The following is a 56683-nucleotide window of genomic DNA, read 5'->3' as shown; positions in this document are numbered from 1 at the left end:
TCATCCCTGCCGTGCTGCAGAACGGCTTCGTCATCGTCGGAGTCCAGCCGTTCTGGCAGCAGGTCGCCGTCGGTGCTGTCCTCATCGCAGCGGTCTACTTCGATCAGCGTCGACGCGACGCAGCGAGCCGAGGTCAATCGCCCAGCTCCCTCAAGAAACTCTGGTCCCGAAGTCCCTAACCTCGGCCGGTCTCGAAACTCCCTCTATCGCACACCCCTTACAAGAAAGTCGACCATGATCACATCACGCACCGCCGTCGTTGCACTGAGTGTCGCTTCGGTCTCCGCCATGTTCCTGGCGGGTTGTTCGTCCGACTCCGGAAGCGGTGGCGGCAGCGGCAACATCGCCTTCATCCAGGGCGTCAGTGGCGACGAGTTCTACATCAGCATGCAGTGCGGAATCGAAGCTGCGGCGAAGGATGCAGGCGTCACCGTCGACACCCAGGGCCCGGTCAAGTTCGATCCCACCCTGCAGAAGCCGATCGTGGATTCGGTTGTCGCATCGCGGCCGTCGGCGATTCTCATCGCGCCCACCGACGTGGCCGCCATGCAGGCACCCCTCGAAGCAGCCTCCAGAGCAGGTATCAAGGTCGTCCTCGTCGACACCACCCTGGAAGACCCGTCCATCGCGGTCTCCTCGATCTCGTCCGACAACAAGGGCGGCGGGGCAGAAGCGTTCAACGCGATCGAGCGGCTCAACCCGGCCGGCGGCAAGGTGCTCGTCATCTCCACCGATCCCGGGATCTCCACTGCCGACGCCCGAGTGGAGGGCTTCGAGGAAGCCGTCGATGCCAACCCTGCCTTCGACTACCTCGGCGTGCAGTACAGCCACAACGACCCGGCCGAAGCTGCTCGTCTGGTCTCGGCCGCCCTCGCCAAAGACCCCGACATCACCGGCATCTTCGCGGCGAACACGTTCGCAGCCGAGGGCACCGCGACCGGAGTTCGGCAGGCGGGCAAGCAGGATCAGGTCAAGATCATCGGATTCGACGCAGGCCCCGCACAGGTGAAGCAGCTTCGTGAGGGAACAGTGCAGGCTCTGATCGCGCAGCAGCCCGACACCATCGGCACCGACGGCGTCGCGCAGGCCATGGCCGCCATCAACGACCAGCCGGTCACCGCCGAGATCTCGACCGGCTTCCATGTGATCACCGCCGACAACATCGACGGCGAGGGCGCGCAGTACGTCTACAAGTCGTCCTGCTGATTCCTGACCTGTAACCCCTTCAGCTGCGGTGGTGCTCCTGGTGGCAGAACATGCCCGGGAGCGCCACCGCTCACCACGTTCGTCCGACCCCGAGGATCTGTCATGACCGAGCTTCGCCGCGCGACGTTGGAACACCTGCCCGCGACCGTCGCGAAGCCGGACTACGACTTGGACGAACTGCACTGCGGTGTGGTGCATTTCGGAGTCGGCGCTTTTCATCGGGCACATCAGGCGGTGTACTTCGATCGGCTGCTCGCGGCCGGACATCTCGACTGGGCGCTGTGCGGAGTGGGAGTGTTGCCGGGAGACAGGAAGATCGGCGACGTCCTCGACTCCCAGGATCATCTCTACACCCTGGTCACGGTGGATCCCGACGGTCGACGCGACGCTCGGGTGATCGGATCGGTCGCGGATTTCGTCTTCGCGCCGGACGATCCGCAGGGCGTGATCGATGTGCTCAGCTCACCCGCCACGATGATCGTGTCACTGACGATCACCGAGGCGGGCTACGGCATCGACGACGTCACCGGTGCATTCGAGCCCACCGATCCCGCGGTGCTCGACGACCTCGGTGACCTCTCGATACCGTCGAGTGTCTTCGGCTTTCTGACCGTTGCGCTCGCCGCCCGCCGGTACCACGGAATTCCGCCGTTCACCGTGATGTCGTGCGACAACATCGTCCACAACGGGTCGGTGACCCGAACGGCATTGACCTCCTTCGCCCGTCGGCACGACGCCGACCTGGCGGACTGGATCGACGCAACGGTGGCATTTCCCAACTCGATGGTCGACCGCATCACCCCTGCTAAGACGGCCGCCGTCATCGAGGACGTGCGCAGCGACTTCGGAATCGACGATGGCTGGCCGGTGCTGTCGGAATCGTTCTCGCAGTGGGTGGTCGAAGACACCTTCTCGTTCGGGCGACCTCCCTTCGGCGAGGTCGGAGTGCAACTCGTCGCCGACGTCGCACCGTACGAACACATGAAACTGCGGCTGCTCAACGGATCTCACCAAGCACTGAGCTATCTCGGTATCCTCGCCGGATACAGCCACGTGCACGAGGTGATGGCCAGCCCCGACCTGTACGAGTTCGTCGCGTCGTACATGCGAGCCGAGGCTGCCCCGACGCTCGCCCCGGTCGACGGAATCGACATCGACACCTATATCGAGCAACTGCTGCACCGTTTCTCGAGCCTCGCCGTGCGAGACACGCTCGAACGTCAGATCGTCGACGCGTCCGCGCGCATTCCGAAGTTCGTGCTGCCGGTGATCCGCGACCGGCTCGCACAGGACCGATCGGTCGACCACGGAGCGCTGGTGCTCGCCGCGTGGTGCGGAGTGCACGAGCGCGGGGACATTCCGATGGTCGACGCGAATGCCGAACACCTGCAGCGATTGTCGTGGGAGGACCACGATAATCCCGGCGCATTCCTGGCGAATCCTGCTGTCTTCGGCGATCTGTCGACAAGTCCGCGGCTGCGCGGGGCGTACCAACGGGCCAAGCGCTCGCTTCAGGACAGCGGTGCCCGCGGAGCAGTTCGGCGCGTGCTGGAACAGTCGGTCGGAGTGGGTCAGCCCTTGTAGTACACCACCTGGTGGCTCGTGGCCAGCAACGTCCCGGCTTTGGTCCACAGTTCGGCCGTCTGATCGAAGTAACCCTGATGGAAGCGGCGGGCTCGTGCTGTGCCGAGGATGTACCCGTCGGAGTGTTGCTCGAGATCGTCGGGCGTCGCGAAGTAGTGGGTCGTCAGCGAGATGGTGCCGGCCGGCACGTAGCGACCGAGGCGCTGAAAGATTCTGGGGTAGAACACATCGCTGAGCGAGGTCAGCGCAGCGAAGTCCACCGGGCGCGGGGGCGTGTCGCGGATCCACAGCGTCTCGGTCGAGTCCGGTGATTCCTGGTCGTTCAGAGCGCCTGCAACGAACCGCATCTCGTAGTTCTGCGCCCAGGCGATCGCGTCGGGAAAGCTGCCTCGGGGCGTCTCGGCGGGGGAGGGGACGGCCGGTGCCACGGCCTCGGTGTTGTCCCACGTCTCACGCCTGGTTCCGAACACCGCTGTGGCCGTGGTGGCGACGGCACCGCCCTGGACGAGTTCGAGGTACCAGTGCTGATTGCTGCGGTTGGTGCGCACGGCGCGCGCCGAGATCTCGAAGTCGCCCTCGGCCACCGGGCCGGCGAAGTTGACCGTCAGCGAGACCGGCGATCCGAGGCATTCCGGATGCCGTTCGATGGCTCGGATGAACGTCGCAGCAGTGATGCCGCCGAACGGGCCGACCATGTTGTTGTACGGCGCTGATGTCCTGCCTCGATACGTGCCGTCGCCGACGGTCTCGAGCGCGACTGCTGTGTCGAACGGATGCATTGTTCTCCCGTAGGTCTCGATCGGCGTTCGTGCCGGTTCAAACTATCCGGCCCACTCGGGTGGTACACAGGGTGGCTCCCTCAAGGAATGATTCGCTGTCGACGCAACTCGGCGACTATCTCGGCGAACATTGCCTTGGTGTCGACGAAACGGTGAAAACCCAGTCGACGCGCCTTGGAACCGTCCGCTATGACGTCGTAGTCCCACGCGAACACGAAATCGCCGAATGCCCAGGACGATACGTCGGAATACGGAATCTTCTGCAGCCCGTTCTCGGCGACGATCGAATCCCACAGCGGTTCCTTGTCTGCCATGACATCGGCCAGGGACATCGGTAGGGGACTTGCGGTGTCGAGGTCGAAAAGACCCGCGATGCGCGGCCACATGTCGCTCCAGCGAAACAGATCGCCGTTGGTGATGTTGAACGCCTGGTTGGCGCAGCTCAGCGTGGTGGCCGCCCATACTGTCGCCTCGGCAAGCAACGATGCATCCGTCATCTCGAGCAGTGCGTCGAAGGCACCGGGCTTGCCCGGAAACCGCATGGGGACGCCCAGTTTCTTGCACATGGTGGCGTACACGGCGATGACGGTGGCCAGATTCATCGGGTTCCCCAGTGCGACACCGCACACCACCGACGGTCGGATCGCCGACCACGTCCACCGCTTACCGAGTTGCCGTGTCTCGAGAAACTGCTGTTGATCGACGTTGAACTCGGGCGGCATGTGGGGTGGATCGGATTCTCGCGCTGGGGTTTTGAAGGGGCCCAGGTGCGCGCCGTACACCTTGTAGCCCTGCATCAGGCTCACGTGCTCGAGGTCCGGTGAGCGCTCCTCGATGGCCGTGACCACGTTGACGAGCATCGCGAGATTGGGGGCGACGAGTTCGGCCCAGCTCGGTCTCTCCTGGTAAGCGGCGTAGAAGATGTGTGTGACCTCGGTCAGCTCCGTCAGTCGACGGTGGGTCTCGTCGGCGTCGAGCAGATCCACCGCGATGTGCCGGACGCGTCCGGCGTCGGTACCACCGCGGCGTGACAGCCCGACGATGTCCCACTCACCGGATCGTTGCAGGTGGTCGATCAAGTTGCTGCCGATCACTCCGTTGGCTCCCACTACTACTGCGACGCGTGTCATGACCTACTCCTATCTGGATATCGCGATATTGCGATGCCGTCAGTAGACCACATATCGTGATATCGCGATATCGGAGTAGGCTTGGAGGGTGGCTGACGAACTGGACCCCGGAGAGCTGGCGGCAGTGTTCGGTGCGCTGGGCAACCCCGCGAGATTGGCGATCATGCGGTGGCTCAAGGACCCGAGCGACTTTCCGCCGCAGCTCGAACCGGCCGAGGATGTGGGAGTGTGTCTCAAGCACATTCAGTCGAGGGCGGGCGTGTCCCAATCCACCGCTTCGCAGTACATGGCGGTACTTCAACGTGCCCACCTGGTGACGAGCACAAAAATCGGGCCCTGGGTGCACTACAAACGCAATGACGAATTCCTCGACCGATTGGCAGAAACGATCAAGACCGAATTGTGAAGTTGTAGATGGCCTGATCGATCGAGCTGCTGTCCTGGTGCACCGCTCGTGCTCGGTCCCGCAGGGCGCGCCGGTCGGTTGCACGTGCGATGGCGCTCAGGTCGATGCGCTGCAACAGCTTCTTCGTCACCGGTCGTTTGCTGTCCCAGAATGCCAGTGCAGCAATGAGATCGGTGGCCTCCCGGCCGGTCAACAGCGCATGGGCGACCGCGCATTCCGCTGGGTCCTCGAACGGCAGGAGATAGGTGGCGTCGTCGAACACCGCAGGTCTGCCGTCGTACGGGCCGACCATCCTGAACTGCGGAACCTTGTGGAATCCGGAGACCGCGATCTTGTACGGCGCAAACGTGTACGGCCCCACACCGAAGATGCAGAACCGGGCGCGACTTCGGTAGATCGACGACTTTCGGCCATCGAGAGCGCCCGCGTTGTCGGTCAGGTACTTCCACAGCTTCGGCGCGCTGTCCGCCAACTGCGCGGTGTCGTCGCCGGTATGCGACTGCGGAACGATCATCCAGCGCGACACCACCTTCAGCCTGTCACGGTAGACGTCGGTGCATTTGAACAGCGGGAACAAGTAGTCGGCTTCGATGTCGACGCTGGTTCCCAGTTTGGTTCGTGGGCCGTCGTTCTCGGCCAGTTCCATGACAGCAGACGCGTCGTGCTTGATGCCCTGACGCCACATCAGTGGACTGATGCCATCGAACTGTTTGCTTCGCTCGTATGCGTCGACGTCCGCGACCAGTTGTCCGTCGACCACTCCGATTCTGGTGCTGGGACGCAGTGAATCCATATTCGGATACATCTGCGCGGTGTGGTCGGTTGGACCGGTTCCGAGTTCGACCACGAACCAACAGGCATCAACTCCGGCGTCGAACCACTTCTTGGCGTCGATGGGTCGCACACTCGAACCGGTGATCGGGAGGCCGTGCCGAGCGCAGTGCAACAGGATGTTTCGTGCTACCTGGGTCTTGCAGATCATCGCAACGGTGACCGGGTGATCTGCGAACTCGGCCAGCAACTTGATCCAGATGAACTCCGCGATATCGAAATTGGAGCTTCCGGTGATCGCATCGATTCCGCGGGCGTTGTCGGTGTTGGCACGAGCCGGTCGGTTGCTGGAGCCCAGAACCGAGAGCTGAGAGTTGGTCACCCACGGTGGGTTGCCGATCACGAGAGTCGGGCCCGGCTCGGATGTCCATGCGATGTCGCGTGCCAGGTCGAAATCGAAGATCGAGGCAGTGATCACTCTGCCGAACACCGATGCGGCCGCGGCGTACTCGGGTTGCACCTCGATCCCGACGCGCTCTGCGTCGGGGTGACTCTTGGCCAGTACCGACAGGAAGTTCCCGACACCGCAGGTGGGTTCGAGGACGCGAGTCCACTGTCGTCGAGGCAGGGTGTTCACCAACGCACGCGCCAACTCGATCGGGGTCTGGAAGTCCCCGAACTCGTTGTTGGGCATCGATGCCTCCGGCAGTGGTGCGGACAGGTTCCTTCGGTGGCATAGGAGCGTAGCCTGCGGAGCGACCAGAAGGTCAGCACCACACCACTGCCGAAGGCACTAAAGTGAACTGGGATGAGGCTTTCGCGCGTTGCACTGTCGTTCACAGCTCTCGTATTCGTCGGTGCCCTCATGTGGGTCGCCGTGACTGCAGGTGACGTGTTACCTGCGCACTTCACCGGCTCCGGAAGGGTCGACCGCGTGGAGCCCAAGTCATCGTTTCTGCTCACCACGGGTGGCATCGGGTTCGTACTGATCGGCTTCTTCGCGAGTGTCGGGTGGTGGCTCCCCAGACTTCCGGCCCAGCTCGTGAACTTACCGACTCGGCGAATGCACGACTACTGGACTTCGCCCGAGAACAGGCCCACGCTCGATCGCAAGATGGCAGAGGATCTCGACTGGATGGGTGCGGCAACCGCCCTGCTGCTCGCGTGGATCGTCGGGGTGGCCGGTACTACGGTGGGCGACTCGGTCAGCGTCTGGGTTCTCGCCGTCCCGACGGCGCTCTACGTGCTGGCGATTCTGGGATACGTGGTGTTCGTCGTCAAAGGTGGCCGGTACCGCATTCCGAACGACTGATTCAGGGGAGTGGTTGCAGCATCGCCGGTGTGGCCCTCGCTCCATTCGTCAGCGGCATTTCTGCCTCACGCAGTTGGTCGATGCTCAGTGCGCACTGAGTCCGTCGAGGAGAAGCTCACCGACGAATGTCGCGTTGTCCTGCGGGCTGTTCTGTCGTCGAGTGAAGCATCGCATCAGTAGAGTGTTGGTGATGCCTGCCGCGAGATCGACTGGGCTCGAGCTCTTTCGAAAGATGCCGGTGTCCTGCCCTCGTGCGATGACCGGTGCGATGATCGACGGCAGGTTGAGCTTCTCCTTGATGGAGATCAGTCCCTCCGGCTCGCCGTAGGTGTCGTGTGCGACAGCGACGAGGAGGGCGTCCATGTATTCGAGTTCGTCCGCGGCGAGTTGCGCGCACCGCAGCATGTGATTCCGCAGGATAGTGAGCTCGTCGAGGTTCAGCAACTGGTCGTCGGCCACCGACTCACGAAGACGATCGACCCGGCTCTGCAGTGCAGCAACGATGACGGACGGCTTGGTCGGAAACAGTGTCTTGCACGCTGCCCTCGGCACTCCTGCGATATCGGCGACGTCGTCCATCCGCGTCATGAAGTAGCCACGCTTTCCGAACTCGTCGCGCGCAGCGGTGACGATCGCAGCACGCGGATCGCGAGGAAGTGGCCGTTCTTCCACCGATGCGCCGATTTCTCCCACGACATCATCGAGGTGCTGATGATGACCCGACGTGTCGACGACGGCCCCGATGAAGGCGAGGACCGCGTCGGACATCACATCGGCCGATACGGAAGCGGCGTCCACCTGACTGCGGATGCGAAAGCCGTCGACGACGGCATTGACCGTCACAGCGAACGATCGAGCCGTGAAGGGACGGCGAAAGGCTCCACCGTCGGGATTGAACAGTGCCTCGAATGCGTCCAGTACGGCGTCGTCTCGAACGCGGTAGCTCCCGGCGAGTGCTGCGGAAGCAGGTCCGCGGAAAACATGGTCGAGAAGAGTGGCGGTGGTGCTCTTCCGGTCGACGATTGCCGGAAAGTAGTGCGCGACGAGCGCCGACACCGCCGTTCGAATCGATGCGCCACTGTTCGTCATCTGGTTGCGAACGGTGCCGTGAACGTCGGTGGGTAGAGGAGTTCGGGACAGATGCTCGACGACCGTGGCGAGGAAGTCGGACTTGGTGTCGAACTTGCGGAAGAACGTCGCTGTCGACGAGTCGGCCTCGTGGACGACGTCCTCGATACGTAATCCGCGTTCGAGAATTCTCTTTGGATGCGCGATCAACAATGCGACACCCGCCTCGACGAAGAGGGCAGCGGTCGCGTCGAGCTCGGTCATAGGAGCGGACTTTACCGAGGTGGGGCCGACCGTGAGGGTGCAGGTGACAGCATTCACTCTCGGGTGAGAGCAACCTCGGTCATTCCTCGGAGTGACGCAGCGGAGTGAGTGCGGTGTCATTGGCCGTGTTCGCGCCACCGGGACAGCGGCGGTGCCCGAAATCAAGGATCTCCATGACAGTGCTCGATATCCGCGTCGGAGACGCACCCGACCCACGACTCAGCGCTCGTGAAATCGAGGTACTCACCGCCTGGCTCATCTCTGATTCCAAAGCGGAGGCATCGCGCTCGCTCTATCTCTCGATGGGAACCGTCAACACACACCTGACTCGCATCAGAGCGAAGTACACGGCAGTGGGACGAACGGCACCGACCAAAGCGACGTTGCTGGTGCGTGCACTGCAGGACGGGTTCATCGACATCGACGATCTGTGAGCAGCTACCGCACCTCGACGCGACTGGACCGCACCTTCCTGACCACGAACCAGCTGATCAGCGCGACGACGATGCCGATGACGACATATTGGAACACCGAGGCGTAGTTCTCCACGTAGTGCCAGTTCTCCCCGAGGAAGTAGCCGGCGAGCACGAAGATGGAGTTCCAGATCAGGCTGCCGAGGGTGGTGTACAGGATGAATTGCAGAACCGGCATCCGGGATACACCGGCCGGGATCGAGATGCCCGATCGGACCATCGGAATCATGCGGCCGAAGAACACGGCAGACCGGCCGTGGCGAGTGAACCAGTCCTCGGCCTTCGTCAGATCCTCCGTCCCGACGAACGGCATCTTCTCGACGATGGCATACATCCGATCGCGGCCGAGCTTGACGCCGAGCCAGTACAGGACGAGTGCGCCGATCACCGAACCTGCCGTCGTCCAGAACAACGCACTCAGCAATGTCATGCCGCCTTGGGAGGCGGTGAACCCGGCGAGAGGCAGAATGATCTCGCTGGGAAGGGGCGGGAAGAAGTTCTCCGCTGCGACGGCGATTCCTGCACCTGGGCCGCCGATGGCTTCCATCAGACTCACTGCCCATCCGGCGATCCCTCCGAGGTCGCTGTCGGCTGCGGCAAGGGAGGATAGGTCGCTCATGACAACGACTGTACGAAACCGATGGGCCGAATATCTGCTCACCAGGCGAAATGCCCGGAAATTGAGACATATGGAACACTCGGGAGTGTGAACCGAGTCTCCCGGATAGTCCCTGCTGTTGCCGCCACCACACTGCTGCTCAGTGCCTGCGGGTCCTCGGACTCGGCCGATCCAGCACCCACCACCACGAGCAATTCGTCCGCGCCGGCCTCGACATCAGCGATTTCGAGCTCTGCAACGGTCTACGACCTACCCGGAACCGGAGTGTTCCCCGAGGGCATCACCGCCGCGGACGACACCTTCTATGTGACGTCGACATCCGACGGAGCGGTGTTCCGCGGAACCGTCGGGTCTCCGGATGTCTCGGTGTTCCTGCCCGGCGGCGCGGACGGACGCACCGGTGCCGCCGGAATCGACGTGACCGACGACGACGATCGTCCCGACTACCTGGTGATCGCAGGTGGGGCCACCGGCAAGGTGTGGGTGTACGACGCCGATTCCGGTGATCTGGTTGCCACGTTCACCAACGGGCTCGGTGCCGACGCGACCTTCCTCAACGACGTCGCGATTGCCGACAACGGCGATGCCTACGTCACGGACTCGCGTAGCCCGGCGTTGTTCCGCATTCCCGTCGAGCAGATGACGGCCGGAACGCAGGACGCTCCGTTGGAGACATTCGTGAGCTTCGACGGCACACCGTTCGCGTACGGAGAGGGATTCAACGCCAACGGCATCGTCGAGAACGACGACGAATCTGCCTTGATCGTCGTGCAGTCCAGTACCGGCAACCTGTATCGCATCGACAAGACTTCCAAGGAGGTCACACAGGTCGACCTCGGCGGAGCAACGCTCATGAACGGCGACGGGATGGAGATGGACGACGACACGTTGTACGTCGTCCGTAATCGTGACGGGTTGATCTCCAAGGTCGACCTGAATGACGACGGCCGCAGCGGATCGGTGACGGGTGAGATCACCGACGCATCGTTCGCCTACCCCACAACCGTTGCAGCAGTAGACGATCGATTGCTCGTGGTGAACAGTCAGTTCGACAAGCGCGGGGGAGAGCCCGTCGAGCCGTTCACTGTCAGCTCTGTTCCGGAGTAGAGCGGCTGCGCCGCGTGTGCGCGGAAGTTCGTAGCAGAGGTCGAAGTTCCAGGCAGGACGATCAGTCGGCGACGATGGCGTCGATCTGGCCGATTGCCGACGCCATGCCCTCGTCCATGCCCATCGCCACGAGTTCTTCGAGCTGGCTCAGGCTGTCGAAACGCGAACGGATGGTCATTCGCGTTGCGCCGCCGACGTCTTCGAGAGTCACGGTGGCGTGGGTGACGGGCATCGTCGACGACGGATTGCCCGAGTCGTCGGCGAACCCGTCGTCGAAGGACAGCGTGGTCGGTGCGGAAATCTCGGTGAAAAGCCACCATCCGGCGGCTTTTTCGCCGTCCGGCCCCGACATGTAGTACGACGCTCTGCCGCCGGCAACGAAGTCGTGGGACACGAACGTCGCAGGCCATGTGGGCGGACCCCACCACTGTTCGAGTTGGCGCGGGTCCTCCCAGATCTGCCACACCCGTTCGAGTTTCGCGTCGAACTCCGCGACCACGGTCATGGTCAGGTTCTCTGCATCCTTGTGTGAGCTGATGAACGGCATGATTCAGCCTTTCGGGTCTTCGGACAGTAGGTCGTCGATCCGGTCGACGCGTTGTCGCCAGATCTCCTCGTAGGTATCGAGGAGGGCGCGAGCGTGTGCGATGGTCTCCAGCCGAACTCGTACGATCTGCTCCCTGCCACGCTTGTGTTTGGTGATCACGTCGGCGCGTTCGAGAACGGCGACGTGCTTCTGCACAGCGGCGAAACTCATGGCGTAGTGAGCCGCCAACTCCGATACCGACTGTTCACCGACAGTGACCTTCGCGACGATGTCGCGCCGCGTCTTGTCGGCGAAGGCCTGGAACAGGCGATCGACCTCGGCGTCACTCATCTCATCTACAACCATGTGGTTGTAGGTTATGCCTGCCTGTCTTACAGGTCAAGGGCTGCACCGGATCTTCAGGCAACATGGAGTGTGGAAGGCGATCGACGCCTTCCGAGAGGGGAGGCGTTGTGCCGATTCGACCGGCCATGATCGGCGCACTGTCGACCGTGCTGGGCGCACTCGTGGTGCTGGTTCTCGATCTGCACACTGCATGGCAGACGCCCTCCCATCTGCGCCGAACGATCAGCGAATACGGTCTCGGCGCGCAGCAGTGGGTGTTCTCGATCGGCGTCGTTCTGCTCGCATTCGGTTCGGCGCTCACCCTCGCGTCCGCGATTCGCCAGCGCCTCACTCGACCCGGTGCGACCGCGTCGATCTTCCTCACGCTGTGGACCGTCGGACTGGTCGCCGTCGTTGCTGTGCCGAAGCAGGATTGGTCGAACGACGCCTCGCTCAGCCTCGGCGGGACGATCCATCGGTTTGGGGCCGCCGTGGCGTTCGTCAGCATCCCGATTGCGGTGTTCGCGTTCTCGCGGCCCTGGCTTCGAGACACTGTGTGGGCAAGGCGCGCTCGCGTGACCATGGGACTCAGCGCGCTGTCGGTCGTGACGCTGATGCCCATCGTGTACGCGTTGGCTGTCGGAGCGACCGGCTCGCGTCCCTGGTATCGCGTCGTCACCCTCGGCTACGTGGAGCGGGTGCTCGTCGTAGCCGAAGTGATCGCATTGATATCGCTGGCCCTGTGGGTGTGGGCCGCGGAACGCCGGAGTGTCGCCTCGCTCGAGTCTCAGGAGATAAAGGCCTCGCAGCCCGTATAGGGAACCGATTGCACTCGCGTCGCGTCCAACCTTTCAGTGACGTCTGTGTCGAGAGGGCGAACGAATGCGGGTAGTGGGTGGGCGTCGCTTCGCGGCGGTCTGTGCTTCGGCGCTGGTGCTGACGGGTTGTGCGAACTCGACTCAGGGAACACCCGGCCCCGGTGAAGCCTCCCCGCTGGAATCGACGACGGTGACACCCGGCCCGGAGCCATTCGATCCGTGCACCATCCCCAAATCTGCAGTGGCGGCAAGTGGGTTGGACGTCAGCACCGAGCGGCCGGACTTCGCGGGAATCACGACGTATCCCGGCTGGAAGGGTTGCACCTGGGATGGAGCCGCGCTGAACAGCTGGTACTACGTTGCAGTCTTGTCGTCGTTGGAGTCCATCGACGAACTGCTGCTCAGCCCCTCGTTCGTTCGCGGCGTCGACTTGAAGCTGTCCGGGCGCAGCGCGACTCAACTGAGCCATGCCGACGAAATGCAGTTCCTCGGTTGCGCAGTCGCTCTGGATACAGGCAATGGTCTGATCGTGCTCGACCTCCAAAAGAAGGGTTCACGCGACCTGGAGGGTGAACCGTGCGCCGAGGTCAATCGACATGCAGTTGACCTGGAACCGTTCTTTCCGGCATAGATGGGACGTTGAAAACGATGGAGCAGTACGGGCTGAACAATAATCTCGTGCACTGGCGTGGACTTCTAGATCAGGCGGTGGCAGGCGAACTCGACGTCGAATCAGGAGTCGCCGCGAGCTGCGACGCTGTTTGCGCCGAGTATTTGACGAAGCTCGACCGAATGCTGGAAATGACGACTTCCCTCGCGTGGCCGCAGTCCTGGGGCGATTTGGACTCAGCTCAACAGCTTCAAGCGAAGTTTCATCGTCTTGCGGTTGGCGACGAAGGCTCCGTGCGCTTTGCGATCAAGCAGCAGATCGAGATCATCAAGACGATGCGGGAGTTCTTTCGACACTATTTCGCCAGTGTTGAGGCGACGGATACCGCGACTGCGGTCACCGTAGAGGCGCTGTCCCCGCCGAAATAGACGACCAATCCCGACGACCCAGTTGCTCGGTCGTCGGGATCGATCGTTCGAAACACGCTGCTAGCGGGCCAGTTCCACTTCCGCTTCCTCGTCGACGAAGGGGTCGCCGTTCCGCGGAGCGTTGTAGCGCTTGAGGTCGAGTATTCCTTCGCGCTTGGCGACGATGGTCGGCACCAATGCCTGACCGGTGACGTTGACCGCGGTGCGGCCCATGTCCACGATCGGCTCCACTGCGAGCAGCAGACCGACGCCGGCCAACGGCAATCCGAGGGTGGACAGCGTGAGGGTGAGCATCACCGTCGCACCTGTTGTTCCTGCCGTTGCGGCAGAACCGATCACGGACACCACGATGATCAGCAGGTAGTCGGTGATGGTGAGATCGATGCCGTAGAACTGAGCCACGAAGAGTGCCGCGATCGCGGGATAGATTGCCGCGCAACCATCCATCTTGGTCGTCGCCCCGAGTGGTACCGCGAACGACGCGTACTCGCGAGGGACTCCGAGGTTGCGTTCGGTGACGCGCTCGGTGAGGGGCAGGGTTCCGATCGACGAACGCGAGACAAAGCCCAGCTGGGTGGCAGGCCACACTCCCGAATAGAAGTTGCGCACCGAAAGTCCATGGGCGCGAACGATCACCGGGTACACCACGAAGAACACCACGGCCAGACCGACATAGATCGACACGGTGAAGACGCCGAGCGAGCCGATCGCGTCCCAGCCGTAGGTCGCCACCGCGTTGCCGATGAGTGCGGCGGTGCCGATCGGTGCCAGGCGAATGATCCACCACAACACCTTCTGCACGATGGCCAACAGCGACGCGTTGAACGCGAGGAACGGCTCGGCCTTCTTGCCGACCTTGAGCGCAGCGATACCGATGGCAGCGGCAATGACCAGCAACTGCAAGATGTTGAAGCTCAGTGATGTGGTTGCGGTACCGCTTTCGGCGACGGTGGTTTTCGCGCCGAGTGCCAAGAAGTTGTTCGGTACCAGTCCGGTGAGGAACGACCACCACGACCCGACACTGGACGGATCTCCTGCCGAGTCGGCTCCGGCGCTGGTACGCGAGCCGGGCTGAGCGACCAACCCGATCACGATGCCGATGATGACGGCGATGAATGCCGTGATGGCGAACCACCACAGGGTCTGGATCGCCAGACGGGCAGCATTCGTGACCTCGCGCAGGTTGGCGATGGAACTGACGATCGCCGTGAACACCAGCGGGATCACCGCGACGGTGAGAAGTTTGACGTAGCTCGAACCGATGGTCGACAGGGTGCCGACCAACCAGTTGTCGTTGCCGTCGGCGGCGTCGGGCATGGATCGCGCGATGAGTCCGAATACGACTCCGAGGACGAGTCCGGCAACGATTTGTGGACCGAAAGCGGTTGCCCAGGTAGGGACACGGCGCGTTCGGGTAGCGCTGGGCGCAGACATGGATATGCCTTTCGAAAAGGAGAGGTGTCGCCAGGGATGGACGACAGAAATGCTCGTCGGCCGATGGGCCGAACTTCAGGGGGTTGAGGTCTGGAGAACCATCAACAGGTAGCGCTGGCTTGCAGACGCAAGTCGACATACCGTCGAGAGGTCAGCAGCGGATTCACTGACCGAACGCTACTCCGCCGTGGAACCGTGCAGCCGAGCAGGGCGGCTATGAGGGTTCACTGTGGAATCGGTATGGGTCCGCTGCGGCGTCGATCCGACTCCACCTTCGTGGGTTAGTTTGAGGTTCTTGTCGTCGACGAAACGAGATCATGAGTACCGAATCGAAGCCCCGAGCAATGGCCGGACGACTCGTTCGTGCCTTCTGTGCGGTGGTCGCCGCCCTGGTTGCCGTCGTTCTGGGCTCGGCCGGTTGGGTGGCATACGCGACGGCGGGGAAGGTGTACGACGTCGACGATGCACCGGACGCGCCCGTGGCCATCGTTCTCGGTGCACAGGTGCGCGACGGCAAGCCGATGCGGTTTCTCTCCGGACGTCTCGACACTGCGATCGCGTTGATGGCGGCGGGAAAGATCAAGGCGATTCTGGTGTCCGGTGACGCAGATGGCAATTCCGGCAACGAGATTCGAGCGATGACCAATTACCTGATCGAGCACGGAATCGATCCTGCCGTGATCATCGGAGACGATCACGGCATCGATACCTACGACACCTGCGCGCGGGCGAAGGAGACCTTCGGGGTCGAACGAGGACTGATCATCAGCCAACCCCTCCATGTGTCGCGAGCAGTGGCGTTGTGTGAGGACATGGACCTCGACGTCGACGGAGTCACGGCGGAGTGCGTCGACTGCAATACCCTTGCGGTAGTGCGCAACTACGCGCGAGAGTTGCTGGCGCGACCCAAGGCGGTGCTGGATCTGTGGTCGGGTCGCGATCCCGTGGTGGTGTCGCCGCCCGTCGATTCTCTCGCGAACATCACGAACCGATGAGTGTGCCCGATGGTGACGTCCTGATCCCGACCGTGGTGCGAGAGTTGGCGGGACCCGAAGACGTCGAGCCGGTGTGGTCGAATGAATTGGGCGGGTTGACGTTTCGTCTCGGAGAGGTGCGGTACGTCAAATGGACGCCGGCCGAAACCCGATAGATCTGGAGGAGGAGGCACGACGTCTGAAGTGGGCGATTCGGTACAGCCCGGTGCCGAAGGTCCTCGCGGTCGGTTCGGACGATTCGGGTTCCTGGTTGGTGACCGCTGCTCTGCCCTGGGAGAACGCGGTGGCGGATCGCTGGATGGCCGACCCGGCTGTCGCAGTTCGAGCGGCGGCAACCGGCCTTCGGGCATTCCACGATTCCGTCCCCGTCGGGCAGTGCCCGTTCGATTGGTCGGTGGTCTCTCGCATCGGCGATCGCGAGTTGCCAGTCGAATCGCCGTCGATCGACAGGCTCGTCGTGTGCCATGGCGACGTCTGCATGCCGAACACCCTGATCGCCGATGACGGATCCTGGGCAGCTCACGTCGATATGGGCACGATGGGCGTCGCCGATCGGTGGGCAGACCTGGCACCAGCGATCTGGAGCACCGAGTACAACTACGGCCGCGACTATTGCGAGGCATTCTTGGACGCGTACGGCATCGACCTCGACCGTGAGCGTCTGGACTACTACCTGTGGTTGTGGGAGTCGACCTGATCTGTGGCTCGGAGTCGCCGCTCCAGCCCGGCTACAGTGAGCTGGCCCGGTTCGACGACTCTGCGGACCCGTGTTTTCAGGAGAAGTGAACGCTTGAGCTGGATCCGCTTGAACGACGTTGCCAAGGGCTACGACCAGAAGGTGATGTTGCGCGAGGTGTTCTTTCGTCTCGCCGACGGTGATCGCATCGGTCTGATCGGACGCAACGGCACGGGCAAGACCACCCTGCTTCAGCTTCTTCTCGGACGTGAGACTCCCGATACGGGAACGGTCGATGTCACCGAGGGCGCACGAATCGGGTACTTCTCGCAGTTCTCGGAACTCGACGGCGATCGCAGCATCCAAGCGGAGCTCGAATCTCTCTTCGTCGCTGTCCACGCGATCGAGGTCGAATTGACCGAGGTCGAAGCCGCACTCGGGGGCGACCTGGACGAGAAGCAGATGTACAAGCTCGTCGATCGCCAAGCCGAGCTACTCGACGCCATGGAGAACAGTGGCGGCTGGACCTATCACCAACAGATCGACACTGTGCTGTCGATGCTCGGGTTCAACGCCGAACGACGTGAGCTCCCCGTCGATCGACTGTCCGGTGGTTGGCGCAACCGCGCAGCGTTGGCCAAAATCCTCATCGAGGCCCCGGACGTCCTGCTCCTCGACGAGCCGACGAACTTCCTCGATGTTGCCGGAATCGCGTGGCTCGAACGTTGGCTACGAGATTTCCGCGGTGCGCTTCTCGTTGTCTCGCACGACCGCGCATTCCTCGAGCAGGTCGTCACCAGCATCGTCGAAATCGAGAACCATCACCTGCAGACGTACGACGGTAGCTACTCGGAATACGTTCAGCAGAAGCAGTTTCGACTCAAGAACCTCGAACGTGAGTTCAGCAACGAACAACAGCTGCTGGCCTACGAGCAAGAAGCGATCAGCGATCGCAAGGAAGCAGTGAAGAATCCCAGCGGGGTGCTCAAGCGTCGGCTCGCGAACATCAAGAAGAGCAAGAGTCCGCGTCCGGTCGACACGGTGGTCACCGCGATCTACGGCGGACTGCACGTGCACGACAACCTGGCCGAGATCACCGGAATCTCCAAAAGCTATGGCGAGCAACGACTCTTCGAGAACATCTCGTTCACCGTGCATCGCGGTGACCGCATCGCCATCACCGGACCGAACGGATGCGGCAAGACAACCCTCGTCGACATCCTGGTCGGTGCCGAGCAACCGGACAGCGGCAAGATCAAGTGGAAGACCAAGGCACCGTCGTTCATCTACTACAACCAGGTGCTGGCCGATCTCGATCTCGATGACACCGTGTCGCATTCGGTCAACGCGATGCCGGGCAGCCTCGCACTGACGGCGACCAAGAAGGAAGTCCATCGGTTCCTGACACTGCTGCAGTTCTCCGAGATGGATCTCAAATCGAAGATCGGCGTTCTGTCAGGAGGACAGAAGGCACGAGTTGCTCTGGCGCAGTGTCTGCTGTTCGGCGCAGGCGTGATCGTGCTCGACGAGCCCACCAACCACCTCGACCTGCAGAGCACCCAGGTTCTCGAGCGTGCCCTGATGGCGTTTCCCGGTGCGGTGATTCTGGTGAGCCACGACAGGTTCTTCGTGGAGAAGGTGGCCTTTCGGCAGCTGTCGTTCGACGGCAAGGGCGGGGTCACCGAAATCGCCGGCGTCCAGATGGCCTGACGCCGTGGGCTACCCGTTGATCTTCGACGTGGATGTGCCCCACTCGGCGTCGCGCAGCTCCTTCTTCCTGATCTTGCCGGTGGATGTCTTCGGCAACTCGACGATGAATTCGACGGCACGCGGGGCCTTGTAGGAGGCGATGGCAGATTTCACGTGCGCTACGAGGTCTGCCTCCGACGCTTCCGCGCCCGGCACCAGCACCACGAATGCCTTCGGTCGCTCGCCCCACTTGTCGTCCGGCACCCCGATCACCGCCACATCGGCGACTGCTGGATGGCTGGCAAGTGCCTGTTCGACCTCGATCGTCGAGATGTTCTCGCCGCCGGAAATGACGACATCCTTGGCGCGATCCAGTAGTTGGACATAGCCGTCGGGATGCATGACCCCGAGGTCTCCGGAATGGAACCAGCCGCCCGCGAAGGCCTGTGTCGTACCGGCGGCGTCGTCGTAGTACCCCTTCATGACGTTGTTGCCGCGCATGACGATCTCACCCATTTCGACGCCGTCGGGTTCGACGTCGATCAGTGCTCCACCCGGGCCGGACTTCTCGCGTACCACGCGCAAGCGATCGGCCGTGAGCATGCCGACTCCCTGCCGAGCCAGGCGTCGGGCCTGCTCGTCGCCGTCCAGTTCGAGCCATTCCTGCTTCGCCTCGCACACCGAGTACGGGCCGTAGGTCTCGGTGAGTCCGTACACGTGCACGAGCGTTGCCCCCAGTGCGCGAATCTTGCCGATGATCGTCGGGCTCGGGGGAGCTCCGGCCGTGACGATGGTCAGGGGTCGATCCAGCGAATGTGCCTGCGCTGCAGTGGCAAGAGTGGTCAGCACCGTCGGTGCACCGGCGAGGTGGTCGACGCCATCGTCGATGGCCGACCAGATCGCATCGCCGCGGACGCCGCGAAGACAGACATGCGTGCCCGACGCGGCCGTGACCGCCCAGGTGGTGCACCATCCGTTGCAGTGGAACATCGGCAGCGTCCACAGATAGCGAGTATCGATGCCGAATCCCTGGTGGTGCAGTTCTCCGAGCGAATTGAGGTAGGCGCCGCGGTGGGTGTACATCACGCCCTTGGGTCGACCGGTGGTGCCCGAGGTGTAGTTGATCGTGATGGTCGAGGTCTCGTCGTCGACCTCCCACTCGAGCGAATCGTCGGAGCCTCGCTCGAGGAAGGCGTCGTATCGAGTGGTGTGCGGCAGCTTTGCGTAACTGCCGTCGACGGCGGGTGTCTCGACGATCTCACGGACCGAATCAGCGATCGGATCTGTTCCGAGTCCGGTCAGCAGCTCCGAATCACCCACCAGCAGAACCGAACCGGAGTGATCGCAGATGTAGCGAACCTCGGCGGGCGACAGTCTGGTGTTGATTGCGACCAGAACGGCACCGGCCAGTGGAACCGCGTAGTGCGCGAACAACAGCTCAGCAGAGTTGGACGCGATGTAGGCCACTCGATCTCCGTGGCCGACACCCGACGCGCGCAGCGCGTGCGCGAGCCGGGTGACGTCGTGGGCGAACTGCTCGTAGGTGAAAGTCCTCGGCCCGTCCACCACGGCGGTCTTGTGAGGGTGGACCTCCGCTGCGCGTTCGAGAAAGCGAAGGGGCGTCAGCGGAGTATCCAGACCTGTCATGTCAGCCAATGTAGCGCGCACTAGGAGGCCAGATCGGATTTGTCGATACGTTCGCGCCCACCGGTAAGGTCGGCGCGTTCGGCGGCGGCACGGCCGGCATACGATCCCGCCGCATTGTTGCTGCTGAACCTGATCGTTCTCGTCGCCGGATGCCGGGCAGCGAACGCCCGGTCCACGGCGTCGGTTCGTTCCGCCAAGATGGGCACCAGAGCCGGACCGTGTTGCTGAGTTGCCGCCGCAGTAGCTCGCGTGCGTGCGTCCTGCAGTCGTTCGCCGACTCGATGGGCGTAGGCGATCAAGAATGCGTTGCGGAAGCTGCGTGTCCGCGAAGCCGGCGAATCGGCCACCTCGTCGAGTGCGCGAGCCGATTGCACGAGAAGCGAGGTGTAGATGAGCTCACACAGGTCGAGATCGACGGGCATGCCGATGACGGTGGCCAGCAGGTACTTCTTCTTCCACAGTGTCCTGGCACCATTTGCATGACATACGCAGTGCAGCAGAAGCAGTTTGGCTTTGGAGTACGGATTGCTCACCATGATGCGACGGGTGACGACATCGTCGATCAGGCTGCGAGGGTTCCCTGCGTCGAGAAGCGCGCTGTCGATCGCGTAGCGGGTCATCAGATCCTGGGCCTTGGCCGATAATGCCTCGGCTTCAGCGGGGAATTGCGTCGACTCGGCCTTGGCCAGTAGCCCTCGTATTCTGCCGAGAATCTTCGAGTCCGTGGCTCGGGCGGGGCCGGTCGCTGCCGACTGTGAGGTCCATCGAGCCGGAGGGGGCAGGAGTTTCTCGAGGGGCAACAGCCATGTCGAGCAACCGAGTACGAGCAACAGGGTGTACCAGGACTGCGCCGACGATCGTCGGTTGTACGAGCGCCACCGCTGAAGGCGCTCGGCAGTTGTGCCCGCTGTGTAGTCGATGTGCAGCTCGGATAGTTGATCACACCAGGAATTCGGAGCGAGGCGCTCGGCCGAGCTTCGCGCCGCGTGTGAGCCGATGGCCTCGCCCATGATCGCCGCGCCGTCGCCTCCGGCACACTGAAGTGTGACATGAACCAGTTCGGCCGGCTGCCAACCATTCTCGAAAGCAGTGTCGAGAGCCTCGTCGAGTGTTCGCGCTGCGCGATTGTGAACCGGCCGACTCTGTTGCTCGTCGACAGCGGCCAAGCGTTCCGCAACCAGCCGGACCCTGTCTTTCCCGACTGATCCGAGTTGGGCGAAACCGATTCCGCTGTCGAGCAATTCGCTCGGGTCGGCATCCTGCCGCACATGTGTCGCGTGCGAGTACTTGAAAATACTGTCCAAATCGATACGACTCATCGTCGTCCCCCTCCACGTCCCCCGGTGTGGTCACCGAACTGTTCGGTGAATCGCAGAGTAGGGGAGGGGTCCGACAGATATTCGAACGTGTCAGCGAGGAGCGAGCATCTGCAGCAGTTCTTCGACCGACGGCAGACCGGGAATCACGGGAAGATTCGGAACAGCAATGGCGGTGGGCGGTGCCGTCAGCTCGATGCCGCCGAGCCCCGCCATGACGTCGTCGGTGTTGGATCGGGTCGGTCCGTATGTATTGGATGCAATGACGAAGTCATCGCCGATCGACGCGGACGCGACCACACTCGATCGGTCGTCGGCCCATCCCCACTTGGTCCCGGTCACGCCGGGCAACTGCTCGGTGCCCCAGTCCTGAACCATTCCATCGCGTGCCACAGGAGCCGCGGTGTTCATCCAGGCGAGGACGGGGCTGGCGGGATCGGTGCGCTTCTTCGCCGCCAGGAATCGCACGGTGTCGGCTGTGCTCGTGGACGAGTTGCCCCAGAAACCGCCCCGCGAGGTCGAGGTGAGCCCATATTCTGCGGCGGTCGCCGAGATGGCCTGTGGGTATTTGTTGTCGAGCGTGGACGCGGCACCGTCGTCGCTGACCTGGACCATCCTGGCGGCCAGGTCGAGGTCTCTGGGCGAACCGTCGCCGAAGCGTACGACGTAATCGGCCATGTAGAGCTTGACCGTCGACAATCCCGGGCGCGCGGAGTTGTCGTCGGCGCTGCCCACGTAGGTCCCCGTCGGGATGTGTTCGTACGACAACGAGGTTCGGGCCGGAACATCGGAGAGGTCGCCGGGTGTCGGCAGAGCCTGAGCAGGTGCCGCGCACACCAACGCCACAGCGATACCGACAATTGGGACAGCAGTCCTGGTGAAGATGCGTCGCAGGGCCGGCATCTCGTGCTCCTCGAGGTGTTGGCCCGCCGCGAATCGGTGGCCGATGACTGTAGCTACCCCGATAGTAGACGCTTCAACCTTGACACCCTCCGGACGAGTGCAGTGTTATTGCACTCAGGGCGACCGAAAGGCGTAGTGATCCCAACCGGGGGTGAGCCATCGGTCAGGAGCGGCGGAGCGCGGAAAGCATTTCCCTGGAGCGTCGCAGCGTGCCTCGGTTCGCCCCGGTCGGCCAGGTGCTGGGCAGCTCGATCGGATCCGTCAGGCGGCCGGCGTTGAAGTCGCCGACCAGATGGCCGACGGTTTCCTGGGCGCAGGACTTGTTCGTGCCGATGAATCCCGAGGGGCCGCGCTTGATCCAACCGGTGACGTAGCTGCCGATCGACGTCTGCCCACCGGATTCCTGCAACACGCGGCCGCCGGTGTTGGGAATGATGCCGGCCAGGTCGTCGAACGGAACTCCGGGGAGCGCGACACCGCGGTAGCCGATGGACGTGAGGACGAGTCCGGCCTCGATGCTGTCGACGTCACCGGTCGGGGTGCTGCGGACCACGTCGTCGCCGTCCGCGGACAGGCCCATTCGGTCGAACTCGATACCCGTCACGCGATCGGTGCCGAGGATCCTGGTGGGGGAGAGAAGGTAGCGCAGAGTGATTCTCTTGCGGCCGTCGCTGTGGTCGGGTGATTCGTCGACGTGGCGAAGCAATTGCAGTTTCTGAGCCACGGCGTGGGGTAGGTCGTCGGTCGCTGCGAGTCGGACGGTGACCGGATCGAGCGCGAGTTCGCTGCGGTCGATGGCCAGGTCGATATCGGGGACGGTCAGCAATCCGGCGAACTCGGGCACGGTGAACGCGGACTGTGCCACACCGCGTCGGCCGACGATGACCACTTCGCGAACTGCGCTGTGGCGCAGGGCGTCCAACGCGTACGGCGCGATGTCTGTCTGGGCGAGCGCATCCGGATTCATCGTCAGAATACGGGCGACGTCGAGGGCGACGTTGCCGTTACCGACGATGACGGCGCGTTCGTGCGAGAGGTCGAACGTGCGGTGCGCGTGATCGGGGTGGCCGTTGTACCAGGCGACGAAGTCGGTTGCCGAACTGCGCCCAGGCAATTCGGCTCCCGGAATGCGGAGCTCGCGATCCGATGATGCACCGACTGCGTAGATCACGGCGTGGTGGGTGTCCAACAACTCGTCGTGGGTGACGTCCTTGCCGACCTCCACGCCGAGGTGGTAGGTGAATCCCTCTTGCGCGGAGATCGTTTCGAACAGTCGGGATACCTGACGGGTCTTCTGATGATCGGGTGCGACGCCGAGTCGAGCGAGACCATGTGGTTGCGGAAGCCGGTCGTAGACATCGACGTTCACGCCCGGCTGAGTGAGCAGTTCATCCGCCGCATACATGGCCGACGGGCCGGATCCGACGATAGCGACTCGGAGCGGCTGGCGATCCCTCGACACCGAGGCTGCCGGGGTGACCGGGGCCAAGATGGGCCGGGGTGGGCGCTCCTGCTTGTAGAAATCCGCATTGATCGTCAGGAACGGCAGTTGCGCCTCGGTCAGTTTCGCCTGCGGCACAATGGCATCGACGGGGCAGGCCGACACGCACGCGCCGCAGTCGACACACGATTGCGGGTCGATGTGCAACATCTCCGCCGTCAGGAAGTCCGGCTCGTCGGGAGTGGGATGAATGCAGTTGACGGGACACGCGAAGACGCACGATGCGTCGCTGCAACATGATTGGGTGACGACGTGGGGCATGAGGGGTTCCTGACGGCAGTGGCAAGAATGGCTGAGCGGCGAGAGAGCTATGCGGCGAACTGGCTGGAGCTGCGGTCGGGCTCGCTACGGAAACGTGAGGCCTTGCCGTCGATTCCGCACAGCTTCCACATCAGGCGAGCGGCGCGATTCATCATCCCGGTGTCGGTGGCCAGCATGCGCACATCTCCGAAGTAATCCTGCAACGCGTGCTGGGATTCCTCGGTGCCCCAGAACAGGTCCTTCTTCACCTGCTTCGGGATGTCGAACTTCGTCCAGAACTTCTTCGGCGGAATGACGATGACGTCGCACAGGATGCGCATCGTGACCGGGAAGGCCAGCGAGAGCAGGAAGCGCCCGGCCTTGGACATCTTGGGAACGCGACGACGCAGCAACTGATGCGCGAAGGAGATGTGCCGCGCTTCCTCGGCTACGTGAATCGCCATGACGCTCTGCATGATCGGGTGGATTTCTTCACCGGACCGCAGGACGGACTTCTGAATGTGGTCGATCGGCTCCTCGCCTGCGAGAACGCCGACGAAGAACAACTCGGGTAGGAGGGTGGCAAACAGGGGGATGAACGGCGAGAGCATCTTCATGGGCCGGCTCATGCCTGGGGCGTCGGAATCGACGCGGTTGACCATCTCCTGGAACATCAGGGTGTGGTTGCACTCTTCGATGGATTCGTGGGTGCAGTAGCGTGCCTCGGCGGAGCCATTGGGCAGCGAGAACACGTACTGCATCATGCCGCGGATCAGGATGTTCTCGAACTGAAGGCCGACCTTGGCGACATTGGCCTGACGCCACATGCCGATCTCGATCTGCTTGTCGAGCGGAAGTGCTCGGTACCAGGCGTGGCCACCGATCGGGTCCGTCTTGGCGGGGAGTACCCAGCGGGGATCGTTCGCGGGCACCGCGAACTTCTCGGACTCCCAGTCGATGTCGACGTACGGATCGAAGTGCTTGTGCACAGAACCCTCGGACAGCAGGGTGAGTGTCTCGATGTACTGCTGTTCGTCCGTGGCGTCGGTGTCGACCGAAACGGACGTCGTGCCTGTCGTCAGTGTCATGGCTTCTCCAAACGAGGTGCGAACATAGAGTTAATGTAACCCCAGTTAACACGAAAGGGAAGCGTGTGGGAAAAATCCTGTTCGGCTGACGTCTACTGTTCGTCCGAACGCTCGTCGGATACCTCTGCCACCTCGTCGGTCTCGAACAGCTGCAACTGGATCGCCGACGGATCGACCACCGGCGTGACCTGGTCGGGTGTGCTGCGCAGTACCTCTCGCAGAGCAGCCACGGCGCGGCCCCACTTGCCGGCCTCTCGATCTGCCTCGTCGACGTCGCAGTGCTCGTCGCCGAGATCTGCAGCGACCGCCATACCGCGCCACGACGCCTCCTGCTCCGCGCTGATGCGCAGGTAGGAGACGACGACATCGCGATCGGAGGAGCAACATCCGAGGACGGTGTCGAGGTCCAGGGATTCCTCGGACCGATCGACGAGCTCGACCAATTCGAGCAGTCCGGCCGGAAAGTCGTCCGTGTCGATCGGCGGCGGCGTCGGTTCCCCGAGTGCGCCGCCGAAATCCTCGGCGAATTTCTCGTCGACCTGCTCCCAAACGTGGCTGAGCATTCGCACTGCCCACAGCAGGTGATCCGCGACGAAGGGTGACCCGCTCACTCGCACCTGCGCGACGATGCAGTCCTGAACCAGGTGCAGCATCACGTCGGGGAGCTGCAGATTGAGATCGACCAGCAACTCGGCTGCGCGGGTTCGCCCCGACACGGCGTGCACCAGCGTCGAATTGATTTCGACCACAGGTTCGGTGGGTTTGACCGACACGTACGCGGTGCCGTTCACGAACCGTAGGGGGATGTCACCGTCCGGATCGTGGTCCGGCGGAAAACCGAACCATGGTTCGAGGGCGCGATCGACGAGTTGCTGTAGGTGTTCCTTGCCCCTCGGTTGCACACACAATGGGACGACGGTCGTATCGGCCTCGGGCGCGGAGGCGTCGAAACTCGGGACGTCGTACCGACCGGTGGCGCGTGAGCCAAGGAAGGACGGGTGGGGCAGGCCCCAGATGTCGCGGAACACCGCCACGGTCTTCTTCGCCAGATCATCGGACCACGAGCGATTGCGGTCCACGTGCGGTGCCGTGGGTTCGGAATCGACTGCCGTGCGAAATCCCAACTGGCTCAGTGCTTCTCGCTGCTCATCGGTGATCTCGCGGCTACTGTGCAGGTGCTCGTTCGCCGGAATTTCGCAGCGGACCATGTCGAGATCCCAGGCGTAGAACTGCACGCAGGCGGCGGTGTCCGGCACGCCGTCGGTGGTGTCGTATCGCGACTCGATCACCAGCGCATCACCGTCGCGCATCGCGCTGACGTAGTCGCCGAGCTTGCGCTGGAACTGCATCCAGGCAGCGTCGACGTCGAAGTCGAACTCGAGTGAATCGCTCATGTCGGCTCCTTACCCAGATCGCGTTGACGTAACGCACAGTCGGTGACGCTAGCGGCGACCACCGACACGGTCTCGGCGCTCGCGGGGGCTGTCACGACGACGCCGGATCCCCGACCGAGCCGTAGAGCGGGTCGTCCTGCGACTCCTCGTCGATCACACCGAACGGCTGCGCCTCGGCCACACCGTCCAGCACCGCCGGGCGCAACGCGTGCGGAACGGCGAGTACCTCCTCGATCCTGACGAGGATGCCCTGCTCGATGAGGGATCGAACGCGGTGGTCGATCAGCTGCGCCGTACGCAGATCCTCACCTTCGAGCTCGGCGTAGTCCTCACCCTCGTTGTTGATCGGCAGCTCGTCGGTCATCGCGGCCAGGAGTGTCTGCACGGCGAAGGTGTTGGCCAGCGACCGTGACACATCGGGGTCGTCGGCATCTCCCGACAGCTGCACGCGCACGTGCTCGGCCACCAGCTCGTGCACGGTCTCGGCGCCACGGCCGGCCAGCGAATGCGCATTGTCTCCCGGCCTGGCGGTGTCTCCGTCGATGCGAATCAATTCGGTGGCGATGGCCGTCGACCAGTAGTCGGCCGCGGCACCCGCATCGAGCCGGGCGGGATCGAGCGGGGCGGAGCCGACGGCGCGCTGCAGGTCGGCGTTGTCGCCCACCGTCAATCCATCGGCGACGCGCGCGACGATGTCGTCGAGGGCAGGCAGCAGCGGCAGCGCCGAGATCGCGGCGAGTTCCTGGGCCAGGGAAACATCGGGCAGGTCGATGTCGTCGGCGTCGAGCATGTCGGGCTCGTCGCCCTCGAGGAAGTCCGAGAGATCTTCCATGCAGTGCGCGTAGTCCTCGGGGCTGCCGTCCCAGAGGTCGGTTTCATCGAGGAATGTCAGGTACTGCAGCGAGGTGAGAACGAGATTGACCGCGGTGTCCTCCGCAGTGTCGGATTCCTCCTGCAGGATGCGTTCGGCCGCATCGACCAGCAGATGTGCATCGGCGGGAAGCCAGGCGCTGGGGGAGAAGCCCTGACGAGCACCGGCAAGTTGGGTCAGTGTCGACGACACGAGCCGGGAGATCGCTTCCGATTGTTCCGACATCTCGCTCTCGTCGAGCCATTCGACGAAACCGTCGATCAGATCGGCGATGCGTTCGGTGACGGCACCGGTCGGGGCCGGTCGGGATTGCTGGTGACGCCGTTGCCGGGCCTTGGTCTTTTCTGCACGTTTCTGTCCGCGGTTGGCAGGCCGCTTCGATCCCATGACGCCCAGCTTATCTGTTGGCATGTCCGGTTTCGTCGATCCGTGCCCTCAGCGAAGAAGGAACGAGCCCGCAGACGCAGGAAGGGCTGGATTCGATGCACGGCGATACAGCTCTGCGGGGCGGCCCCCGCCTGCGGTCGAGGTGGTGCCGGTCCCCTGTAGTGACCCCAGGACGTGGCGTCGGAACGTGTCTTTCGGTAGAGGGCGGTCGAACACGATCTCGTACAGCTCGCGAAGTTCGAGGAGGGTGAATTCCGCGTCCGTCAACAGTGCGGGATCGACCTCGTGCGCGTAACGATCACGGAGGTCGCGAACTGCTTCGGACACCATGTCGCCGTGGTCGAAGGCCATCGGTGACACCGGCCTGGAGTCGTCGATCGGCATCGAAACGGTTGTGGGAGAAAGCGATCGAGCCGCTATCGCAGCGCTGTGCGCCATGGACAGTACCCATCCGCGGTCGTCGCGGTCGGGGCCGTCGAACATCCTCAACTGATGGAAAGTGAGATCGGTCAGGTCTGCCTTCGTCCTCAACGCGCGGTCTGCCGCGTCGGCGAGAGTCTCCGACGGTCGAAGGAACGTGCCCGGTAGCGCAGGGCCGCGCTCCGACGGAACGACGACTACCTGCAGTCGACGCTCGCGGACGGTCAGTACTGCGACATCGACTGCTACGGAGGGGCGTGGATAGTCGGTCAGAGTGTTGCCGTCTCGGTCTCGCCACGTCATGTCTTGCATCTTAGCGCGAATCTGATCTATGGTTAGCGCAACATCGATCTAAGGGGGAGTCATGGAACTGACAGCCATCGAGCAGGATCGGGCGCGGGGCGTTCTGCTCGGAACTGCCGTGGGCGACGCGTTGGGCGCAGGATACGAATTCGGATATCCCTCGAACGAAACGGCCATCGCCATGATCGGCGGCGGTGCATTCGACTGGGCCCCGGGGGAATGGACCGACGACACCTCGATGGCGCTCTGCGTCGCGCGTGCACTCGAGCAGGGCGGTGACGTGGACGAGGTCGCCGAGCAGTTTCGCGACTGGTTCGACCAGGACCCTCCGGATGTGGGAAATCAGACCCGGCTCGTGCTCTCGCAGCGGTCGCGCAGTGGTGCCGACATGACTGCGGTGGCGGCGTCGTTGGCAGGGAGAACCGGCGGCAACGGATCATTGATGCGAACGGCACCGATTGCCTTGGCCTACCTCGACGACCCGGCTGGATGCCGAGATGCAGCGGAGCGGATCAGTGCCCTCACCCACGCCGACCCCCGCGCCGGTCAAGCGTGCCGAATGTGGAGTCACGCAATTCGATTCGCGGTTCGTCACGGTACGTACGGCGGGGTGTGCGAATTTCTGAACGAGGCCGAGGCCGACGTCCGCGAGTTCTGGCAGCCCCTGCTTCGTCAGGCGCAGGAGGGGCAGCCGTCCGATTTCCCGAACAACGGCTGGGTGGTCCACGCTCTGCAGACGGCGTGGTGGGCAATCCATCGATCTGCCGACGCGGAGCGGCCCCTGCCTGCCGCTCTCGAACTGTGTGTCCGCGCCGGCGGTGATACCGACACCACGGCGGCCATAGCCGGAGGACTTCTCGGAGCGCGTTGGGGCGCATCGGCGGTGCCGAGCGAATGGCGCGACATCGTCCACGGCTACCCAGGGTTGCGCGCCGACGATCTCGACCGAATTACCTCGAACATCATTGCAACGAAAGGGCTTTCATGACGATCATCGACGTCGTGCAGGGCGACATCACTGACGTGGCCGCAGATGCGATCGTCAATGCCGCCAATACGCGATTGCTCGGCGGCGGGGGAGTGGACGGTGCCATCCACCGAGCCGGTGGGCCGGAGATCCTCGCAGAATGCAAGGCTCTGCGGGCCACCACCCTGCCCCACGGCCTCGACATCGGCGCAGCCGTCGCCACGACCGCGGGCCGACTTCGAGCAGGCCATGTCATCCACACCGTCGGCCCGCGCTACTCCCCGCACGAGGACAGATCGGAGCTGCTGCGACTCTGCTATGCCCGAAGTCTGGCGCTGGCAGCGTCGATGAACCTGAAATCCATCGCGTTTCCCCTGATTTCCGGTGGCTCCTACGGATGGCCGATGCACGATGCAGTCACCCAGCAGGTCGTGGCAGTCGAAGCTGCCCGGCCGTCGGTCGACCTCGTCATGCTGGTCGCCTACTCCCGCGAAGCCGCGAACCTGACGCGGCGGTTGGTGGGGTGACTGGTCAGTTCTCGCAGCCGACGCCATCCTTGTCCCGGTCCAGCTTGGTGCTGTAACCCGGATCCCCGGCGTAGATCGGGGCTGCACCCGCCGCACGGACCGCATCGCAATTGGCGTACGAGACAGCGGACGGCACTGCGGCCAACGGCGCGGGGGCGGAGTAGACGGGCTCGGGTGTGTACACCGGCTCCGGCGTGTAGACGGGCTCCGGGATGTACGCGGGCTCGGGCAGCGGGACGTATTCCGTCGTCGTCGGTATCTCGACGATGGCCGCCACTGTTTCGGTCGTCGGGGCTGCGGTGGTGGTGGTCGGGGCCGGTGTGGTTGTCGACGGCGGCGCGGTGGTCGTCGTGACGGTCGGCAACGCAGGCACGGCCGCGACCGGTGCGATGGCGGTCGTGGTCTCGGGCTCGGTCGTGGTGGTCAGCCCCATCACGAACAGTGCGGGGAGGATGGCGATGGCAGGTACGGCCCAGACCTTGCGGCCCCGCGCGGGTGACGAGCGCAGGTACACGACTCCGCTGCCGACCAGCAACGCTCCGACGAGTAGCGCTCCGAACTCGAACGAGAACACTGCCCCGATCAGAAAGAATGCACCGAAAACGATTGCGGCCCAGGCGAATACCTTTCCGAACAGGGGTCGGCGAGACGTCTCTGGCTCGAGTGCCGGTCGCTGGAAGGGTGGCGGGTAGGCGCTGGTCATGTCGAGGGTCCGTTCGGGTCACGAGAGGTGTCGATGTCGCGGCCGAGATGTCACCCGCGAGACCGGAAGCAACCGTCTCGTTCTATTCGAACCGGTCGGTCGCATTTCCGTTCACCATGTCGCATCGACGGGGTTCGTCGTTACATCCCGTACGAGAACGGCAACCGCTCGATCAGTAGTGCTCGCGAAAGCCGCCGATCGCAGTGATGGAGTTGCCGTCGGGATCGGAGGCCGTGGACAGTCTGACCCCTTTGTTCGCATCGACGATATTGCCGAAGTCGATTCCGCGGGAACGAGCGGCATCGACGAACACCTCGATGTCTTCGACGGCAACGTTGAACAACGACGAGCCTGCCCGCTCGGGATCCACGGTCACTTGCAGCCACGCAGCGGACGCCAGCCGCCACTCCACCAGACTCGCCATCGGATTGTTGTCGGCCCGGCGGTCGAACAGCTTCTCGTACCACTCTCGTGCCGAGTCGATATCGCGCACCGCCACCACGGCAAGCACATGTTCGATCATCGCGTTCTCCTTCGTATCGTTCGGTTGTGCAGATATGGACCGGATCCGACGGCCCGACTCATCGCGCAGAATCTGTCGGTGGCTCGAGTAGGGTCGTCACGAGCCCGAAATCGGGCACCGATACGAGCAGGCAGGGGACCGCAACGGTGTTGACGCTCCACCGCGCCGAACGCGCCGGAACACTCGCGGCTGCACTCGCCGACATCCTGTCCGTACCGCTGGCCGATCCGTTCGTGCCCGAGATCGTGTCGGTCCCGGCGAAGGGCGTCGAGCGGTGGCTCACGCAGCGACTGTCGAGCACACTGGGCGGATCGAATGGCGACGGTATCGCAGCCAACATCGACTTCCCGAGCCCGTCGCGGTTGGTCTCGCGCGCCATTGCCGCGGTCGACGACATGGACCCCGACGATGATCCCTGGGCTCCGGGCCGGGTTCTCTGGACCGCGCTGGAGGTGATCGACGAGTGTCGCACCGAGACCTGGGCGGCAGTGCTGTTCAAGCACCTCGGTGCAGGTTCCGAGGATCATCGGGCGGGACGCCGCTGGTCGACGGCATCGCATGTGGCAGACCTGTTTCGCACCTACGGATCTCAGCGTCCCCAGATGCTGCGCGACTGGCTCGACGGGCGCTTCACCGACGGCCACGGCGGCGATCTCGACGAGGACCTGCTGTGGCAACCGCGAGTGTGGGCCGCGATACGCGAGCGGATCGGCAGCCCGAGCCCAGCCGAACGCCTGCCGCAGACCTGCGCCCGACTCCGGGACGCACCGGAGTCGGTGGACCTGCCGAGCCGGTTGTCGGTGTTCGGTCCGACCCGGCTGACAACCGATCAGCTCGAGATATTGAGTGCGCTGTCGCAGGCTCGCGACGTGCACATCTGGGTTCCGCATCCCAGTCCGTCGATGTGGCGCACCCTCGCCGAGATTCCGGCGGTGACGCGCCGACGAGACGACACGACAGCTCTGGCCGTCGAGCATCCCCTGCTGGCAGGCCTGTCGCGAGACGTACGAGAACTGCAGGCCACCATCGCGTCGGTGGCGACGCGCACCGTGCATCACGAGGGCCCGCAAACAGCGAACACCCTGCTCGGCCGAATCCAGGCGGACATCACCGCCGATTCGCCTCCTTCTGCCGAATTCGACGACGGCACAACCTTCGTGGACGGATCGGTGCAGATTCACGCGTGCCACGGACCGGCTCGGCAGGTGGAGGTTCTGCGCGAGTCGTTGCTGCATCTGTTCACCGGCGACCCGACGCTCGAACCACGGGACGTGCTGGTGATGTGCCCGGATGTCGAGACCTACGCGCCGCTGATCCGCGCGAACTTCGGGCAGGCGGCGCTGGTGCATCCCGGACACCGGTTGCGGGTGCGCCTGGCCGATCGGGGCCTGCGTCGCACCAACCCCGTCCTCGACGTCATCGCCACGGTGCTGGACTTCTCGGAGGGCCGGGTGACGGCGAGCGAGCTGTTGGACTTCGCCGCGAGTGGTCCGGTACGGGAGAAGTTCTCGTTCACCGACGACGATCTCGAGCGCCTGCGCGAATGGGTGACGAGCTCCGGTGCTCGCTGGGGATTGACAGTTCGGCAACGAGAAGCCTATGGCTTGAACGGTTTTCGACAGAACACCTTCAAATCGGCGCTCGATCGCATCCTGTTGGGAGTGGCCGCGGACGAGACTCGGAACGAGTACCTCGACCTCGCGCTGCCTCTCGACGATGTCGACAGCAACGACATCACCCTCGCCGGCCGCTTCGCCGAGTTGGTGGATCGGCTCGCCTCGGTGCTCCGCGCACTGGCCGGTCCGGCATCGGTGACCGAGTGGACGCGGCAGCTGGGGCGCGCCCTCGATCTGCTCGCCGACGTGCCCACGGCCGACGAATGGCAACTGGCACAGGCACATCGCGAGATCGCCGACGCCACCGAACACGGCGGCACCGCCGAGCTACGACTCGCGGACGTGCGTGCCATGCTGGCCGGCAGACTGGCCGGCCGACCCACCCGATCGAACTTCCGTACCGGCGAGCTGACCGTGTGCACCATGGTGCCGATGCGCTCGGTGCCGCACCGAGTGGTGGTGCTGCTCGGACTCGACGACGAGGTGTTCCCCCGAGTGGGCAGTATCGACGGAGACGACATCCTCGCCCGCGATCCGGCCGTCGGCGAACGAGATATTCGCAGTGAGGATCGGCAACTGCTCCTCGACGCGGTGATGTCGGCGGAGGAAAAACTGCTCTTGTTCTACACCGGAGCAGACCCCGTCGACGGTTCGGCCAAGCCGCCCGCGATCCCACTGCGCGAGTTGATGGACGTGCTCGAGGTGACCGCGGGCGGAAGCGTCGAACATCGGCATCCGTTGCAGCCGTTCGATCCGCACAACTTCGAGGCCGAACACCCGTTCAGCTTCGACACGGTTGCCCTGGCCGGAGCGGTGTCCCAGCAACGGACGCCCGATCCGGTGGCACCGTTTCTGCCCGACGCGCTTCCTCCGGCGGAGCGCGGGGACGTCGAGCTCGCCGAACTCATCGCCTTCGTCGAGAATCCGGTGCAGGCCTTTCTGCGCCAACGGCTCGGCTTCCGCGTTCCCGAGCTCGAGGACGACCTGGCGGACAGCCTGGACATCGAGCTGGATCCGTTGTCCCGATGGAACATCGGTGATCGGATGCTTGCCGCGGTGCTCGCTGGTGGGGACATCGGAGAATTCGCCGACGCCGAGTGGCGGCGCGGCACCCTCCCGCCGTTCCATCAGGGCCGCCGGGAGATGTCCGACATCCGGCAGATCGTCGGAATCATCGCCGACGCGGCCGCTCCCTTCCACGAGGGTCCGGCCGAGACGATCGACGTCGCGGTCGATCTCGGCGACGGACGACGCCTGACCGGCACCGTCACCGGAATTCACGGCCGCACGCTGGCGCGCTCCTCGTACTCCCGCCTGGCCGCCAAGCATCGACTGGCCGCGTGGGTGCGGTTGCTGGCGGTAGCGGCATCGGAAGCAGGGGAGTGGAGCGCCGTCACCATCGGCCGCGCGAGTGGGATGCGCCCGCCTCGTCGCTCTCGGCTCAGCGCCCCGCTGGACCCCGTCGCCGTCCTGAGGGAGCTGGTGAACTTGCGGGACCGTGGAATGACCTCGCCGTTGCCGATCTCGACCGGTACCGCGTCGGCGTACGCGGAGAAGCGGTTCGGCGGCGGATCCATCGAGGACGGCTACGACTCGGCAACGTGGGCCTGGCGGGGCGACTTCGGCGACGGGACCGATCGATCGTTGCGGTACGTCCATGGTTCGACCCTGTCGTTCCAGACATTGCTCGCCGCCGCCCCGCTCGCCGACGAGACGGAGCCGACGAACGAGAAGAGCCGCTTCGGGATTCTCGCTCGAACACTGTGGGACCCGTTGCTGACCGCCGAGAACATGGGGAACGCATGACTGCCGCCCGCGGATTCGACCTGCTCGGTCCGATGCCTACCGGAACGACCGTCCTGGAAGCCAGTGCAGGGACCGGCAAGACGTACGCGATCGTGGGGTTGGCCTCGCGATACATCGCCGAAGGGATCGCCGAGATCTCGGACCTGCTGCTGGTGACGTTCAGTCGGGCCGCGACCCAGGAACTGCGTGATCGCACCCGAAGCAGGTTCGCGTCGATCGCCCGGGACCTGGCAGACCCGGACGCCGCTCGGGTATCTCGGGATCCACTCGTGGCGTTTCTGGCCGCAGTCGACGACGCCGAGGTGGACCGGCGGCGTCGACGGTTGCGTCGGGCACTGTCGGACTTCGACGCCGGAACCATCGTCACCACGCACAGTTTCTGTCAGCGCATGCTCGACGGCCTCGGCATCGCAGGCGAGCGCGAACCGGAATCGGCGTTCGTCGAAGCGGTTTCGGACCTACTCGAACAGGTCGTGGACGACCTGTATCTGCAGATGTTCAGCGGTGACGACGAGGCACCGGCATTCAGCAGGCGGGACGCTCAGCAGTTGGCGTTGGCGGCCGTGGGTGACCAACAGTCGATTCTGTATCCCGACACCGAGGACCAGGACGACGGCAACCGCGAGCCCGCACTTCGTGTGCGGTTCGCCCGGGAAGCGCGCCGTGAGATCGAACGTCGCAAACGCCTGCTCGGGCTGCGTGACTACAACGATCTTCTGGGACTTCTGCATTCGGTGTTGTCCGACCCCGTCCACGGCGAGGCCGCCTGCGCGCGAGTGCGAGACCGATTCCGCGTCGTATTGATCGACGAGTTCCAGGACACCGACCCCATGCAGTGGGACATTCTGCGGCGGGCGTTTCACGGATTCACGACGCTCATCCTCGTCGGCGATCCGAAGCAGGCCATCTACGCGTTCCGCGGAGCCGAGGTGCTGAGTTACCTCGACGCGGTGCAGACCGCGGACCATCTCTACGAGCTCACTGCCAACTGGCGTAGTGATTCGGGGTTGCTCGACGCCCTGCATCATCTGTACGGCGGTGCGGCCCTCGGTCACGAGGACATCGTGGTGCACCGAGTCGAACCTCGAAACCCTCTCTCACGCATGGTCGGACATCCGCCTTTGCGGTTGCGCTATCTGCCGCGAACCGGCGCCGGTCCACTGCGGCAGGGTTTTCCGGCAGTCGACCGACTCCGATCCCGGGTTGCAGCAGACGTTGCGGCGGACATCGTCGAGCTGTTGTCCGGACATGCCGTGATCGAGCGACCGGATGGCCCTCGGGTGATCGAACCGCGAGACATTGCCGTGTTGACCCGAACGACCAAGCAGGTGGCCTTGATTCGGGACGCACTCGACGCGGTCGGGGTCCCGTCCGTCGTGTCGAGCAGCACCAGCGTGTTCGGCACCGAGAGTGCCCGACACTGGCTGTGGTTGCTGCAGGCCATCGAGCAACCTCATCGCACCGATCGCGTACGTCTCGCCGCGTTGACTCCGCTGCTCGGGTGGACCGCAGCGCAGCTCGACTCCGGGGCCGAGGACGCGCTGTCCCAGGTCAGCAGTCGGCTGCGCGAGTATTCGGTGCTGTTCGACGAGGCCGGGTTCGCGGCAGTCTTCGAGCGGGTGTCGGCCCAGTCCGGACTCGATGCCCGGTTGCTCGCGGTCGAAGCCGGTGAGCGCACGATGACCGATCTGCGGCACATCGCCCAATTACTCAACCGCGCAGCGGTATCCGAGTCCTACGGAATCACCGCCCTCACTCGCTGGCTGACCGACCGCATCAAGGAACCGGCAGCGGGCGGGTCGACCGACCGCAGTCGACGACTCGACAGTGATTCCGCAGCAGTGCAGATCATGACGACACACGGCAGCAAAGGGCTCGAATTCCCGGTCGTCTATCTGCCCTACGCCTGGGACACGTTGTACTTCAGCAAGCCGTCGACGCTGTTGCTGCACGAGAACGGCACGCGAATCCGAGACGTCGGCGGACCGTCCGGAACGGGCTACGCGGCCAGAAAGATTCTCAACGACCAGGAGGAAGCGGGCGAGGAACTGCGACTGCTCTACGTCGGTCTCACCCGCGCCGAGAGCCGGATCGTGCTGTGGTGGGCACCGGGCCGCAACACCGCGACGTCCTCGCTGCACCGCATGCTGTTCGGACGAATCCCCGGAATTGCTCTGCCGGAGCCGTCCTACAAGGTTTTCGACGACGCGACGACTGCGAACCGGCTCCAATCCTGGGTCGGGTCGGCAGCCGACCTCATCTCGGTCGAACCGGTGGGACCCGGTGAGCCGTCCACCGCACATTGGATTCGTCCCGAGCAACCGCACCTCGACGTCGCTGCCGCACGATTCGATCGAACCCTCGACCTCCTGTGGCGTCGAACGTCGTACTCCGCGTTGACAGCTCACGCTCACGACGCCGCGCCCGGCCGGCCCGAGGTAGGAGTGACCAGCGAGGCCGAGCATCCCGAGAAGTCGGACGAGCCCGCCGACACGTCGGTGGGCGCCGAATACCCAGGAGGCGAGTACATCGACGAACAGCTGGACGGAATCGCGTCACCGATGAACGGCATGCCTGCCGGCGCGGCGTTCGGAACGCTCGTCCACGAGGCACTCGAACACGTCGACACGTCCGCACCCGATCTGCTCGAGGAACTCGAGCGCCGCTGCGCTGCCGCGGTCGCGTCGCGGATGGCGGAGGTCGATCCGGTGGCATTGGCACAAGCGCTTCTGCCGGTGATGCAGACACCATTGGGATTCGGGACGCTGGCCGACGTAGCGCCCTCAGACCATCTGGCCGAACTCGACTTCGAGCTGCCCTTGGCCGGCGGAGACGATCCGGTGGCGGACACGGTCACGTTGAAGTCCGTGGCGCGGCTGTTGCGACACCACCTCGATCCGGCGGACGTGCTCGCGTCCTATGCAGATCTGCTCGACGATCTGGAGGCGACACCACTGCGCGGGTTCCTCACCGGAAGTATCGACTCGATTCTTCGCGTGTCCGGACCGCGGTACGTCGTGGTGGACTACAAGACGAATCGAATCGCCAGAGGCGATCTGACCACCGGCAACTTCACGCGCGAGAAGATGGCCCAGGAAATGATCCGCTCGCATTATCCGCTGCAGGCAATCCTGTATGCCGTTGCACTGCATCGATATCTGCGATGGCGTCAATCGAACTACGACCCGCAGCTACACCTCGGCGGTATCCGGTACCTGTTCGTGCGGGGCATGGTCGGACCGCAGACCCCCGCCGGGTGCGGGGTGTTCGACTGGAATCCGCCCGCAGCTCTGGTGGTCGAGCTGTCGGACCTGCTCGCGGGGAGGGTGACCCGATGACCGGAGTCTCGATTGCACTGCGCGGCAGTGGAATCCTGCGCACCTTCAACGACGTGGGTGTGCTGTCGGCATCCGACGTGCACGTGGCGTTGCGCCTCGGTGCCCTGGCCGGGGAGTCGTCGGAGCATGTACTGCTCGCCACTGCTCTGACGGTGCGCTCGGTGCGATCGGGCTCGGTATGTCTGGATCTGCGACGACTGCGAGACGTCACCGTCGACGAGGATTCGGACGTCGATCCGAGCGCACTTCCGTGGCCGGAGCTCGACGACGTGCTCGGAGCACTGAGGGTGAGTCCACTGGTGCTCGGCAGTCCGAATGGACCGTTGAGACCGCTGAAACTGGTCGACACCGATCAGGGTGAGCTGCTGTACCTGGACCGATACCATTTGCAGGAGAGCACCGTTCGAGATCTCCTCGACGTGCGTTCGCAATCCCACCCGGCCGCCGATGCAGACGAGATCCGCGACGCGCTGGCCGCGCTGTTCGTGGACGAGTCTGGCGCACCGACGGCCGCTCCCGATCGACAGCGAATAGCGGCAGCGCTGGCGGCGACGCAGTGGACCACGGTCATCGCAGGCGGACCGGGAACCGGAAAGACCCATACAGTAGCGAGAATTCTGGCGCTTCTCGTCCGCGAACACGGAAGCGATCTGCGCATCGGGCTCGCCGCACCCACCGGCAAAGCCGCAGCCCGGTTGCAGGAGTCCGTGTCCGAACAAGCCGGGCTCCTCGGACTTCCAGCAGACCTGAAAGCGATGACGCTGCACCGACTTCTGGGATGGAAGCCCGGTAGCAAGACGAGGTTTCGGCACGACGCCGAGAACCGACTGCCGTACGACGTCATCGTCGTCGACGAAACCTCGATGGTGTCTCTGACGATGATGTGTCGGCTACTGGAAGCCGTGCGTCCGGAGTCTCGGTTGATTCTCGTGGGAGACCCGGATCAGCTGACGTCGGTCGACGCAGGCGCAGTGCTGGCAGATCTGGTGGCCAGGCCGGTCACCGGCATCGAGAACCCGATTCTGGCGCAGCTCGTCGACGTGGACTTCGCCGCAGCCGAGGATCCCGCGGAAGCCGCTCTGAGCGCATTCGAGCGAGACCGACTGCGCGGCGGCGTCGTTCGGCTCAGTCGTGGCCGACGGTTCGGCGGAGCCATCGCTCGCCTGGCCGTGGCCGTGCGAGACGGCCGGGGCGACGACGTGATGGCGCTGCTCGAGTCCGGTGCGGAGGAGATTTCGTTCCAGAGCCCCGACGACGTCGACGCCCTGCGTTCCGACGTGATCGACACCGCCGCCGAGGTCACCGCCGCCGCCGTACGAGGAGATGCCACCGCAGCACTGCTCGGGCTCGAGAAACATCGCCTCCTGTGCGCTCACCGCGAGGGTCGATGGGGGGTCTCGCGGTGGGACCGGCAGGCGATGGAGTGGGTGGGAGAAGGCAGCGGAACGTTTCTCGACCCCTCGCTCTGGTACCCCGGACAGCCGTTGTTGGTGACGGCCAACGACCACGAGGCGAGGATCTACAACGGGGACACCGGCGTTGTGGTGTTGGGAGACAACGGAACTCCGATGGCGGCGTTTCCGCGAGGTCGTGGCCACGTCTTGATTCACCCGAATGTGCTCTCCTCGGTACACACCGTGTACGCAATGACGATCCACCGCAGTCAAGGCAGTCAGTACGACACCGTGTCGGTTCTGCTGCCCGCCGAGGCATCGACGCTGTTGACCCGAGAACTGCTGTACACCGCCATTACTCGTGCACGATCGCACGTACGGGTGATCGGTACCGAAGAGGCCATCCGCGCGGGCGTCGAACGTCAGGTGCTGCGGGCGAGCGGCCTGCGCCGAAAGATCCTGTAGTTCGTCGTATCCTCTTCGTCACCGGCACGCATGCCGGTCTGCCCTCGTCACGGCGTCCATGCTGTGCGCGACCAGCAGCCAGGTGCGGGCAAGGTTCTTCCATACCGCGACCGAGTGCTCCGCACTCGCGTCGTCGGGGCGGGCCCGAACAGCGGCCGATCGATGCAGCGAGACTGCTCGCGCTTTCAACGCGTCGAGATCGCCGTCGGCGCACACCGATCGAACGGTGTGCGCATCGACGCGCCGACCGATCAACTGGCACAGCGTCTGAAGTGCCGTCAGCTCGGCAGGAACGTCGTCGGACGACTCCGACGGACTCTCGGTCGCGGTGCCGGTCGTGCGACCGACGATCCCGCGTTGCAGGTCGACCGGCCCCGATGATGCACCGTCGGCCGCCACGCTCCACACGCTCAGGAACGACGGATGCGGGACGTTCCAGATCTCTCGGAACACGCGCGTGATCATCTCCGCGACGAGCGCCGCATCTGCTCGGGCGTCGGTTCGTGTGAGATCGATGATCGACCCGTCTGCGACCGGCTTGCCTCGATCCAGCCATCCGCAGTCGAGTAGTTGCACATCCATGGCCGTCGTGTCCGGGGCATCCGGGTACAGCAGTGACGGCAGCGCTGCCACCGACACCAGCACGCCGCGGTTCGTCGCCGCCACATCGATGTACGGGCGCAACCCACGCTCGCCCGGGCTCGCCTGAGCGGCGGAAACCGTGATGTAGTCGCCCCTCGGCAAGGTTCGAAGACGAGCATGCAGGTTCTCGGTGAACGTGGCCCACGCGAGCGCGGTGGTGGAGTCGAAATGGCCGTTCTGCAATGCGGTCACGATGCAAACCCTCTTCTCGGACGAGAACTGATGCCTGTATCCGAGACCGTAGCGAGAGGGTCCGACAAGAACCCGAGTCAGTACACGTCGCGCAGATAGCGCTTGGATTGCTTGAGGTCGTTGACGTAGTCCTCGGCGGCGTCGGGGGAGCGGCCACCATGTTCGGCGACGATCTCGTGCAGTGCCTCGTCGACGCCCTTGGCCATGCGCGTCGCATCGCCGCACACGTACAGGTGCGCGCCCGCTTCGAGCCACCCGTACAGCTGCTTTCCGGCCTCACACATGCGGTGCTGCACGTAGATCTTCTCGTGCTGGTCACGGGAGAAGGCCAGATCGAGTCGCGTCAACAGACCGCTGCGCTCGAACTCGGTGAGTTCGTCCTCGTAGAGGAAGTCGCTCGTTCGATGCTGATCGCCGAAGAACAGCCAGTTCTCGCCTCTGGCTCCGCGTGCGTGCCGCTCGTGCAGAAATGCTCGGAAGGGTGCCACTCCGGTTCCCGGCCCGATCATGATGATCGGGGTGTCGTCCGAGGGGAGGCGGAACGACTTGTTGGCGGACAGGAACACTCCGGCCTGCTGTCCGTCCTCGACGCGATCGGCCAAGTACGTCGAGCAGACGCCACCGCGATCACGCTCGGCCGACCGGTATCGGACCGTCGAGACGGTCAGATGGACGGTGCCCTCGTGCGCGAGCGGCGACGACGAAATCGAGTAGACCCGGTGTTGCAGAGGACGCAGCAACCCGAGGAATTCGGCTGGATCGAACGCTCCCGACCGATCGAGATCGAGAACGTCCACGACGTCGCGACCCCAGGTCCAGGCGTCGAACGACGCGCGGTCGCCGTTCTGCAGAACGTGATCGAGCTCGGCGTCACCGGCGCGTTCGGCCACGGCCTCGATCAGATCCATGGGCGGGATGCCGATCTCGTAGTCCGTGGTCAAGGCATCGGCCAAGGTGATCTCGCCCGACTTCGTGTGGACCGCGGTGTCGGCAGGCACACCCAGACGCTCGATCACTGCCGAGACCAGCGCCGCGTCGTTGACGGGCTTGACGCCGAATCCGTCGCCGGCCTCGTAGGCGATACCGCTCTCGCCGAGCGCGAGCGAGAAGTGTCGAACTTCTTTGGCCGACGTGGGACCGGAGAGGCGTCGGTTGCTCAGAATCTGCGCGCGGTAGGGATTCTTCCGATTCCACGGTGAGCGCTTCGATGCGGTCTTGGTGGCGCCGAGATCGCCGGTTCGAGCGTCGATGTCCTGTACCTGCCTTGCAGTAGTCGTCTCTGTGAGTCGAGTGGGAGGTCGACTCGTTCGAACACTAATCGGGACCACTCACTCGCGGTGCAGGACCTCGATTCCGTCGACGGAGAAGACGACGTCGTATCCGCTCGCCAGCGCCCGGCTGATCGCCTGACGATCGCCGGTCTCGTCCGTCGGCCAACCCGCGGGCCGTTCGCGGTTCACGACGATCCAATCCGGCACGGTCGAATCGGTCGTGCGCTGCGGAAAGACCGACACGTCGTGGTCGGCGACGAGTTGGGCCACGAGATTGTTCGACGCCGCAACTCGATCACCGGCGGGAATCCACTCGGAGATATCTCGGGTGGTCTCGGCCTGCGGATCGATCGTCCACTCCTGCGCTTGCACCACCCGTGACATGGGCAGGAACGGCAGTGCGACGACCGCGAACGCTGCCACGAACGCGACGATCAGCTTTCGGCCGCGTTCGGTGAGCTGACCGTGCCGGTGGCTACGCGCCAATGCGTCGAGCAGAGCGATGAACACGATGACCATGAGGATCGCGTTGTAGTGGTAGATCGGCTTCCAGAAGTTGGTGTTGTCACTGAGAAAGCGCCACGCGACCGTCGGGACGGCGATCAGGAGCAGCGGAGAGCGCAGAGCGAAGAAGCCGGTGACAGCGAGCAGCAGAAAGGCGGTGGCCGCCCGTGAATCGCCGGCAACCAGCCCGTGTGCGGTGTCGGCTATGCCTTCTCCCAGGGGAGGCAGCTTCGAACCCTGGTCGTACGAGTTGTCCGAGCTGAGGGCCGGGACGATCACCTTGACCGCGAGAACCACCCAGGTCAGTCCCCATACAGCAGTCAGCGCCCCGAGGATGCGCGTTCGGCCGCTCGTCGACAGCGCAACCAATGCCCCGATGACGATCACCGTCAGGCCCATGTCCTCCTTGACGAACACGAGGGGTAGAGCCCAGGCAAGGGCCGGCAGCCAGCGCCGATCGACCAGCGCGACCATCGACATGGCCAGCAGAGGCATCGCGAACGCCACCTCGTGGAAGTCGAAGTTCAACGCGGCCTGCACGCCCCAGGAGAGTCCGAACGCCGCGGCCGTCACGATGCCGACGATCGTGCCGAATCTCTGTACCGCCAGTCGGCTGATCGGAATCACGGCAAGCGCGAACAACACGGCTTGCGCGATCAGCAGCGTCTCGGCGTGCGGGAACAGCCGGTAGACAGGTCCCAGCAACGCGGTGATGGGCGAGAAGTGGTCACCGAGGGTGTTGTAGCCGGTGCCGAGCAGGTCCGATGTCGGTGCCTGGAACTGCGAGTACGACGCGATCTGCTGAACGAATATGCCCAGGTCGAATCCGGATGTACGGAGCTGGCGATGGCCGAGGACGGACATCACTGCGTACAGCGTCGCCAGCACGGCGAACGAGACGGCAGGCACCAGAGTCTCGGCGGAGCGGAATCTTGCGCGCCGGTCCGCGGTCGCGGTTCTGTCGGTGGCTGTTCTGTCGGTCGCGGTGTCGACACTGTCGGCATCGGTGACGACCGTGGATTTCTCGGTAGTGGTCACGAGAAGGCATGTCTACCGGACCGACGTGAGACGTTGCTGAGAACTCCAGGTCAGCGCTTGCGCTTCTTCGCGGGCTTGCGTCGTGGCGGCTGCGAGGTGAGGTGGTAGTAGAGCGCGTCCTCGGAATCTTCCACCACCACGTCGATGAAGTCGCCCACCTCGAGGTAGTCGTTGACGGCGATCCGGTCGGTCGAGCCGATGACTGCCTTGACCGATCGTGCGGGAACGAGGCCTCTACGGCCGTCGGGTCCGACGGCGAGTGCGTAGCGCGGACCGGTGCGGGTGACCCGGGCGCTGATGAAATCCGGATCCTTCGGAATCGGGGCGGCCGCAAGCACGCCCCCGTCCTTCGATGCGGCCGTCAACGAGTCGAGCTGCGCGGCCAGATCGTCGGCCATCGCATCCACCTGATCGAGCAGGTGGGCCATGTGCGCGGCGTAGTCGGTGTGCTTCTTGGTCGGCTTGAGTGCCTCACCGGGCTTGTACATGTCCTCGTGGGTCAGCTCGCCCCAGGCGTCCTGCAGGCGCGTCTTGACCTGAACTTCCACCTTCACGTCGAGATCGCCCTGATGCGTGGCCACTCGAACGACGAGCACGGCGTGATACGCGCGGTAGCCACTCGGCTTGGGAAAGGCGACGTAATCGGTGGGTGGTTGTGCGAACCGCACGGAGCATTCCGGGTCGTTGCACGCACGCTCGAGCGCAGCGACGAACGTCAGCTGATCGCGCGGGGTCTTGCACAGCACCTTGACGCCGACGAGATCGGGCAACGCCTCGGCGACGGCATCGGCGTCGGTCGGCTCGGCGATGCGGCCCTCGGACAGATAGCGGCGCAGTTTGTCGGCCGATCTGACCGGGTCCTTGATGCGTGCAGTCTGCGCATTGAGTCGGTCTCGATCGACGTCCTCGAGAATCTCGTCGGCGATGGTTTCGAGGAAGTTCTGCGCCGTGACGAGTGCGGCTTCCCACGCTCGACGACGCTGCAGGTACAGCTCTTCGACCAAGTCGTCGATACTCGTTGCCGATGTCACGATGCCGAGGTTAACGCAGAAGTGTCGGCATTCCTCTCGACGGCGCGCGTTCGAGCTGTGGCGCGACTGCGTCCGGTTTACGCTCTACCGCATGACCGTGGCCTCGGAACAGAAGGACGACTTCGTCGAGAAGTTCGATCCCTTTCGTCGCGAGTTGCTCGCGCACTGCTATCGCATGACCGGGTCGATCCACGATGCCGAGGACCTGTTGCAGGAGACGTACATTCGCGCATGGCGGGGTTACGCCAAATACGAGGGCCGTTCGTCCCTGCGCACATGGCTGTACCGAATCGCAACCAACACCTGTCTGACCGCTCTGGACGGCCGGGCGAAGCGTCCCTTGCCGACAGGCTTGGGTGCACCGAGTTCCGGCCCCACCGACGAACTGGTGCAGAACAACGAGATTCCGTGGCTCGAGCCGATCGCCGATTCCGAACTGGCGGATGCGAGTGATCCGGCTTCGATCGTGGTGGAGAGGGAATCCGTGCGGCTCGCCTTCGTCGCCTCCCTGCAGCATCTGTCGTCACGGCAACGCGCGGTGCTGCTGATGCGCGAAGTGTTGCAGTGGAAAGCATCGGAGGTAGCCGAGGTTCTCGCCACGACGACGACAGCAGTGAACAGCCTCCTGCAGCGAGCGCGGGAGCGGCTCGACGAGATCGCGCCCGCGCTCGACAACGTCGAGCCCATCGAATCCGCGGAATTACAGGAACTTCTCGCCCAGTACGTGGAGTGTTTCGAGAGCTACGACATCGACCGACTGGTCACGCTGTTCACCTCGGATGCAGTGTGGGAAATGCCGCCGTTCGTCGGGTGGTACCAGGGTGGCGAGACTATCGGATCTCTCATCAGGAACAACTGCCCCGCAAACGGGGCAGGCGACATGCGGATGGTGGCCACCTCTGCCAACGGTCAACCCGCATACGGGCTCTACATGCTGGCCGAGGACGGTGTGCACCGCGCGTTCCAGTTGCACGTTCTCGATGTCGATGCCAGAGGGGTCGGGCACGTGACCTGCTTCTTCGATCTGACGCTGTTCGATCGATTCGGTTTGCCCGACCGCCTCTAGTCGAACGTTCGGTCAGCCCTGCGAGACGGCCGACGGATCCATCCACATCACTTCCCAGACGTGGTCGTCGAGATCTCGGAACGCCCGGCCGTACATGAACCCGTGATCCTGGGGCTCCATCCACTTCGATCCACCCGCGGCGATCGCCGCGTCGGTGAGCGAGTCGACTTCCTCACGGCTGTCGGCAGAGACGCACATCAGTACCTCCCGGGCCGAGCCAGTGTCGCAGATCGAGTCCGAGATGAAGTCCTCGAATCGCGAGGTGGCCAGGAACATCACGGTCGCTTGATCGCTGACGACCATCGATGCACAATTCTCGTCGCTGAACATATCGTTGAACTGGAATCCGAGACCCTCGAAGAATCTGCGGGTTGCGACGACGTCGCGGACGGGCATGTTGGCGAACAGCGAACGGGACATGAATACACACCTTTTCTGGAAGAGCCTGCTGCGTCGAACCGTCGAACGACGGTCTTGTTCGTACTGACAGCTCTCGATCCGAAAAGTCATCGGGTGCAGATGTGCAGACACGACGCGACCCCGCCGAGCGGATGCTCGACGGGGTCGCGGACTGCGAAGCTGAAGGGGGGTGTGGCTATCGCGTGATCTGCGCGAGGCGCGAGAGCATCCGCGAGAAGACGTGGCCGTCGTTGCCGAGGTCTGCATAGGGATCGGATGCCTGATCCGACTCGGTGGCGTCCGGCGTTGCCGCAGCAAGCGTGCGCGCCAGGCGGGTGCGACGCTCGATGGCGTCGATGATGGTGGCGTCCAGCGTTGAAACTTCGTCGAAGAGCTGGTCGACGTCAGCTGTCGCGATATCGGCGTTGTCGGTGCCAATTGCGAGCGAATCGATCTGAACAGTCACATCGTCTCCTTTTGTTCGCGTCCTGAGGTGTGAGTCGTTCGGTCGGCCGGAACCGTTACAGCTCGGCCCGAGTAAAAACGATGTTTCGTCGCCCAGACCAAGATGCCCACTCGATGGGCCTGGGCCAACCTCTTCGGGGTGTGATGCTGCATACAGTCCGGTCGGTTCCTCCACCTGCGGGGTTCCCGGACGGAGCGGCTCCGAGGATTCTTCTCGCGTTGTTCCGGGTAGCCGCGAAGTGAACGACGTCGACTTTCGAGGAGTGAACGATGCGTTACGACTACCTGATCATCGGCGGGGGAATGGTCGCGGACAGCGCGGCTCGCGGAATCCGCGAGCAGGACACGACGGGCTCCATCGGCATACTCGGCACCGACCCGGACGCGTCGTACACGCGGCCGGCGCTGTCGAAGAAGCTGTGGACCGACCCGGAGTTCGGCCGTGATCAGGTCTCGCTCGACACGGCCTCCGACACCGGCGCAGAAGTGCACACCGGAACTCGAGTCGTGTCGGTCGACCGCTCCGACTCGTCGGTCACCACGGAATCCGGAGAACACCACGAGTACGGACAGCTTCTCCTGGCGACCGGCGCAACGCCGACGCGCATCGAACTGGCTCCCAGCCCCCGCGTGGTGTACTTCCGCACCTTCGCCGACTACCGGGCGCTGCGCGAGCTGACCAAGACCGCCGATCACATCGCCGTGGTCGGCGGCGGATACATCGGCACCGAAATCGCAGCTGCCCTGTCTCTCCAGAATGTGAAGGTCACACTGGTGACGTCGGATGCCGTACTCGGGGGACATATGTTTCCGCCGACCCTGGCTGCCGGCTTCGACAAGGGATTCGCCGGCCACGGTGTGACCGTGCGCCGGGGAACGAGGGTCGTGTCCGGAGCCGAGGCGTCGGCGCGCGTACAACTCCAACTCGACGACGGTTCGACCGTGGAGGCGGACGGCGTCGTGTTCGGACTCGGCGTGCGACCCAACACGGAATTGGCCGAATCTGCAGGGCTGTCGGTCGACGACGGCGTGATCGTCGACGAGTTCCTCCGGACCGAGGACGAGCACGTCTACGCCGCCGGTGACGTGGCGAACTACCCCGATGCCATCCTCGGACGCCGTCGTATCGAGCATGTCGACAACGCGACCGAGATGGGCAAGGCCGCAGGACGCAATATGGCCGGCGCCGCAGATCCCTACAGCTACACCCCGTACTTCTACTCCGATGTCTACGACGACGGCTATCAGGCGATCGGCACGGTGTCCACGACGCTGAGCGTCGTCGAGGACTGGAAGTCGGTGGGCAAGGAAGGCGTCGTCTACTACCTCGACGACGATGCCGTGGTTCGGGGCGTACTGATGTGGAACGTCTGGGAGGGCCTCGACGTGGCACGCACCCTGCTGGCCGAGAAGAAGCCGCAGACCGAGCAATCGTTGCGCGGACTGATCTGAAATTCTGGAACACTCGATGGCGAGCGATCGGTCGACGACACCGGCGATCCGGCGCGATCTAGGAGAGACGATGTCCGAATTCGATGGCAATGGGTCGGCCGAACAGCGTGCCCGGTTCGACGACGAGGTCCACCGCCGCTGCGCCGACTGCCGGTTGCCCGGCCGTTCCGAGCCACTGTCCGACGCGGCCGCTGTCGCCATCGCTGCCGGCCGAGTGGACCAGGCCACCCGAGTCGTACTCGTCGACCGATGGCATGCAGGGCGCTCGCTCCCGTCGATCGGGGGATTCGGCGCATTGCGCACTCTGGTCGACGAGCGCGATCGCTGGCTCGCCAAGGACACGACGAGCAAGCCCGGATCGGCGCTCGTGTACCGACTGCGAGCTGCCGAGCTGACCAAACGCGTCGATCACCACCGCACCACCGTGGTGATGTCCAATCGGCACTACGCCAACGGAGTACGTGCGGCGCGAAAGGAGCGGCGGGAAGGTGTGCATCTCGATCTGGACCAACGGGACGCGGTCTTCGATGCGCTGACGAGAACGCCTGCGCCACAGAAGTTCGGCCCGATCGCCGAGCGTGGCCTGTCACTGGTGGATGCGGCTACGGATCGGGTGAGCACGCTGGCGCGCAGAACGCCGGTGGCCGACAGGGTCGAGTGGGCGACCGGAATGGTGGATCAATTCGTGGACCGAAAGGACGACCGTTTCGTCGATCGCTACGACACGCTGCTGTTCCTTGCCGGCACCTCGTTCGATCGAGTGCGTCGGTCGCCTGCATGGCAATCGACCTACTTCGAGATCCAGCGCAATCAGCTGGACCTGTTCGTCGAACTCACCGAGATCTCGCTCGATGCCACGTCGCTGCGAACGGTAGCGACCGAGCTGAACCGGATCGGTGAAACGATGGTCGACGAGGAGACCGCAGCGCAGGTCGAATCTCGTCGTGGCGCACTGGAAGTGGTGTGGAAACAGTTGACCGGACGGGTGGCCGCGCTGGTACGACTCGCGAACGTGGTCGAGTCCTCGGAGACCGAGGCCCGCACCTCCGACGCGATGGCCCGAGCGCACAGCTTGGACGATCGGATCGATGATCTCGTCGGGAGGTCGGGGAGCCGGGAAATGTCCGCCGAGAACACACATTTCGTCGGTGATCAAGTGCGGACGCAGTGGCGCGACTGAGTGCAGCCGAGGGCACATAGCCGCGCCACTGGCTCTAGGCGATGATCGCGAAGAGGATTCCTGCGACGGCGAAGCTGACCACGGACAGAATTGTCTCGAGAACCGTCCATGTCTGCAGTGTCTGCTTGACGGTCAGGTTGAAGAACTTCGCAATGATCCAGAATCCGCCGTCGTTGACGTGGCTGGCGATGATCGAGCCCGCTGCGATGGACATGGCGATCAGCGCGACGGCCGGAGCCGAGTAGTCCTGGGCTGCGACCAGTGGTCCGACGATGCCGCCGGTCGTCACGATGGCCACGGTTGCCGACCCCTGGGCGACCCTGAGCGCACAGCTGATGATGTACGCCAGCACGATGATGGGAAGACCTGCGGCCGCCATGGTGTCGGCCAGGGCTGTGCCGATTCCCGTGGCGGAGATGACCTTTCCGAAGAACGCGCCTGCGCCGACCACCAGCAACAGCATGCCCACCGGACGAAGCGACTCTCCGGTCAGCTTGCTCAGTTCCTGGACCGTGGATCCGCGTCGAATTCCCAGAACGTAGAACGCGATCAGAACTGCGATCAGAAGCGCGACGGCCGGGGTGCCGAAGAACGTCAGTACTTCGAGTAGGTTGCCGGGATCGAGCAGGATGCTGCCGAACGTGGCGCCGAGGATCAGGACCAGTGGAACCGCGATGATCGCTCCGATGGTGCCCACCGACGGCGGCGTGGTGACGACCGGACGCTTGGTGGCGACCGTGCCTGCGCCTCCACCCTCGGTTGTGCTCGCGTCGTTTCCGTCGTTGATGAAGTCCTCGGGCACGTCGACGATGATGCGTTTGCCGATCCAGTTACCCCACACCAGGCCGGCGGCGATGAATCCTGGTATTCCGCAGATGAATCCGAACAGGATGAGCCAGCCCAGGTTCACTTCGAGCAACCCGCCGAGGGCAACCGGACCTGGATGTGGCGGCAAGAAAGCGTGCGTCATGGACAATCCTGCCAACATCGGCAGCGCGTAGAGCACCAACGACTTTCCGCCTTGGCGCGCCGCCACGTAGACCAACGGTGCCAACACGAAGATGCCGATGTCGAAGAACACCGGGATGCCGAAGATCAGACCCAACAGGCCCATTGCGATGGGTGCTCCGCGTTCTCCGAAGACGCCCAGCAGCTTGGCGGTCAGTGCCTGTGCGCCACCGGACTTTTCGAGAATCGCGCCCAGGACCGTTCCCAGTCCGATGATGACTGCGATGTGCCCGAGGATGCCGCCGAACCCGGTTTCGAGAAGCGATTCGTTGCTCTTGATGGCGGTGCCAACTATCTCGTTGACGGGCAAACCGGCAGCCAGAGCCAATCCGAGGCCGACGATGAGAAGTGCGATGAACGGTTCGAGTTTGACCTTGATGATGACGATGAGCAGTACAGCAATTGCGATGCCGCACAATACGAGTAGTCCTGGCGTGGAGGTTCTGAGCCAGTCGACGACAGAATTCATGACGAGCCTTCCTTGATGTCTGCGCTGATAGCCGCCACGAACGCCTGCGCTCGCGCGGTGATGTCGTCCCACTGGGCCGCCGCAACCGACGCCGGTGAAACCACATCGGTGCCTGCCGTCACTGCGACGGCACCGGATGCCAGGAACTGAGCCGCGTTACCTGCGTTGACTCCGCCGGACGGAACGAGTTGCGCGTCGGGGAAGGGGCCGAGCAGATCCTTGAAATACGCGGGCCCGACGGTCCGTGCCGGAAATATCTTCACGGCATCCGCCCCGAGATCGAGGGCGGTCATCACTTCGGACGGGGTGAGCGCGCCCATCATCAGCGGGATTCCGGCGTCGGTGACGATCGCGGCAACGTCAGGACGGAGCCCAGGAGTCACGACGAAGCTCGCCCCGGCGTCGATTGCCGACCGCGCTTGGTCGGCGGTCAGGACGGTGCCCGCCCCGACGACTGCACCGGCGTTCGATGCCGTGCGGACCAGCGCCAGCACGCCTGGTGTGGTGAAGGTCAACTCCAGGGCCCGAATTCCGCCGCGCGAGAGCGCATCTGCCAGCGCAACAGGATCGGAGATGTGAGGCGCGCGGACCACCGACAGTGCGCGGTCCGCGAGAATTGTGGACAGTGCATTCATGCTGTCTGCTTTCCGATGGAATCGAGTCGCAGGGCACGGCCTGCAAGAGAGTGGGTGGGACGTCGATCGTCGATGGCGAACGCACCGTTGACCATGACGTGGCTGATGCCGTCGGCCTGTTGTTTCGGATTCTCGAACGTGGCGGTGTCGCGCACGGTGGCAGGATCGAACAGCACGAGATCGGCTGCGTGGCCGAGGGCTATCGTGCCGCGGGCGCGCAGGCGGAGCCGCGCAGCGGGACGGCCGGTCAGGTGATTGATGCAGTCCTCCAGCGAGAGCAGTTGCTCGTCTCGGACGTAGTGACCCAGGTAGCGGGGAAAGGTTCCCCAGGCGCGTGGGTGCGGTTTCTCGCCGACCAGGATCGCGTCACTGCCGCCCATGTGGCGTGGATGCGCCATGATCTCTCGCACGTTCTCCTCGTGGCCGACGTGCTGGAGGATGGTGGTGGCCAGAGCGTCTCGGCGAAGGAAGTCGAAGAACACGTCCACCGGCGCGCGCCCCTTGTCGGCCGCGATATCGGACATCGTGCGCCCCACGTAGCGATCGAGCTCCGGATTCGCGACACCGCTGAGCTGGATGGTCTCCCACTCGACGGTCACGCCGTGGCAGCCGTCGGACCCGTCGACGTCGACATCCTGTGCGATGCGTCGACGCATGTCCGGATCGTCGAGGCGTTCGAGCGCGCGATCCGGGCCACCCGACATTGCCCAACTCGGCAGCAGCGCAGACAAAGTGGTGGCCCCGGGCAGATACGGATACGTGTCGAGGGTGACGTCGCATCCGTCCGAGATCGCAGAGTCGACGCGGTCCAAGAACTCACGTGCCCGGCCCCGATTGACGCCGAAGTTCATCGTCGCGTGAGTCAGATGCAGCGCACATCCCGTATCCCTCGAGAGATCGAGCATCTCCTGGTACGCGTCGAGCGCGCCGGCGCCGTACGACCGAGTGTGCGGTGCATAGAACCCACCGAAGTCGGCGACGACCTCGCACAGCGCGCGTAATTCGCTGGTGTCGGCATACATTCCGGGCGTGTACGTCAAACCGCTCGACATTCCGACGGCACCTTCTTGCAGGCCCTGCGCCAACAACTCCTGCATGTGGGCGATCTCGGACGGCGTCGCGGGTCGCTGATCAGGGCCAACCGCGAGGTATCGCAATGTTCCCTGGGGAACGAGATAGGCAGCGTTCGGGGTGATTCCCTGGTCGAGGCGATCGAGGTACTCCGAGACCGAACGCCACGAGAAGTCGAGGTCGACGGGATTGCCGTTCCATCCGGCGATCTGACGCCGCACCACATCGAGTGTCGCGTCGTCGATCGGAGCGTAGGCGATGCCGTCCTGTCCGATGACCTCGGTGGTGACGCCCTGACTGATCTTCGGGAAGTGGTCGGGGTCGGTCAGCAGACGCAGATCGGAATGGGCATGCATGTCGATGAACCCGGGGGACAGGACCTGCCCCGCAGTGGCGTCGACGATTCTGTCGGCACCGAGAACGGTGCCGGGTTCGGCGATCGAGGCGATGATTCCGTCGCGGACGAGAACGTCACGACGCAGTCGCGGTGACCCGGTGCCGTCGATGACGTCGGCACCTCGAAAGAGGGTATCGGGCATGAGGTTTCGACTCTCTAGAAGAATGTGTGCACGAGATCGACGACGCGGGGATCGTCGCCGTCGGCGTCGTCGACGACGGGAATCAGACGCCACTTGTCGAAAGCGGTGCACGGGTGAGACAGGCCCAACCGCACCACCGATCCCACCGGGAGCGCCGTGCTGTCCTCGGCCGGTAGACGGAGGAACGCGTGTTGATCGTTCAGCGCCGTGATTTCGGCACCGGAGTCGAGAGTTTCGCCTCCCCGGACCGATTGGGGGACAGGCAGTCCTTCGTCGAACGGAAAGTCCCGCTTGCCCGCGTCGAGCAGCGCGAGACCGGGCTCCGGCCGGGAGACCGTCCGAGCCCATCCGTGCATCGCCGACAGCAGCGGCGCGTCGGTGCGGGCGGGAGTGAGGGGTGAGATCTGCGAGTAGAAGCCGTCGTCGTGCACCACATAGGCACCCGAGCGCAGCACGACGTCGGTAGCTACACCGTCTCCGGTGGTGAGGGATTGCAACTGCTCGGCAACGAGATCCTGGTAGGCGCTGCCGCCTGCGGTCACGATCGCATGCTCGCCGTACAACCCTTCGGCATCGAGCGCGCGATGGAGGGCTGCGACGTTCTCGAGATAGGCCCGAACTGCTGCGAGGCCGCTGTCGGTCCGGTCGTGGCTCAGTGCGCCCTCGTAGCCGCCGACCCCGGCCAACGCCAGCCGCGGCGACGACGCGATCGCACGAGCGACCGCGGTCGCCTCGTCTGTCGTGCGTGCGCCGGTTCGACCGTGCGGGCCACCGAGTTCGACGATGACCGGGATGGGGCGCGTTCCCTGCGCCGTCAGTATGCGGTCCATCTCGTTCACCGTTGCGACGCTGTCCGCCCAGCAGTAGAACTCGAATGTCGGATGCGAATCCAGCTCGCCCGCAATCCATGTCAACGCGACGGGGTCGATCTCGGCGTTGGCGAGAACGATTCGGTCGACCCCGAACGCGCGCGCTGCTTGCACCTGCCATCCGGTGGCGAGGGTGATGGCCCAGCTTCCCGCGTCGAGTTGCTGCCTCCACAGTTGAGGGGCCATCGTCGTCTTGCCGTGGGGTGCGAGCAGCATTCCTGCACGCGCCGTCCATTCGGCCATGACCGAGATGTTCGACGCGATGCGTGCCCGGTCGAGTGTGAGTACGGGCGTCGTGAACTCGGAGAGCCGTGGCGACGTGGCGAGAAAACTCTCGACGGTGTGCCCCCACGACCTGGGGGGCAACGCCTTGTGCTCGGGTCCGAGCACTCGGCGGCTGAGCGCCTCGACGGCATCGATGTCGATCACGGTCGTCTCCTTGGTCTCAGTGAATCCACATGCGTTGCGCATTATGCAACGCTGGTTGCGCAATGTGTTTATGGTTTGTAGTCTGCAACGAAAGTCAGCGTTCCCGCAAGAGTTCGAGGAGATCGACGTGAAAGCACCACGAGCGGTGTGTGTAGGCGAAGGCCTCGTCGTTCTGGTCGCCGAGCCTGGCCCACTGGAGAAATCGGAGACGTTCGACCGCACCGCCGGGGGTGCAGAAGCCAACGTGGCCAGGGTGTTCGGTCAACTGGGCGTCGATGCATCATGGATCTCGCGAGTGGGCGACGACGGATTCGGCCGGTACCTCGTCGACCAATTGGTCGCGGCAGGTGTGGACACCTCCGGTGTGACGATCGATCACGAGCGACCCACTGGCATGTACGTGAAGCAACGCGGCTCGGGTTCCGACGACCGCCACGACCTCGCATGCCGAGACAGTGCGATGACCTACTTCCGTGCCGGCTCGGCGGCGAGTGCTCTGTCGCCCGGAGACATCGACGGGAATGCGGCGAACCTGGTGGCTCGTGCCGACTTGGTCCATTTCACCGGAATCACCGTGGCCATCTCGGATACCGCCGCCGATCTGACGAGATCCTTGATGGATCTGCCCACCCTCGTCAGCTTCGATCTGAACTATCGGCCGGCGCTGTGGAAGTCTCGGCCGGACGCAGCCACAGATGTCCTCGGTGAACATGTTCGAGGAAGCGATGTGGTGTCCATGGGTGCCGACGAAGCTGCGCTGGTGTTCGGCACGTCCGATCCCGACGAGCTGCGCGAGATGTTTCCGCAACCACACCATCTGGTGATCAAGAACGACGCACACACCGTGACGGCATTCGAGGGAACCTCTCGGGTCGACGTGCCGGCGCTGAAGCTCGACGTCGTCGAAAAGATCGGTGCCGGAGACGCATTCGCGGGCGGGTACCTGACCGGACTGCTGTTGGGTAGGAGTTCCGTCCAGCGCGTTCGGTTCGGGCATCTGTGTGCGGCGGGTGCCCTCACCGGGCACGGCGACATCGCTTCGGTGCTTCCCCTCGCGGTGCTGACCGAACTTGCGGAACTGGCCGACGTCGATTGGGCGAGGCTGGACTACGCAGCGACTGCCGCGCGTCACTCGGGGGTATTCCAATGAGTCAGAGTCTCGCGCGGGCGATGACACTTCTCGGCTTGCTCGGCGACGGACCGCGATCACTCGACGAGTTGGCGTCGGTACTCGAGGTCCACAAGACGACCGTGCTGCGGCTGCTTCGCACGATGGAAGCCGACAGATTCGTTCAGCACGACGCGGATCACCGATATCAGCTCGGATCCAGATTGTTCGAGCTCGCCAACCATGCGCTCGAACAGCGTGACGTGCGGAGCATTGCCCGGCCGCATCTGGCGGAACTCAACACGATCACCGGTCAGACCATTCATCTGGCAACGTACGAAGCGGGTGAGGTGATCTACATAGACAAGTTCGACGCCAAACAGAGCGTGCGGATGTATTCGCGGGTCGGCAAGCCTGCGCCGTTGCACTGCACAGCCGTCGGGAAGGTACTGATCGCTGCACGCCCACAGGTGGAGCGGGAGCAGATTGCGCAGCGCATCACCTACACGCCGTTCACCGAACGAACAATCAGAACGGCAGAGCACTACTTACGTGAGCTGGACCTCGTGCTCGCACAGGGATTCGCGGAGGACCGCGAGGAGCACGAGACGTTCGTCAACTGCATCGGCTCCGCTGTGCGCAACGGAACCGGCGACGTCGTGGCAGCAGTCTCGATGTCGGTACCCGACATGCTGCTCGACCATGACCAAGTACTGGCGACGCTGCCCGAAGTGCAACGGACCGCAGCCGCAATATCCGAGGGGCTGGGCTGGCAGCCGCAGGAACTCCAGGACCGCACGACAACCGACAAGAGCCCGACGGAAGGAAAACAATGAGCGAGAAGATCGAAATTCGCACCGCAGGAGCCCCGGCACCCGCCCACACGTTCTCCCAGGGAGTGCGAAAGGGCCCGTTCGTGCAGGTATCCGGACAGGGGCCGGTGGATCCCACTACCAGCGAATACCTCTACCCAGGCGATGTCGCTGCGCAGACCACCCGCACACTCGAGAACGTCAAAGCAATCGTCGAGGCCGGTGGTGCGACGTTCGACGACGTCGTGATGCTGCGCGTGTACCTGACCAAGCGTGAGGACTTCACGATCATGAACGACGCTTATGGCGCGTTCGTGTCGGCGCACACCTCCGGCGACGTACTCCCGAGTCGCACCACGGTGTTCACAGGACTGCCGAGGGAAGAGATGTTGGTCGAGATCGATGCCGTTGCGATCGTCTGACGGAGCCCTCATCGGGTTGCCTGGTCAGATGTTCACGCAGAAATTACATCTGACCAGGCGATTTGCGTATGTGTTGGTCTTCGCGTAACTTTTGTCGAGTCAGAGCGACACGGACACCGACCCGGTCTTCACGGACTGGGACAACGAGGTTGTACGGAGTATGCACTGAACAACCCAGGCAAGGCTCGAAAGTAATGAGTCATGTCTGGGGTTCGAGCGTGTAAGCCCCGAAGTTACCGTGCAAACGGCAGCGACGGTGTGTGCGTGTTCTTTGAGAACTCAACAGTGTGTCGATGAATGTCAGTGCCGAATTTATTTGGTGAAAGCATTCGATGTGTCAGCCATCCGCTTGTGGTGGTTGTTGTCGGGTGTTGTTTGAAAATGCTAGTTGAGTTTTTTTGCTAGTGATTTGACTCTTTATGTTTATGACTG

Annotated in this window: 53 protein-coding genes (1 of these 53 cut by a window edge); 25 read left to right on the top strand and 28 right to left on the bottom strand. The window is 63.9% G+C overall.

Annotation, left to right across the window (positions count from 1 at the left end; genetic code table 11):
• The 3 genes from ABZ677_RS16565 to ABZ677_RS16555 form a co-directional block, all read left to right on the top strand.
• Nucleotides 1–179: the 3' end of an ABC transporter permease gene (locus tag ABZ677_RS16565; protein WP_080730678.1), read on the top strand. It extends 919 nt beyond the left edge of the window; only the last 179 of its 1098 coding nucleotides appear in the window; its start codon lies off the left edge, out of view; the stop codon is at nucleotides 177–179.
• A gap of 55 nt (nucleotides 180–234) precedes the next feature.
• Nucleotides 235–1206 (top strand): ABC transporter substrate-binding protein, encoded by a 972-nt coding sequence (locus ABZ677_RS16560; RefSeq protein WP_037190964.1) that lies wholly within the window; start codon nucleotides 235–237, stop codon nucleotides 1204–1206.
• A 102-nt stretch (nucleotides 1207–1308) separates the two neighbouring features.
• The gene (locus ABZ677_RS16555) at nucleotides 1309–2790 is read left to right on the top strand and encodes a mannitol dehydrogenase family protein (RefSeq protein ID WP_358371117.1); all 1482 of its coding nucleotides are present in this window, start codon (nucleotides 1309–1311) and stop codon (nucleotides 2788–2790) included.
• On the opposite strand, the gene ABZ677_RS16550 is transcribed toward ABZ677_RS16555, so the two are convergent.
• Nucleotides 2778–3569, bottom strand: a complete 792-nt coding sequence (locus tag ABZ677_RS16550) for a thioesterase family protein (protein ID WP_358371114.1) — start codon at nucleotides 3567–3569, stop codon at nucleotides 2778–2780. The two genes, ABZ677_RS16555 and ABZ677_RS16550, sit on opposite strands and share 13 nt — an antisense overlap.
• Before the next feature lie 80 nt (nucleotides 3570–3649).
• Nucleotides 3650–4699, bottom strand: a complete 1050-nt coding sequence (locus ABZ677_RS16545; RefSeq protein WP_358371111.1) for an SDR family oxidoreductase — start codon at nucleotides 4697–4699, stop codon at nucleotides 3650–3652.
• Nucleotides 4700–4787: 88 nt separating this feature from the next.
• Here ABZ677_RS16545 and ABZ677_RS16540 point away from each other — a divergent pair, with 88 nt between their 5' ends.
• Entirely contained in the window at nucleotides 4788–5105 is a 318-nt protein-coding gene (locus tag ABZ677_RS16540) for a helix-turn-helix transcriptional regulator (protein WP_358371108.1), read from the top strand.
• On the opposite strand, the gene ABZ677_RS16535 is transcribed toward ABZ677_RS16540, so the two are convergent.
• Entirely contained in the window at nucleotides 5089–6570 is a 1482-nt protein-coding gene (locus tag ABZ677_RS16535; protein ID WP_358371106.1) for an SAM-dependent methyltransferase, read from the bottom strand. The genes ABZ677_RS16540 and ABZ677_RS16535 overlap by 17 nt on opposite strands.
• A 114-nt stretch (nucleotides 6571–6684) precedes the next feature.
• On the opposite strand from ABZ677_RS16535, the gene ABZ677_RS16530 reads away from it, so the two are divergent.
• Entirely contained in the window at nucleotides 6685–7188 is a 504-nt protein-coding gene (locus ABZ677_RS16530) for a hypothetical protein (RefSeq protein ID WP_358371103.1), read from the top strand.
• 84 nt (nucleotides 7189–7272) lie between these two features.
• Here ABZ677_RS16530 and ABZ677_RS16525 read toward each other — a convergent pair whose 3' ends face one another.
• A complete protein-coding gene (locus ABZ677_RS16525; RefSeq protein ID WP_358371100.1) occupies nucleotides 7273–8520 on the bottom strand; it encodes a TetR family transcriptional regulator C-terminal domain-containing protein in 1248 nt (415 codons plus the stop codon).
• A 173-nt stretch (nucleotides 8521–8693) separates the two neighbouring features.
• Between ABZ677_RS16525 and ABZ677_RS16520 the strand changes: the two genes are divergently transcribed.
• Nucleotides 8694–8954 (top strand): LuxR C-terminal-related transcriptional regulator, encoded by a 261-nt coding sequence (locus tag ABZ677_RS16520; protein WP_032395056.1) that lies wholly within the window; start codon nucleotides 8694–8696, stop codon nucleotides 8952–8954.
• 4 nt (nucleotides 8955–8958) lie between these two features.
• Here the strand turns inward: ABZ677_RS16520 and ABZ677_RS16515 are convergent, their stop codons facing one another.
• Nucleotides 8959–9612: a DedA family protein gene (locus tag ABZ677_RS16515; protein ID WP_358371097.1), complete on the bottom strand. Its 654-nt coding sequence runs from the start codon at nucleotides 9610–9612 to the stop codon at nucleotides 8959–8961.
• Nucleotides 9613–9699: 87 nt separating this feature from the next.
• Between ABZ677_RS16515 and ABZ677_RS16510 the strand changes: the two genes are divergently transcribed.
• On the top strand, nucleotides 9700–10719 hold the full coding sequence (locus ABZ677_RS16510) for a superoxide dismutase (RefSeq protein WP_358371094.1): 1020 nt from the start codon (nucleotides 9700–9702) through the stop codon (nucleotides 10717–10719).
• A gap of 61 nt (nucleotides 10720–10780) precedes the next feature.
• Here ABZ677_RS16510 and ABZ677_RS16505 read toward each other — a convergent pair whose 3' ends face one another.
• Together ABZ677_RS16505 and ABZ677_RS16500 are read right to left on the bottom strand one after the other, a co-directional pair.
• Entirely contained in the window at nucleotides 10781–11266 is a 486-nt protein-coding gene (locus tag ABZ677_RS16505; RefSeq protein ID WP_358371091.1) for an SRPBCC domain-containing protein, read from the bottom strand.
• Nucleotides 11267–11269: 3 nt separating this feature from the next.
• A complete protein-coding gene (locus ABZ677_RS16500; protein ID WP_094634876.1) occupies nucleotides 11270–11611 on the bottom strand; it encodes a metalloregulator ArsR/SmtB family transcription factor in 342 nt (113 codons plus the stop codon).
• Between the two features lie 107 nt (nucleotides 11612–11718).
• Between ABZ677_RS16500 and ABZ677_RS16495 the strand changes: the two genes are divergently transcribed.
• The 3 genes from ABZ677_RS16495 (at nucleotide 11719) to ABZ677_RS16485 (ending at nucleotide 13446) form a co-directional block, all read left to right on the top strand.
• Nucleotides 11719–12408 carry a DUF998 domain-containing protein gene (locus ABZ677_RS16495; protein WP_358371087.1) on the top strand — a complete coding sequence of 230 codons (690 nt, stop codon included), beginning with the start codon at nucleotides 11719–11721 and terminating at the stop codon, nucleotides 12406–12408.
• Nucleotides 12409–12472: 64 nt separating this feature from the next.
• Nucleotides 12473–13039 (top strand): DUF3558 domain-containing protein, encoded by a 567-nt coding sequence (locus ABZ677_RS16490; protein WP_358371084.1) that lies wholly within the window; start codon nucleotides 12473–12475, stop codon nucleotides 13037–13039.
• Nucleotides 13040–13056: 17 nt separating this feature from the next.
• Complete coding sequence (locus ABZ677_RS16485; RefSeq protein WP_358371081.1) at nucleotides 13057–13446, top strand: hypothetical protein; 390 nt, start codon at nucleotides 13057–13059, stop codon at nucleotides 13444–13446.
• Nucleotides 13447–13506: 60 nt separating this feature from the next.
• Here the strand turns inward: ABZ677_RS16485 and ABZ677_RS16480 are convergent, their stop codons facing one another.
• Nucleotides 13507–14880: a dicarboxylate/amino acid:cation symporter gene (locus tag ABZ677_RS16480; protein WP_358371079.1), complete on the bottom strand. Its 1374-nt coding sequence runs from the start codon at nucleotides 14878–14880 to the stop codon at nucleotides 13507–13509.
• Nucleotides 14881–15197: 317 nt separating this feature from the next.
• On the opposite strand from ABZ677_RS16480, the gene ABZ677_RS16475 reads away from it, so the two are divergent.
• The 4 genes from ABZ677_RS16475 (at nucleotide 15198) to ABZ677_RS16460 (ending at nucleotide 18261) form a co-directional block, all read left to right on the top strand.
• Nucleotides 15198–15875: an ElyC/SanA/YdcF family protein gene (locus tag ABZ677_RS16475; protein ID WP_358371076.1), complete on the top strand. Its 678-nt coding sequence runs from the start codon at nucleotides 15198–15200 to the stop codon at nucleotides 15873–15875.
• The gene (locus ABZ677_RS16470) at nucleotides 15872–16030 is read left to right on the top strand and encodes a hypothetical protein (RefSeq protein ID WP_358371073.1); all 159 of its coding nucleotides are present in this window, start codon (nucleotides 15872–15874) and stop codon (nucleotides 16028–16030) included. The genes ABZ677_RS16475 and ABZ677_RS16470 overlap by 4 nt, the downstream gene beginning before the upstream one ends.
• Nucleotides 16006–16572, top strand: a complete 567-nt coding sequence (locus ABZ677_RS16465) for a phosphotransferase (protein WP_358371071.1) — start codon at nucleotides 16006–16008, stop codon at nucleotides 16570–16572. The genes ABZ677_RS16470 and ABZ677_RS16465 overlap by 25 nt, the downstream gene beginning before the upstream one ends.
• A 93-nt stretch (nucleotides 16573–16665) precedes the next feature.
• On the top strand, nucleotides 16666–18261 hold the full coding sequence (locus ABZ677_RS16460) for an ABC-F family ATP-binding cassette domain-containing protein (RefSeq protein ID WP_358371069.1): 1596 nt from the start codon (nucleotides 16666–16668) through the stop codon (nucleotides 18259–18261).
• 9 nt (nucleotides 18262–18270) lie between these two features.
• Here the strand turns inward: ABZ677_RS16460 and ABZ677_RS16455 are convergent, their stop codons facing one another.
• The 8 genes from ABZ677_RS16455 to ABZ677_RS16420 all read right to left on the bottom strand — a co-directional run bounded on the left by ABZ677_RS16455 (nucleotide 18271) and on the right by ABZ677_RS16420 (nucleotide 28310).
• On the bottom strand, nucleotides 18271–19887 hold the full coding sequence (locus ABZ677_RS16455; protein ID WP_037191005.1) for an AMP-binding protein: 1617 nt from the start codon (nucleotides 19885–19887) through the stop codon (nucleotides 18271–18273).
• Nucleotides 19888–19907: 20 nt separating this feature from the next.
• The gene (locus ABZ677_RS16450) at nucleotides 19908–21206 is read right to left on the bottom strand and encodes a DUF2786 domain-containing protein (protein WP_358371066.1); all 1299 of its coding nucleotides are present in this window, start codon (nucleotides 21204–21206) and stop codon (nucleotides 19908–19910) included.
• A gap of 90 nt (nucleotides 21207–21296) precedes the next feature.
• The gene (locus ABZ677_RS16445; protein WP_358371063.1) at nucleotides 21297–22106 is read right to left on the bottom strand and encodes a hypothetical protein; all 810 of its coding nucleotides are present in this window, start codon (nucleotides 22104–22106) and stop codon (nucleotides 21297–21299) included.
• Nucleotides 22107–22269: 163 nt separating this feature from the next.
• Nucleotides 22270–23868 (bottom strand): FAD-dependent oxidoreductase, encoded by a 1599-nt coding sequence (locus ABZ677_RS16440; protein WP_358371061.1) that lies wholly within the window; start codon nucleotides 23866–23868, stop codon nucleotides 22270–22272.
• A gap of 47 nt (nucleotides 23869–23915) precedes the next feature.
• Entirely contained in the window at nucleotides 23916–24935 is a 1020-nt protein-coding gene (locus tag ABZ677_RS16435) for a diiron oxygenase (RefSeq protein ID WP_094634886.1), read from the bottom strand.
• A 92-nt stretch (nucleotides 24936–25027) separates the two neighbouring features.
• On the bottom strand, nucleotides 25028–26329 hold the full coding sequence (locus ABZ677_RS16430; protein WP_358371058.1) for a hypothetical protein: 1302 nt from the start codon (nucleotides 26327–26329) through the stop codon (nucleotides 25028–25030).
• A 91-nt stretch (nucleotides 26330–26420) separates the two neighbouring features.
• Nucleotides 26421–27611, bottom strand: a complete 1191-nt coding sequence (locus tag ABZ677_RS16425; RefSeq protein WP_141216596.1) for a hypothetical protein — start codon at nucleotides 27609–27611, stop codon at nucleotides 26421–26423.
• Nucleotides 27612–27635: 24 nt separating this feature from the next.
• Nucleotides 27636–28310 (bottom strand): NUDIX hydrolase, encoded by a 675-nt coding sequence (locus tag ABZ677_RS16420; protein WP_358371056.1) that lies wholly within the window; start codon nucleotides 28308–28310, stop codon nucleotides 27636–27638.
• Between the two features lie 61 nt (nucleotides 28311–28371).
• Here ABZ677_RS16420 and ABZ677_RS16415 point away from each other — a divergent pair, with 61 nt between their 5' ends.
• Nucleotides 28372–29298 carry an ADP-ribosylglycohydrolase family protein gene (locus ABZ677_RS16415; protein ID WP_358371053.1) on the top strand — a complete coding sequence of 309 codons (927 nt, stop codon included), beginning with the start codon at nucleotides 28372–28374 and terminating at the stop codon, nucleotides 29296–29298.
• On the top strand, nucleotides 29295–29804 hold the full coding sequence (locus ABZ677_RS16410) for an O-acetyl-ADP-ribose deacetylase (protein WP_094741565.1): 510 nt from the start codon (nucleotides 29295–29297) through the stop codon (nucleotides 29802–29804). The genes ABZ677_RS16415 and ABZ677_RS16410 overlap by 4 nt, the downstream gene beginning before the upstream one ends.
• A gap of 4 nt (nucleotides 29805–29808) precedes the next feature.
• Here the strand turns inward: ABZ677_RS16410 and ABZ677_RS16405 are convergent, their stop codons facing one another.
• Nucleotides 29809–30507 carry an excalibur calcium-binding domain-containing protein gene (locus tag ABZ677_RS16405; protein ID WP_358371050.1) on the bottom strand — a complete coding sequence of 233 codons (699 nt, stop codon included), beginning with the start codon at nucleotides 30505–30507 and terminating at the stop codon, nucleotides 29809–29811.
• A 172-nt stretch (nucleotides 30508–30679) separates the two neighbouring features.
• Nucleotides 30680–31030 (bottom strand): VOC family protein, encoded by a 351-nt coding sequence (locus ABZ677_RS16400; protein ID WP_037191017.1) that lies wholly within the window; start codon nucleotides 31028–31030, stop codon nucleotides 30680–30682.
• A 146-nt stretch (nucleotides 31031–31176) separates the two neighbouring features.
• On the opposite strand from ABZ677_RS16400, the gene recC reads away from it, so the two are divergent.
• The 3 genes from recC to recD are packed head-to-tail and all read left to right on the top strand — an operon-like array spanning nucleotide 31177 to nucleotide 39649.
• The gene (gene recC / locus ABZ677_RS16395; protein ID WP_358371503.1) at nucleotides 31177–34452 is read left to right on the top strand and encodes an exodeoxyribonuclease V subunit gamma; all 3276 of its coding nucleotides are present in this window, start codon (nucleotides 31177–31179) and stop codon (nucleotides 34450–34452) included.
• Nucleotides 34449–37790: a UvrD-helicase domain-containing protein gene (locus ABZ677_RS16390; RefSeq protein ID WP_358371047.1), complete on the top strand. Its 3342-nt coding sequence runs from the start codon at nucleotides 34449–34451 to the stop codon at nucleotides 37788–37790. The genes recC and ABZ677_RS16390 overlap by 4 nt, the downstream gene beginning before the upstream one ends.
• Nucleotides 37787–39649: an exodeoxyribonuclease V subunit alpha gene (gene recD, locus ABZ677_RS16385; RefSeq protein WP_358371044.1), complete on the top strand. Its 1863-nt coding sequence runs from the start codon at nucleotides 37787–37789 to the stop codon at nucleotides 39647–39649. The genes ABZ677_RS16390 and recD overlap by 4 nt, the downstream gene beginning before the upstream one ends.
• An 18-nt stretch (nucleotides 39650–39667) precedes the next feature.
• Here the strand turns inward: recD and ABZ677_RS16380 are convergent, their stop codons facing one another.
• The 4 genes from ABZ677_RS16380 to ABZ677_RS16365 form a co-directional block, all read right to left on the bottom strand.
• Nucleotides 39668–40483 (bottom strand): hypothetical protein, encoded by an 816-nt coding sequence (locus tag ABZ677_RS16380; protein ID WP_358371042.1) that lies wholly within the window; start codon nucleotides 40481–40483, stop codon nucleotides 39668–39670.
• A 77-nt stretch (nucleotides 40484–40560) separates the two neighbouring features.
• A complete protein-coding gene (locus ABZ677_RS16375; protein WP_358371039.1) occupies nucleotides 40561–41811 on the bottom strand; it encodes a sulfite reductase subunit alpha in 1251 nt (416 codons plus the stop codon).
• Complete coding sequence (locus ABZ677_RS16370) at nucleotides 41812–43296, bottom strand: DUF2079 domain-containing protein (RefSeq protein WP_358371036.1); 1485 nt, start codon at nucleotides 43294–43296, stop codon at nucleotides 41812–41814.
• Nucleotides 43297–43346: 50 nt separating this feature from the next.
• Nucleotides 43347–44327 (bottom strand): RelA/SpoT domain-containing protein, encoded by a 981-nt coding sequence (locus ABZ677_RS16365; protein ID WP_358371033.1) that lies wholly within the window; start codon nucleotides 44325–44327, stop codon nucleotides 43347–43349.
• 91 nt (nucleotides 44328–44418) lie between these two features.
• Here ABZ677_RS16365 and ABZ677_RS16360 point away from each other — a divergent pair, with 91 nt between their 5' ends.
• Nucleotides 44419–45393, top strand: a complete 975-nt coding sequence (locus ABZ677_RS16360) for a sigma-70 family RNA polymerase sigma factor (protein WP_358371030.1) — start codon at nucleotides 44419–44421, stop codon at nucleotides 45391–45393.
• A gap of 12 nt (nucleotides 45394–45405) precedes the next feature.
• Here ABZ677_RS16360 and ABZ677_RS16355 read toward each other — a convergent pair whose 3' ends face one another.
• Together ABZ677_RS16355 and ABZ677_RS16350 are read right to left on the bottom strand one after the other, a co-directional pair.
• The gene (locus ABZ677_RS16355) at nucleotides 45406–45813 is read right to left on the bottom strand and encodes a VOC family protein (protein ID WP_358371027.1); all 408 of its coding nucleotides are present in this window, start codon (nucleotides 45811–45813) and stop codon (nucleotides 45406–45408) included.
• Nucleotides 45814–45988: 175 nt separating this feature from the next.
• Nucleotides 45989–46258 (bottom strand): hypothetical protein, encoded by a 270-nt coding sequence (locus ABZ677_RS16350; protein WP_037191031.1) that lies wholly within the window; start codon nucleotides 46256–46258, stop codon nucleotides 45989–45991.
• 269 nt (nucleotides 46259–46527) lie between these two features.
• Here ABZ677_RS16350 and ABZ677_RS16345 point away from each other — a divergent pair, with 269 nt between their 5' ends.
• On the top strand, nucleotides 46528–47709 hold the full coding sequence (locus ABZ677_RS16345; RefSeq protein ID WP_358371024.1) for an FAD/NAD(P)-binding oxidoreductase: 1182 nt from the start codon (nucleotides 46528–46530) through the stop codon (nucleotides 47707–47709).
• A gap of 70 nt (nucleotides 47710–47779) precedes the next feature.
• Nucleotides 47780–48889 carry a hypothetical protein gene (locus tag ABZ677_RS16340; protein ID WP_094634934.1) on the top strand — a complete coding sequence of 370 codons (1110 nt, stop codon included), beginning with the start codon at nucleotides 47780–47782 and terminating at the stop codon, nucleotides 48887–48889.
• Nucleotides 48890–48923: 34 nt separating this feature from the next.
• On the opposite strand, the gene ABZ677_RS16335 is transcribed toward ABZ677_RS16340, so the two are convergent.
• The 4 genes from ABZ677_RS16335 to ABZ677_RS16320 are packed head-to-tail and all read right to left on the bottom strand — an operon-like array spanning nucleotide 48924 to nucleotide 53951.
• On the bottom strand, nucleotides 48924–50366 hold the full coding sequence (locus tag ABZ677_RS16335; RefSeq protein ID WP_037191035.1) for a gluconate:H+ symporter: 1443 nt from the start codon (nucleotides 50364–50366) through the stop codon (nucleotides 48924–48926).
• A complete protein-coding gene (locus ABZ677_RS16330) occupies nucleotides 50363–51001 on the bottom strand; it encodes a bifunctional 4-hydroxy-2-oxoglutarate aldolase/2-dehydro-3-deoxy-phosphogluconate aldolase (RefSeq protein ID WP_358371020.1) in 639 nt (212 codons plus the stop codon). The genes ABZ677_RS16335 and ABZ677_RS16330 overlap by 4 nt, the downstream gene beginning before the upstream one ends.
• Nucleotides 50998–52611: a D-aminoacylase gene (locus ABZ677_RS16325; RefSeq protein ID WP_358371017.1), complete on the bottom strand. Its 1614-nt coding sequence runs from the start codon at nucleotides 52609–52611 to the stop codon at nucleotides 50998–51000. The genes ABZ677_RS16330 and ABZ677_RS16325 overlap by 4 nt, the downstream gene beginning before the upstream one ends.
• Before the next feature lie 14 nt (nucleotides 52612–52625).
• A complete protein-coding gene (locus ABZ677_RS16320) occupies nucleotides 52626–53951 on the bottom strand; it encodes an amino acid deaminase (RefSeq protein ID WP_358371014.1) in 1326 nt (441 codons plus the stop codon).
• Between the two features lie 85 nt (nucleotides 53952–54036).
• Between ABZ677_RS16320 and ABZ677_RS16315 the strand changes: the two genes are divergently transcribed.
• Genes ABZ677_RS16315 through ABZ677_RS16305 form a run of 3 tightly spaced genes read left to right on the top strand, consistent with a single transcriptional unit; the run spans nucleotide 54037 to nucleotide 56251 of the window.
• Nucleotides 54037–55059, top strand: a complete 1023-nt coding sequence (locus ABZ677_RS16315) for a sugar kinase (protein WP_230596285.1) — start codon at nucleotides 54037–54039, stop codon at nucleotides 55057–55059.
• Nucleotides 55056–55853 carry an IclR family transcriptional regulator gene (locus tag ABZ677_RS16310; RefSeq protein ID WP_052047708.1) on the top strand — a complete coding sequence of 266 codons (798 nt, stop codon included), beginning with the start codon at nucleotides 55056–55058 and terminating at the stop codon, nucleotides 55851–55853. Before ABZ677_RS16315 ends, ABZ677_RS16310 begins: the two co-directional genes overlap by 4 nt.
• The gene (locus ABZ677_RS16305; protein ID WP_094634902.1) at nucleotides 55850–56251 is read left to right on the top strand and encodes a RidA family protein; all 402 of its coding nucleotides are present in this window, start codon (nucleotides 55850–55852) and stop codon (nucleotides 56249–56251) included. Before ABZ677_RS16310 ends, ABZ677_RS16305 begins: the two co-directional genes overlap by 4 nt.
• The last annotated feature ends 432 nt before the right edge of the window (nucleotides 56252–56683 follow it).

Origin of the sequence: Rhodococcus sp. NPDC006774 (assembly GCF_040636045.1) — a bacterium.
Classification (GTDB): domain Bacteria; phylum Actinomycetota; class Actinomycetes; order Mycobacteriales; family Mycobacteriaceae; genus Rhodococcoides.
The sequence above is the reverse complement of the archived record's forward strand: the minus strand, read 5'-3'. Positions and strand labels throughout refer to the sequence as shown.

Bases quoted from the DNA above. Each gene is read 5' to 3' on its own strand.
- ABZ677_RS16355 (WP_358371027.1), bottom strand. From the start codon at position 45,813: ATGTCCCGTTCGCTGTTCGCCAACATGCCCGTCCGCGACGTCGTCGCA.
- ABZ677_RS16560 (WP_037190964.1), top strand. From the start codon at position 235: ATGATCACATCACGCACCGCCGTCGTTGCACTGAGTGTCGCTTCGGTC.
- ABZ677_RS16525 (WP_358371100.1), bottom strand. From the start codon at position 8,520: ATGACCGAGCTCGACGCGACCGCTGCCCTCTTCGTCGAGGCGGGTGTC.
- ABZ677_RS16335 (WP_037191035.1), bottom strand. From the start codon at position 50,366: ATGAATTCTGTCGTCGACTGGCTCAGAACCTCCACGCCAGGACTACTC.
- ABZ677_RS16530 (WP_358371103.1), top strand. From the start codon at position 6,685: ATGAGGCTTTCGCGCGTTGCACTGTCGTTCACAGCTCTCGTATTCGTC.
- ABZ677_RS16415 (WP_358371053.1), top strand. From the start codon at position 28,372: ATGGAACTGACAGCCATCGAGCAGGATCGGGCGCGGGGCGTTCTGCTC.
- ABZ677_RS16545 (WP_358371111.1), bottom strand. From the start codon at position 4,699: ATGACACGCGTCGCAGTAGTAGTGGGAGCCAACGGAGTGATCGGCAGC.
- ABZ677_RS16325 (WP_358371017.1), bottom strand. From the start codon at position 52,611: ATGCCCGATACCCTCTTTCGAGGTGCCGACGTCATCGACGGCACCGGG.
- ABZ677_RS16480 (WP_358371079.1), bottom strand. From the start codon at position 14,880: ATGTCTGCGCCCAGCGCTACCCGAACGCGCCGTGTCCCTACCTGGGCA.
- ABZ677_RS16390 (WP_358371047.1), top strand. From the start codon at position 34,449: ATGACTGCCGCCCGCGGATTCGACCTGCTCGGTCCGATGCCTACCGGA.
- ABZ677_RS16420 (WP_358371056.1), bottom strand. From the start codon at position 28,310: ATGACGTGGCGAGACCGAGACGGCAACACTCTGACCGACTATCCACGC.
- ABZ677_RS16425 (WP_141216596.1), bottom strand. From the start codon at position 27,611: ATGCCAACAGATAAGCTGGGCGTCATGGGATCGAAGCGGCCTGCCAAC.
- ABZ677_RS16520 (WP_032395056.1), top strand. From the start codon at position 8,694: ATGACAGTGCTCGATATCCGCGTCGGAGACGCACCCGACCCACGACTC.
- ABZ677_RS16310 (WP_052047708.1), top strand. From the start codon at position 55,056: ATGAGTCAGAGTCTCGCGCGGGCGATGACACTTCTCGGCTTGCTCGGC.
- ABZ677_RS16445 (WP_358371063.1), bottom strand. From the start codon at position 22,106: ATGCCGGCCCTGCGACGCATCTTCACCAGGACTGCTGTCCCAATTGTC.
- ABZ677_RS16430 (WP_358371058.1), bottom strand. From the start codon at position 26,329: ATGAGCGATTCACTCGAGTTCGACTTCGACGTCGACGCTGCCTGGATG.
- ABZ677_RS16505 (WP_358371091.1), bottom strand. From the start codon at position 11,266: ATGCCGTTCATCAGCTCACACAAGGATGCAGAGAACCTGACCATGACC.
- ABZ677_RS16405 (WP_358371050.1), bottom strand. From the start codon at position 30,507: ATGACCAGCGCCTACCCGCCACCCTTCCAGCGACCGGCACTCGAGCCA.
- ABZ677_RS16475 (WP_358371076.1), top strand. From the start codon at position 15,198: ATGAGTACCGAATCGAAGCCCCGAGCAATGGCCGGACGACTCGTTCGT.
- ABZ677_RS16330 (WP_358371020.1), bottom strand. From the start codon at position 51,001: ATGAATGCACTGTCCACAATTCTCGCGGACCGCGCACTGTCGGTGGTC.
- ABZ677_RS16360 (WP_358371030.1), top strand. From the start codon at position 44,419: ATGACCGTGGCCTCGGAACAGAAGGACGACTTCGTCGAGAAGTTCGAT.
- ABZ677_RS16440 (WP_358371061.1), bottom strand. From the start codon at position 23,868: ATGCCCCACGTCGTCACCCAATCATGTTGCAGCGACGCATCGTGCGTC.
- ABZ677_RS16450 (WP_358371066.1), bottom strand. From the start codon at position 21,206: ATGAGTCGTATCGATTTGGACAGTATTTTCAAGTACTCGCACGCGACA.
- ABZ677_RS16535 (WP_358371106.1), bottom strand. From the start codon at position 6,570: ATGCCCAACAACGAGTTCGGGGACTTCCAGACCCCGATCGAGTTGGCG.
- ABZ677_RS16465 (WP_358371071.1), top strand. From the start codon at position 16,006: ATGGACGCCGGCCGAAACCCGATAGATCTGGAGGAGGAGGCACGACGT.
- ABZ677_RS16500 (WP_094634876.1), bottom strand. From the start codon at position 11,611: ATGGTTGTAGATGAGATGAGTGACGCCGAGGTCGATCGCCTGTTCCAG.
- ABZ677_RS16435 (WP_094634886.1), bottom strand. From the start codon at position 24,935: ATGACACTGACGACAGGCACGACGTCCGTTTCGGTCGACACCGACGCC.
- ABZ677_RS16555 (WP_358371117.1), top strand. From the start codon at position 1,309: ATGACCGAGCTTCGCCGCGCGACGTTGGAACACCTGCCCGCGACCGTC.
- ABZ677_RS16400 (WP_037191017.1), bottom strand. From the start codon at position 31,030: ATGATCGAACATGTGCTTGCCGTGGTGGCGGTGCGCGATATCGACTCG.
- ABZ677_RS16455 (WP_037191005.1), bottom strand. From the start codon at position 19,887: ATGACAGGTCTGGATACTCCGCTGACGCCCCTTCGCTTTCTCGAACGC.
- recD (WP_358371044.1), top strand. From the start codon at position 37,787: ATGACCGGAGTCTCGATTGCACTGCGCGGCAGTGGAATCCTGCGCACC.
- ABZ677_RS16320 (WP_358371014.1), bottom strand. From the start codon at position 53,951: ATGCGCAACGCATGTGGATTCACTGAGACCAAGGAGACGACCGTGATC.
- ABZ677_RS16550 (WP_358371114.1), bottom strand. From the start codon at position 3,569: ATGCATCCGTTCGACACAGCAGTCGCGCTCGAGACCGTCGGCGACGGC.
- ABZ677_RS16485 (WP_358371081.1), top strand. From the start codon at position 13,057: ATGGAGCAGTACGGGCTGAACAATAATCTCGTGCACTGGCGTGGACTT.
- ABZ677_RS16340 (WP_094634934.1), top strand. From the start codon at position 47,780: ATGTCCGAATTCGATGGCAATGGGTCGGCCGAACAGCGTGCCCGGTTC.
- ABZ677_RS16305 (WP_094634902.1), top strand. From the start codon at position 55,850: ATGAGCGAGAAGATCGAAATTCGCACCGCAGGAGCCCCGGCACCCGCC.
- ABZ677_RS16470 (WP_358371073.1), top strand. From the start codon at position 15,872: ATGAGTGTGCCCGATGGTGACGTCCTGATCCCGACCGTGGTGCGAGAG.
- ABZ677_RS16490 (WP_358371084.1), top strand. From the start codon at position 12,473: ATGCGGGTAGTGGGTGGGCGTCGCTTCGCGGCGGTCTGTGCTTCGGCG.
- ABZ677_RS16345 (WP_358371024.1), top strand. From the start codon at position 46,528: ATGCGTTACGACTACCTGATCATCGGCGGGGGAATGGTCGCGGACAGC.
- ABZ677_RS16515 (WP_358371097.1), bottom strand. From the start codon at position 9,612: ATGAGCGACCTATCCTCCCTTGCCGCAGCCGACAGCGACCTCGGAGGG.
- ABZ677_RS16410 (WP_094741565.1), top strand. From the start codon at position 29,295: ATGACGATCATCGACGTCGTGCAGGGCGACATCACTGACGTGGCCGCA.